Annotated in this window: 43 protein-coding genes and 2 pseudogenes (1 of these 45 running past the window's edge); 19 read left to right on the forward strand and 26 right to left on the reverse strand. The window is 70.4% G+C overall.

The window, feature by feature from the left end:
• Window positions 1–64: 64 nt before the first annotated feature.
• Together AQJ46_RS35580 and AQJ46_RS35585 are read right to left on the reverse strand one after the other, a co-directional pair.
• Window positions 65–592, reverse strand: a pseudogene (locus AQJ46_RS35580) (isochorismatase family protein).
• Window positions 593–611: 19 nt separating this feature from the next.
• Window positions 612–1,049, reverse strand: a complete 438-nt coding sequence (locus AQJ46_RS35585; RefSeq protein ID WP_059209491.1) for a MarR family winged helix-turn-helix transcriptional regulator — start codon at window positions 1,047–1,049, stop codon at window positions 612–614.
• Window positions 1,050–1,138: 89 nt separating this feature from the next.
• On the opposite strand from AQJ46_RS35585, the gene AQJ46_RS35590 reads away from it, so the two are divergent.
• The 3 genes from AQJ46_RS35590 (at window position 1,139) to AQJ46_RS35600 (ending at window position 5,300) form a co-directional block, all read left to right on the forward strand.
• Window positions 1,139–2,056: a quinone oxidoreductase family protein gene (locus AQJ46_RS35590; protein ID WP_059209492.1), complete on the forward strand. Its 918-nt coding sequence runs from the start codon at window positions 1,139–1,141 to the stop codon at window positions 2,054–2,056.
• Window positions 2,057–2,160: 104 nt separating this feature from the next.
• Window positions 2,161–4,062 (forward strand): sialidase family protein, encoded by a 1,902-nt coding sequence (locus AQJ46_RS35595; RefSeq protein WP_059209493.1) that lies wholly within the window; start codon window positions 2,161–2,163, stop codon window positions 4,060–4,062.
• 11 nt (window positions 4,063–4,073) lie between these two features.
• A complete protein-coding gene (locus AQJ46_RS35600) occupies window positions 4,074–5,300 on the forward strand; it encodes a DUF4185 domain-containing protein (RefSeq protein WP_059209494.1) in 1,227 nt (408 codons plus the stop codon).
• Here the strand turns inward: AQJ46_RS35600 and AQJ46_RS35605 are convergent.
• Window positions 5,236–6,258, reverse strand: coding sequence for a bile acid:sodium symporter family protein (locus AQJ46_RS35605; RefSeq protein ID WP_059209691.1), 1,023 nt, complete (start codon window positions 6,256–6,258; stop codon window positions 5,236–5,238). The genes AQJ46_RS35600 and AQJ46_RS35605 overlap by 65 nt on opposite strands.
• Before the next feature lie 188 nt (window positions 6,259–6,446).
• Here AQJ46_RS35605 and AQJ46_RS35610 point away from each other — a divergent pair, with 188 nt between their 5' ends.
• On the forward strand, window positions 6,447–7,310 hold the full coding sequence (locus AQJ46_RS35610; RefSeq protein ID WP_059209495.1) for a LysR substrate-binding domain-containing protein: 864 nt from the start codon (window positions 6,447–6,449) through the stop codon (window positions 7,308–7,310).
• Between the two features lie 333 nt (window positions 7,311–7,643).
• Complete coding sequence (locus AQJ46_RS35615; protein ID WP_059209496.1) at window positions 7,644–9,470, forward strand: AMP-dependent synthetase/ligase; 1,827 nt, start codon at window positions 7,644–7,646, stop codon at window positions 9,468–9,470.
• A gap of 26 nt (window positions 9,471–9,496) precedes the next feature.
• Here AQJ46_RS35615 and AQJ46_RS35620 read toward each other — a convergent pair whose 3' ends face one another.
• The 5 genes from AQJ46_RS35620 to AQJ46_RS35640 are packed head-to-tail and all read right to left on the reverse strand — an operon-like array spanning window position 9,497 to window position 17,826.
• Complete coding sequence (locus tag AQJ46_RS35620) at window positions 9,497–11,527, reverse strand: PQQ-dependent sugar dehydrogenase (protein WP_059209497.1); 2,031 nt, start codon at window positions 11,525–11,527, stop codon at window positions 9,497–9,499.
• An 11-nt stretch (window positions 11,528–11,538) separates the two neighbouring features.
• Window positions 11,539–13,806: an alpha-galactosidase gene (locus tag AQJ46_RS35625; protein ID WP_059209498.1), complete on the reverse strand. Its 2,268-nt coding sequence runs from the start codon at window positions 13,804–13,806 to the stop codon at window positions 11,539–11,541.
• Window positions 13,803–15,839 (reverse strand): discoidin domain-containing protein, encoded by a 2,037-nt coding sequence (locus AQJ46_RS35630; RefSeq protein ID WP_225887474.1) that lies wholly within the window; start codon window positions 15,837–15,839, stop codon window positions 13,803–13,805. The genes AQJ46_RS35625 and AQJ46_RS35630 overlap by 4 nt, the downstream gene beginning before the upstream one ends.
• Before the next feature lie 12 nt (window positions 15,840–15,851).
• Window positions 15,852–16,643 carry a heparin lyase I family protein gene (locus tag AQJ46_RS35635; protein ID WP_059209499.1) on the reverse strand — a complete coding sequence of 264 codons (792 nt, stop codon included), beginning with the start codon at window positions 16,641–16,643 and terminating at the stop codon, window positions 15,852–15,854.
• Between the two features lie 4 nt (window positions 16,644–16,647).
• Window positions 16,648–17,826 carry a glycoside hydrolase family 88/105 protein gene (locus tag AQJ46_RS35640; protein WP_059209500.1) on the reverse strand — a complete coding sequence of 393 codons (1,179 nt, stop codon included), beginning with the start codon at window positions 17,824–17,826 and terminating at the stop codon, window positions 16,648–16,650.
• A gap of 296 nt (window positions 17,827–18,122) precedes the next feature.
• On the opposite strand from AQJ46_RS35640, the gene AQJ46_RS35645 reads away from it, so the two are divergent.
• Window positions 18,123–18,959 (forward strand): aldo/keto reductase, encoded by an 837-nt coding sequence (locus AQJ46_RS35645; protein ID WP_057608186.1) that lies wholly within the window; start codon window positions 18,123–18,125, stop codon window positions 18,957–18,959.
• A gap of 93 nt (window positions 18,960–19,052) precedes the next feature.
• On the opposite strand, the gene AQJ46_RS35650 is transcribed toward AQJ46_RS35645, so the two are convergent.
• Together AQJ46_RS35650 and AQJ46_RS35655 are read right to left on the reverse strand one after the other, a co-directional pair.
• Window positions 19,053–19,757: an SDR family oxidoreductase gene (locus AQJ46_RS35650; RefSeq protein WP_059209501.1), complete on the reverse strand. Its 705-nt coding sequence runs from the start codon at window positions 19,755–19,757 to the stop codon at window positions 19,053–19,055.
• Between the two features lie 69 nt (window positions 19,758–19,826).
• Window positions 19,827–23,231 carry an nSTAND1 domain-containing NTPase gene (locus AQJ46_RS35655; RefSeq protein ID WP_059209502.1) on the reverse strand — a complete coding sequence of 1,135 codons (3,405 nt, stop codon included), beginning with the start codon at window positions 23,229–23,231 and terminating at the stop codon, window positions 19,827–19,829.
• A gap of 432 nt (window positions 23,232–23,663) precedes the next feature.
• Between AQJ46_RS35655 and AQJ46_RS57575 the strand changes: the two are divergent.
• Window positions 23,664–24,065 (forward strand): annotated as a pseudogene (locus AQJ46_RS57575) (glycosyltransferase family 39 protein); the annotation flags it as partial.
• 748 nt (window positions 24,066–24,813) lie between these two features.
• Here AQJ46_RS57575 and AQJ46_RS52810 read toward each other — a convergent pair.
• Window positions 24,814–25,701 carry a class I SAM-dependent methyltransferase gene (locus tag AQJ46_RS52810; protein WP_079072550.1) on the reverse strand — a complete coding sequence of 296 codons (888 nt, stop codon included), beginning with the start codon at window positions 25,699–25,701 and terminating at the stop codon, window positions 24,814–24,816.
• A 112-nt stretch (window positions 25,702–25,813) separates the two neighbouring features.
• Here AQJ46_RS52810 and AQJ46_RS35670 point away from each other — a divergent pair, with 112 nt between their 5' ends.
• Entirely contained in the window at window positions 25,814–26,626 is an 813-nt protein-coding gene (locus tag AQJ46_RS35670) for a phytanoyl-CoA dioxygenase family protein (RefSeq protein WP_079072551.1), read from the forward strand.
• Window positions 26,627–26,724: 98 nt separating this feature from the next.
• Here the strand turns inward: AQJ46_RS35670 and AQJ46_RS35675 are convergent, their stop codons facing one another.
• Window positions 26,725–28,434 (reverse strand): glycoside hydrolase family 6 protein, encoded by a 1,710-nt coding sequence (locus AQJ46_RS35675; RefSeq protein WP_059209505.1) that lies wholly within the window; start codon window positions 28,432–28,434, stop codon window positions 26,725–26,727.
• 48 nt (window positions 28,435–28,482) lie between these two features.
• Entirely contained in the window at window positions 28,483–29,955 is a 1,473-nt protein-coding gene (locus AQJ46_RS35680) for a cellulose binding domain-containing protein (RefSeq protein WP_208617034.1), read from the reverse strand.
• A gap of 252 nt (window positions 29,956–30,207) precedes the next feature.
• Between AQJ46_RS35680 and AQJ46_RS35685 the strand changes: the two genes are divergently transcribed.
• From AQJ46_RS35685 to AQJ46_RS35695, 3 genes are all read left to right on the forward strand, one after another.
• A complete protein-coding gene (locus tag AQJ46_RS35685; RefSeq protein ID WP_059209506.1) occupies window positions 30,208–33,123 on the forward strand; it encodes a glycoside hydrolase family 48 protein in 2,916 nt (971 codons plus the stop codon).
• Window positions 33,124–33,421: 298 nt separating this feature from the next.
• Window positions 33,422–36,097, forward strand: a complete 2,676-nt coding sequence (locus AQJ46_RS35690) for a cellulose binding domain-containing protein (protein ID WP_059209507.1) — start codon at window positions 33,422–33,424, stop codon at window positions 36,095–36,097.
• Between the two features lie 289 nt (window positions 36,098–36,386).
• Window positions 36,387–36,881: a hypothetical protein gene (locus AQJ46_RS35695; RefSeq protein WP_225887476.1), complete on the forward strand. Its 495-nt coding sequence runs from the start codon at window positions 36,387–36,389 to the stop codon at window positions 36,879–36,881.
• A gap of 49 nt (window positions 36,882–36,930) precedes the next feature.
• On the opposite strand, the gene AQJ46_RS35700 is transcribed toward AQJ46_RS35695, so the two are convergent.
• Both AQJ46_RS35700 and AQJ46_RS35705 read right to left on the reverse strand, forming a co-directional pair.
• Window positions 36,931–38,802, reverse strand: a complete 1,872-nt coding sequence (locus tag AQJ46_RS35700; RefSeq protein WP_059209509.1) for a rhamnogalacturonan lyase — start codon at window positions 38,800–38,802, stop codon at window positions 36,931–36,933.
• 43 nt (window positions 38,803–38,845) lie between these two features.
• Window positions 38,846–39,796 carry a helix-turn-helix transcriptional regulator gene (locus AQJ46_RS35705; protein ID WP_059209510.1) on the reverse strand — a complete coding sequence of 317 codons (951 nt, stop codon included), beginning with the start codon at window positions 39,794–39,796 and terminating at the stop codon, window positions 38,846–38,848.
• 40 nt (window positions 39,797–39,836) lie between these two features.
• Between AQJ46_RS35705 and AQJ46_RS35710 the strand changes: the two genes are divergently transcribed.
• Both AQJ46_RS35710 and AQJ46_RS35715 read left to right on the forward strand, forming a co-directional pair.
• Entirely contained in the window at window positions 39,837–40,316 is a 480-nt protein-coding gene (locus AQJ46_RS35710; RefSeq protein ID WP_059209511.1) for a hypothetical protein, read from the forward strand.
• A complete protein-coding gene (locus AQJ46_RS35715; protein WP_059209512.1) occupies window positions 40,313–40,789 on the forward strand; it encodes a hypothetical protein in 477 nt (158 codons plus the stop codon). The genes AQJ46_RS35710 and AQJ46_RS35715 overlap by 4 nt, the downstream gene beginning before the upstream one ends.
• On the opposite strand, the gene AQJ46_RS35720 is transcribed toward AQJ46_RS35715, so the two are convergent.
• Window positions 40,758–41,501 carry a class I SAM-dependent methyltransferase gene (locus AQJ46_RS35720; protein WP_059209513.1) on the reverse strand — a complete coding sequence of 248 codons (744 nt, stop codon included), beginning with the start codon at window positions 41,499–41,501 and terminating at the stop codon, window positions 40,758–40,760. The genes AQJ46_RS35715 and AQJ46_RS35720 overlap by 32 nt on opposite strands.
• A 4-nt stretch (window positions 41,502–41,505) precedes the next feature.
• Complete coding sequence (locus tag AQJ46_RS35725) at window positions 41,506–41,811, reverse strand: 4a-hydroxytetrahydrobiopterin dehydratase (RefSeq protein WP_057608199.1); 306 nt, start codon at window positions 41,809–41,811, stop codon at window positions 41,506–41,508.
• 194 nt (window positions 41,812–42,005) lie between these two features.
• Here AQJ46_RS35725 and AQJ46_RS35730 point away from each other — a divergent pair, with 194 nt between their 5' ends.
• The 4 genes from AQJ46_RS35730 (at window position 42,006) to narJ (ending at window position 45,322) form a co-directional block, all read left to right on the forward strand.
• The gene (locus AQJ46_RS35730; protein ID WP_059209514.1) at window positions 42,006–42,830 is read left to right on the forward strand and encodes a helix-turn-helix domain-containing protein; all 825 of its coding nucleotides are present in this window, start codon (window positions 42,006–42,008) and stop codon (window positions 42,828–42,830) included.
• A 185-nt stretch (window positions 42,831–43,015) separates the two neighbouring features.
• Entirely contained in the window at window positions 43,016–43,879 is an 864-nt protein-coding gene (locus tag AQJ46_RS35735; RefSeq protein WP_079072552.1) for a helix-turn-helix domain-containing protein, read from the forward strand.
• Window positions 43,880–43,895: 16 nt separating this feature from the next.
• Window positions 43,896–44,690 (forward strand): SAM-dependent methyltransferase, encoded by a 795-nt coding sequence (locus tag AQJ46_RS35740; RefSeq protein WP_059209515.1) that lies wholly within the window; start codon window positions 43,896–43,898, stop codon window positions 44,688–44,690.
• A gap of 146 nt (window positions 44,691–44,836) precedes the next feature.
• Window positions 44,837–45,322 carry a nitrate reductase molybdenum cofactor assembly chaperone gene (gene narJ, locus AQJ46_RS35745; protein WP_059209516.1) on the forward strand — a complete coding sequence of 162 codons (486 nt, stop codon included), beginning with the start codon at window positions 44,837–44,839 and terminating at the stop codon, window positions 45,320–45,322.
• Window positions 45,323–45,329: 7 nt separating this feature from the next.
• On the opposite strand, the gene dnaK is transcribed toward narJ, so the two are convergent.
• The 8 genes from dnaK to AQJ46_RS35785 all read right to left on the reverse strand — a co-directional run bounded on the left by dnaK (window position 45,330) and on the right by AQJ46_RS35785 (window position 55,570).
• Window positions 45,330–47,186: a molecular chaperone DnaK gene (gene dnaK / locus AQJ46_RS35750; RefSeq protein ID WP_059209517.1), complete on the reverse strand. Its 1,857-nt coding sequence runs from the start codon at window positions 47,184–47,186 to the stop codon at window positions 45,330–45,332.
• A 97-nt stretch (window positions 47,187–47,283) separates the two neighbouring features.
• Window positions 47,284–48,042 carry a glycerophosphodiester phosphodiesterase family protein gene (locus AQJ46_RS35755; RefSeq protein ID WP_059209518.1) on the reverse strand — a complete coding sequence of 253 codons (759 nt, stop codon included), beginning with the start codon at window positions 48,040–48,042 and terminating at the stop codon, window positions 47,284–47,286.
• 7 nt (window positions 48,043–48,049) lie between these two features.
• Window positions 48,050–49,408, reverse strand: a complete 1,359-nt coding sequence (locus AQJ46_RS35760; protein ID WP_059209519.1) for a hypothetical protein — start codon at window positions 49,406–49,408, stop codon at window positions 48,050–48,052.
• Window positions 49,409–49,502: 94 nt separating this feature from the next.
• Window positions 49,503–49,931, reverse strand: a complete 429-nt coding sequence (locus AQJ46_RS35765; protein ID WP_059209520.1) for an OsmC family peroxiredoxin — start codon at window positions 49,929–49,931, stop codon at window positions 49,503–49,505.
• A 64-nt stretch (window positions 49,932–49,995) separates the two neighbouring features.
• Window positions 49,996–51,726, reverse strand: coding sequence for a vWA domain-containing protein (locus AQJ46_RS35770; RefSeq protein ID WP_404828495.1), 1,731 nt, complete (start codon window positions 51,724–51,726; stop codon window positions 49,996–49,998).
• A 59-nt stretch (window positions 51,727–51,785) separates the two neighbouring features.
• Window positions 51,786–52,847 carry an ATP-binding protein gene (locus AQJ46_RS35775; protein WP_059209522.1) on the reverse strand — a complete coding sequence of 354 codons (1,062 nt, stop codon included), beginning with the start codon at window positions 52,845–52,847 and terminating at the stop codon, window positions 51,786–51,788.
• 177 nt (window positions 52,848–53,024) lie between these two features.
• Entirely contained in the window at window positions 53,025–55,100 is a 2,076-nt protein-coding gene (locus AQJ46_RS35780; protein WP_107117389.1) for a phage holin family protein, read from the reverse strand.
• A 68-nt stretch (window positions 55,101–55,168) separates the two neighbouring features.
• A complete protein-coding gene (locus AQJ46_RS35785; protein ID WP_059209524.1) occupies window positions 55,169–55,570 on the reverse strand; it encodes a hypothetical protein in 402 nt (133 codons plus the stop codon).
• Between the two features lie 83 nt (window positions 55,571–55,653).
• Here AQJ46_RS35785 and AQJ46_RS35790 point away from each other — a divergent pair, with 83 nt between their 5' ends.
• Together AQJ46_RS35790 and AQJ46_RS35795 are read left to right on the forward strand one after the other, a co-directional pair.
• Window positions 55,654–56,427, forward strand: a complete 774-nt coding sequence (locus AQJ46_RS35790) for an MBL fold metallo-hydrolase (RefSeq protein WP_059209525.1) — start codon at window positions 55,654–55,656, stop codon at window positions 56,425–56,427.
• Window positions 56,424–57,038 carry a DedA family protein gene (locus tag AQJ46_RS35795; protein WP_059209526.1) on the forward strand — a complete coding sequence of 205 codons (615 nt, stop codon included), beginning with the start codon at window positions 56,424–56,426 and terminating at the stop codon, window positions 57,036–57,038. The genes AQJ46_RS35790 and AQJ46_RS35795 overlap by 4 nt, the downstream gene beginning before the upstream one ends.
• A 7-nt stretch (window positions 57,039–57,045) precedes the next feature.
• Here the strand turns inward: AQJ46_RS35795 and AQJ46_RS35800 are convergent, their stop codons facing one another.
• On the reverse strand, window positions 57,046–57,671 hold the 3' portion of the coding sequence (locus tag AQJ46_RS35800) for an MBL fold metallo-hydrolase (protein WP_059209527.1). 427 nt of this gene lie beyond the right edge of the window; the window shows 626 of its 1,053 coding nt (coding positions 428–1,053); its start codon lies beyond the right edge, outside the window — the gene reads right to left on this strand; it ends in the stop codon at window positions 57,046–57,048.

A 57,671-nucleotide genomic window follows, 5' to 3' on the forward strand; every position in this document is an offset into this window, starting at 1 on the left:
AGAACACCGGCTCGCCCTGGAAGCCACAACGGCCCCCCGGAGCTGACCACTGGTTCGAGCGCGTTCAGCCCGCCACGAAGCGCACCTGGTCCACCGTCGCCACCGTGCCCAGGCGCGGGAAGTCGAGCCGTGCCGAGGCCTCGTGCTCGGCGGCGGTGAAGGCGGCCATGGCGTCCTCCACGAAGACGAGGTCGTAGCCGAGGTCGAGGGCGGCGCGGGCGGTGGACTCGACGCCGAGGTTGGTGGCGATCCCGCCGAACACCAGCGTGGTGACGCCGAGTTCACGAAGGCGCGGGTCCAGGTCCGTGCCCTAGAAGGCGCCGATGGTCCGCTTCACGATCTCGATGTCGCCGTGCCGGGCGAGGCCGGGCACCAGCCCGCTGCCGGGTGGCTGATCGGCGACTCCGGGCCGCTCGACGCGCACGAGCACGACGGGTGCGCCGGCGCTGCGGAAGGCGGTCGCCAGCTTCTCGGCGGCGGCGAGGACTTCGGTGCCTTTGCGGGGTTCCAGGGGCAGCGCCACGATCCGGTCCATCAGATCGACGAGTACGAGGGCGCTGCGCGCGGCATCGAGCGCTAGGGGTCCAGTCATGACGGAACGTTATCCGTCATCAGCCCTGCGTACCGGAGATCCGGATCAACAGGCTCATGAACTGGGCCCGTTCGGCCGCCGAGAGGGGGGCCAGCAGCTCGTCGTTGGCCTCCCGGGCCACCTTCTCGCAGCGTTTCAGCAGCCGTGCCCCCTCGTCCGTGAGGGACACCGCGTTCTTGCGGCGGTCGGTGGGGTCCGGTTCGCGCAGGACGAGACCTGCGGACTGGAGGTCGTTCAGGATGCCGACCAGGTCCTTGGGGTCGAGCCGCACCCCGCGGCCGAGGTCGGCCTGAGCGACGGGGGCGAGGTCACGGACGGCGGAGAGCACCACGTGGTGCCACATCTTCATGCCCTCGGCGGCGAGCGCCTCGGCCACCAGAGCCCGGCCGCGGGCGGCGGCGCGGCCGAGGAGCCAGCTGGGGAGGGAGCGGATCGCGGGCAGGGATGCTTCGGCCATGGGGCCAGCCTAGCCACTATTCATTGGACTTCCCAACGATCGTCCACTTATCGTTGGGGCAACCAATGAATTCACGGGAGGTCCGGTCGATGCGTCGCGTCCGTTACGGGTCCACGGGTGGCCCGCTGTTCTTGGAGGAGGCGCCCGTCCCCGAGCCGGGCCCCGGCGAGCTCCTCGTGCGCTGCGAGGCGGTGGGTGTCACCCTCCCCGTCGTCCGCAAGGTCACCGAGGCCGCGGAGCCGGTGCCGCTCGGGGGCGAGCTCGCCGGTGCGGTGGTGACCGTCGGCGCCGGGGTCACCCGCTTCCGACCCGGTGAACGCGTCACGGGCCTGTGCTTCGGCCACGGTTACGCCGACTTCGCACTGCTGCACGAGGCCATGGCCTCCCCGATCCCCGACGGAGCCTCGGCGACCGACGCGGTCGCGCTGGTCCGCAGCGGGCTGGTCGCGCTCGGCGCGCTGGAGGCGGCACACCCCGAGCCGGGAGAGACGGCGCTGATCACGGCGGCGGCGAGCGGGGTCGGCCACCTCGCCGTGCAGCTCGCGCGGACCCGCGGCGCCTCCCGTGTCGTGGGCGCCGTCTCCGACCCGGCCAAGACGGACTTCGTGCGCTCACTCGGCGCCGACGCCACCACCCTGTACACGGACGGCAGTTGGGGAGACTCCGTCGACTACGTCCTCGACGCGGTCGGCGGCGAGCTGCTCACTCCGGCGCTCGCCGCCCTGGCCCCGGGCGGGCGGCTGGTGGCGTACAGCTCGGGCGGCGGGACGATCCAGGCGTATGACCTCCTCGTCGGCGCCAAGTCCGTGACGGGCCTCCAGATGGCGCGGATCGCCCGTGAGCGGCCGGAGTTGTACGAGCGGTGGCGGCGGGAGCTGTGGCGGATGTTCCTGGACGGCGACCTGCGGCCCGTCGTGCACGGGGAGTTCGCCCTGGAGGACGCGGCGAAGGCGCACGAGGTGATCGAGTCGCGGCGCAACCTCGGAAAAGTCGTACTCCATCCGTGACGGGACACGCGCACGGTTCTTGTGGGGCGCGGGGTGCGGAACTACCGTCCGTGACCTGAAGGTCATATTTCCGGATGTACGACAATGAAAGGGCGGATTCGCCCGTGCCGTCGAGTCGCGCAGGTCCGAGATCCTTTCTGACCGCCGTGTCCACCGTCGCCGCGCTGGTCGCCCTGCCGAGCCCCGCTCAGGCCCAACCTCCGTCCGCCGCGCCGGGGTTCGAGCAGCAGATTCTCTTCAGGGCGGACCGGGACCCCGGTTACGCCTGCTTCCGCATCCCGGCGATCGTCCGGACCACCGGCGGCACCCTTCTCGCGTTCGCCGAGGGCCGGGTCCTCGACTGCGGAGACGCCGGAGACATCGACATCGTCCTCAAGCGCTCCACGGACGGCGGCCGTACCTGGGGTCCTCTCCAGGTGGTCAGCGAGGGCGCGGGCGCCACCCACGGCAACCCGGCCCCGGTCGTGGACCGCGCAACGGGCCGGGTCCTGCTGGCCGAGACGTACAACACGGGCCGTACGGACAGCGGGAATTGCCGGGTGCCCTGCGACCGCGTCCCGCACCTCCAGTACAGCGACGACGACGGCCTCACCTGGTCCGCGCCCCGCGACCTGAGCGCGGAGATCCTGCCCCCGCGGTGGAACTCCTGGTTCGCCACGGGCCCCGTGCACGGCATCCAGCTCAGCCACGGACACCATGCCGGGCGGCTGGTGTTCGGGGTCAACGCCGAGACGTGGGACGGCGAGCGCAGCGAGATGGGGGTCCCCCCGGCCGGAGGCTGGGGGAGGGTCACCGCCGGTCACGCGGCGCTCGTCGTGAGCGACGACGGCGGCGAGCACTGGAGGGTCGGCGCCACCGATTCCTGGCCGGTCGCCGCCGACGGCACCTTCCGGCAGAAGCCCTCCGAGGTGACGCTCACCGAGCGCACCGACGGCTCCCTCCTCGTCAGTGCCCGCGAACAGGACGGCAGCGACCTCGGCCACCGCACCCAGGCCGTCAGCCTCGACGGCGGTGACAGCTTCGGCTCGCCGTTCCGGGCTCTCCCGGACCTGTACGCACCGCAGGTGCAGTGCGCCACCCTCGACCTCGGCGAGCGCATCCTGCTGTCCTGCCCTGGGGACCCCGACCGCCGCCGCACGATGATGATCCGCTCCTCCTACGACGGCGGGCGCACCTGGGACACCGTCGACCGCGGCACGGTCGTCACCACGGACTGGTCCGGCTACTCCGACCTGGCACACGCCGACGAGGGCACGGTGGGCCTGCTGTACGAGGGCGGGGCGGTCGACGCGCGCGACGAGATCCGCTTCGTCCGCTTCACCGCGGACCGGCTGGCCCCGCGCCGCGGCCCCGACCCGACCACCGCCGACCTCGCTCCCCTCGCCCCGCGCGCGGCGGTGCTCGGCGGCGCCCGCGAGACGGCCGGGGTCATCGGCGGCGCCCTGGAGTTCGACGGCGCCGACGACGCCGTACACCTGCCCTATCGCGAGGAACTCCCGCTCGGCACGAAGGACTTCACCGCGTCCCTGTGGTTCCGGTACAGGGCCACGACCGGGGAGCAGCCGCTGCTGTGGATGGGCGGTGTGGGCACGGGGCAGCCGCAGGTCTGGCTGCGCGGGGAGCCCGCGAGCGGCCGGGTGCGTGGGCTGATCACCGTGCGGGCGGGCGCGAGGACCGTACGGACGGCGTGGGTGAGCACGAGCGGCGCGTACAACGACGGGCGGTGGCATCATCTGGCCCTGCGCCGCGGCGGCGGGCGGCTCACGCTCGTCGTCGACGGTACGGCGATCGGTACACCTGACGTGCCCGGCTCGGTCAGCCGCAACTCGCCGTTCGGCGTGCACGTCGGGCAGCGCGTGGACGGCCGGGCCCACTTCACCGGCGCCATCGACGATGTCCGGGTCTGGGACCGGGCCCTGACCGACGAGGAGATCACCGGCCCGGACGCCGCCGCCGGGGGCACGGTCCTGTGGCTGCCCATGGACCAGGTGAGCGACAGCCGCTAACGTCGCGAACCGTGCCCGAGGACCCACGAGCACGACAGCGAACGGGCACCGGCGTCGGTCTGCTGCTGGCGCTGGTGCTCGGAGCCGTGCTGATCACCGCTCTTCCCGACGGCGGCGGGCGGGACGCCGGCGACTGCACTCCGCGCACCGTCGGCTCCTGGTCGGCGGACGACCAACTCACCGCCGAGTTCGCCCGGTACGGCGACGACGCCGGCCGCGGCGACGACTGGACCGGCGGTGACGGCACCCACTCGGTGCGGCTGCCCGACGGACGGCTGCTGTGGCTGTTCTCCGACACCTACCTCGGCCAGGTGTACGGCCCGCCCAACCCGTTCGGCGAGTCGCACGCCTGGCGCGACACCACCGCTCCCCTCGTGCGCAACTCGGCGGTGCTGATGCGCGACGGCCGCCTGGAGACCACGCTCCCGGCGCCCCTGTTCCCGGACCCCGGTCCGAACCAGTGGCGCTGGCCGGTCGCGGCCCGCGTCGAACCCCGCTCCCCCGGCTCGGACGAACAGGTCGTCCGGGTACTGCTGTGGGTGCGCACGGCCGGCCAGTACCCCTGGATCTACGGTGTCCCGACCGCCACCGAGGTCGCCACGCTCTCGCTGCCCGACCTGCGTGTCGAGTCGATCACGAAGGTCCTCGACGAGCAGCGGGTCAAGGACCCGTCCCGGCGGGTGCTGTTCGGCACGACGCTGGTCGAGGACGGCGAGTGGACGTACGTCTTCGGGGGCGACGACGGCCAGGCCGCGTCCCGTTCCGCGTCGTCGGCGTATGTCGCCCGGGCGCCGGAGGGCGCGCTCGCGGAGCCGGGCGCCTGGGAGTACTGGGACGGCTCGGCCTGGACGACCGGCGCCCGCCCGCGTCCGGTGCTCGGGGACGGACGGCGCACCGGGGTGGGCAGCGCCTTCTCCGTCGTACGGCAGGACGGGACGTACGTGCTGTTCACCATGGCCGCCGGGACGAAGGGGCTCGCCGCCGTGACCTCGTACTGGGCCTGCTCGCCCACCGGGCCGTGGCACGGTCCCCAGAAGGACTTCACGCCGCCCCTGCCCGCGGGCCAGGTCGCCGCCTACAACCCGCAGGCGCACCTCGAACTCAGCGGCGGGGGACGGCTGGTGCTCAGCTACGACGTCAACTGGCTGGAGACGGGGGCCGCTTCGGCGCAGCTCAACCGGAACGTGGCGCTGTACCGACCGAGGTTCGTGACGCTGCGGCTGACCCCGGCGCGCTGAGCTCCGCGGTCTCCTCCGGGAGGGGGTCGTGCGAGCGGCGCTTGGCGATCACCGCGCAGACCATCAGCTGCATCTGGTGGAAGAGCATCAGCGGCAGCACGGCGAGGGAGGCGTGCGCGCCGAACAGGACGCTGGCCATGGGGAGTCCGGAGGCGAGGGACTTCTTGGAGCCCGCGAACTGGATGGCGATGCGGTCCTCGCGGCCGAAGCGGAGCGCCTTGGAGCCGTACCAGGTCAGGGCGAGCATCAGGGCGAGCAGGACGCCTTCGACGATCAGCAGCCCGCCGAGCCTGAGCGGGCTCACCTGGTGCCAGATGCCCTGGACCATGCCCTCGCTGAACGCGGTGTAGACGACCAGCAGGATCGACCCGCGGTCGACGAGGCCGAGGACCTTCTTGTGCCGGGTGATGAACCCGCCGATCCAGCGGCGCGTCAACTGCCCCGCCAGGAACGGCACGAGCAGCTGGAGCACGATCTCCAGGAGCGAGTCGGCCGAGAACCCCCCGCTGCTGCCGAGCAGGGCGGCCGCGAGGAGCGGCGTGATGACGATGCCCACCAGCGAGGAGAAGGAGCCGGCGCAGATCGCGGCGGGCACGTTTCCGCGGGCCATCGAGGTGAAGGCGATCGAGGACTGGATGGTGGAGGGGACCAGGGTGAGGAAGAGCAGGCCCTGGTAGAGCGGGTCCGTCAGGAAGACCGGGACGAGTCCGCGGGCGGCCAGGCCCAGCAGCGGGAAGATCACGAACGTACAGGCGAGGACGGTGACGTGCAGCCGCCAGTGCTTGAGCCCGTCCAGGGCCTCGCGGGTGGAGAGGCGGGCGCCGTAGAGGAAGAAGAGGAAGGCGATCGCCGCCGTGGAGGCTCCGGAGGCCACGTCCGCGGAGGTCCCGCGTGCCGGTACGAGGGCCGCGAGGCCCACCGTGCCGAGCAACAGCAGGATGTACGGGTCGACCGGCATCCAGGCCGGCCACTTCAGGCGCTTCACGGTGCTCCACTTACTCGTGTTCGACGGCGGTGCATGGACACATGGTCATAACGGGTGCCCCTCAGGTCGGGGGGTCCCCCTCCATCGTCCCCTTTCACTCCTTGATCGGGAATCCGGCATACCACTCTGACTGTCATCACGTTCCGCGATAACCTGGCTTCATGTACGACCCGTCGCAGCTGCGTACGTTCCTGGCGGTGGCGCAGACCCTGAGCTTCACGCAGGCCGCCCGGCGGCTGGGGCTGCGCCAGTCGACCGTGAGCCAGCATGTACGGCGGCTCGAGGACGCCACCGGGCGGCAGCTGTTCACCCGGGACACCCACTCCGTGGAGCTGACGGAGGACGGCGAGGCGATGCTGGGATTCGCGCGCCGGATCCTGGAGGTGCACGACCAGGCCACGGCGTTCTTCACCGGCACGCGCCTGCGGGGGCGGCTGCGGTTCGGGGCGTCGGAGGACTTCGTGCTGACGCGGCTGCCGGAGATCCTCGAGGGCTTCCGGTACGACCATCCCGAGGTGGATCTGGAGCTGACGGTCGAGCTGTCGGGCACGCTGCACGAGCAGCTGGCCGCCGGGAAGCTGGACCTCGTGCTCGCCAAGCGGCGGCCGGAGGATCCCCGGGGTGAGCTGGTGTGGCACGACCGGCTGGTGTGGATCGGGGCGGAGCGGCTACGGCTGGACGCGGACCGGCCGGTGCCGCTGATCGTGTATCCGCCGCCGGGGATCACTCGGACACTGGCCCTCGAGGCACTGGAGCGGCAGGGACGCGAGTGGCGGATCGTGTGCACCAGCGGGAGCCTGAACGGGCTGATCGCGGCGGCGCGGGCCGGACTGGGTGTGATGGCGCACTCCCGGGGGCTGGTCCCGCCGGGGCTGGTGCGGATGCCGGACCGCTTCGGACTGCCCGAGCTCGGGCGGGTGGACTTCGTCCTGGTGCACGGTCGCCGGCGTACGGCCGCTCAGGGGGCGGCGGACGCGCTCGCCGCCGCGATTCTGGCGGGCGGGGACCGGTTGCACCGGCGGTGACGGGCGTGCCGACACGCCCCTGGGAGAAGTGACGAATTCCGGGTACGCGGCGCTGAGAGAAGCGAAAACGGCATCCCGTGAGTAACCGTTTCACCAAGGCCGCGAGCCGTCCTCGGCTCGTACAGATTCGGTGGAGATTACGGCCGGGAACCTTACTCAACCGTCAGTTTTCTGTCCGACCCTTCCCCATGTGAGCGTATTTTCCCGTACTGACCAGGCCATACGTGAGCACCGCTCGGCTTCGGCCCCTCTCCCGCCGGATGTCTGGGTGGGGTAGCTTTCACGGCGCTGTGCGGAGCGTCACTGAGCGCCAGGGAGAGCGGGGAGCGGGGTTTGCGCGAGTTCACCAACCCTCCGTTGGCGTTGGCACCCCCGGTGGGCGGACTGGCCGACGTCGTCTTCGAGCATGCCCAGAACGGCCCCCTTCACATCGCCCTCGGCCGCAAGGACGAGAACGGACAGTGGCGGGACGTGACGTCCGCCGAGTTCCGCGACGAGGTCATGGCCCTCGCCAAGGGACTGCTCGCCCAGGGCATCCGCTTCGGTGACCGCGTCGCGATCATGTCCCGGACCCGCTACGAGTGGACGCTGTTCGACTTCGCGCTGTGGACGATCGGCGCGCAGGTGGTCCCGGTCTACCCGACCTCCTCCGCCGAGCAGTGCTTCTGGTCGCTGTACGACGCCGAGTGCACGGCCGCGATCGTGGAAAACGAGGACCACGCGATGACGATCGCCACGGTCATCGACCGGCTGCCGCACCTGCACCGGCTGTGGCAGCTGGACTCCGGCGCGGTGCAGGAGTTGTACGACGCGGGCGCGGCCATCGAGGACGAGGTGGTGCACCGCCACCGGCAGGCCGTGACCCCGGACTCGACCGCGACGATCATCTACACCTCGGGCACCACCGGCCGCCCCAAGGGCTGTGTGATCACCCACGGCAACTTCATGTTCGAGGCGGACACCATGATCGCGCGCTGGGAGCCGGTGTTCCACTCCAAGAAGGGCGACGAGGCGGCGACCCTGCTGTTCCTGCCGCTCGCGCACGTCTTCGGGCGGATGGTGCAGGTCGCCGCGATCCGTGGCCGGGTCCGCTTCGGTCACCAGCCGCAGATGAACGCGGCCGCCCTGCTGCCCGACCTCGCCGCGTTCAAGCCGACGTTCTTCCTCGGGGTGCCGTACATCTTCGAGAAGGTCTTCAACGCCTCCCGCCGCAAGGCCGAGAAGGAGGGCAAGGCCGGCCCGTTCGAGAAGGCCGTCGACGTGGCGGTGAAGTACGCGGAGGCCATGGAGGCCAAGGCCTGGGGGATCGGGCCCGGTCCGTCGGCGGGGCTGCGGATGCAGCACCAGCTCTTCGACAAGCTCGTCTACTCCAAGATGCGGGCGGCGATGGGCGGCCGGATCCGGCACGCGATGACCGGCGGCTCGGCCATGGACCGCAAGCTGGGGCTGTTCTTCGCCGGCGCCGGCGTCCACATCTACGAGGGGTACGGCCTCACCGAGACGACGGCGGCGGCGACCGCCAACCCGCCCGAGCGCACCCGCTACGGCACGGTCGGCCAGCCCATCCCCGGCATGACCGTACACATCGCGGACGACGGCGAGATCTGGCTGTACGGCGCCAACGTCTTCCAGGGCTATCTCAACAACGAGAAGGCCACCGACGAGACCCTCCACGACGGCTGGCTCGCCACGGGCGACCTCGGCTCCCTCGACGAGGACGGCTATCTCACCATCACCGGCCGTAAGAAGGAGATCCTCGTCACCTCCGGCGGCAAGAGCGTCTCCCCCGGCGTGCTGGAGGAGCGGGTGCGCGACCATCCGCTGGTCTCGCAGTGCATCGTCGTGGGCAACGACCGCCCCTACATCGCCGCCCTGGTCACCCTCGACCAGGAGGCCGTCGAACACTGGCTGGGGATGCGCGACAAGCCGCGGATGTCGTCGGCCCAGCTGGTGCGCGACGCCGACCTGGAGACCGAGGTGCGGCGGGCGGTGGTCGCCGCCAACACCCTGGTCTCCCAGGCCGAGTCGATCCGCACCTTCCGTATCCTCGCCCAGCCCTTCACCGAGGAGCACGGGCTGCTGACCCCGTCCCTGAAGCTCAAGCGCAAGGCGATCGAGACGGCGTACGCGGACGAGGTCGAGGCGCTGTACCGGGCCTGACGCCCGTGTCACGGCCTGACGGCCTGTCAGCTGATCGTCACGCGAAAGATCTTGTCCGATCCGTCCGCCGCTCCTCCGTTGTTGTCGCAGTTGGTGGTCGACAGCCACAGCTGGTCGGCGCCCGGCACCTTGGTGACCGTGCGCAGCCGGCCGTAGGTGCCCACGTAGTACGCGGTCGGCGTGCCGACGCTCTCGTTGTCGCCGTTGATCGGGATCCGCCACAGCCGCTCGCCGCGCAGGGAGGCCATGTAGACGACGTTGCGCACAATCGCGATGCCGCTCGGCGAGGCCTCCGAGACGTTCCAGGTGGCCTTCGGATTGGTCATCCCCGCGGTGGAGCAGGTGCCCTCGCAGATCGGCCAGCCGTAGTTGGCGCCGGGCTTGATCAGGTTCAGTTCGTCCTTGGAGCTGTTGCCGAACTCCGCTTCCCACAGGCGGCCGTTGCGGTCGAAGGCGAGGCCCTGCGGGTTGCGGTGGCCGAGGCTGTAGACGTAGGTGCCGAACGGGTTGCCGGGAGCCGGCCTGCCGTCGGTGGTCATGCGCAGGATCTTGCCGTTGAGGGAGCTCTTGTCCTGCGCCAGGTCGGGTGTCTGGGCCTCGCCGGTGGAGACGTAGAGGTAGCCGTCGGGGCCGAGGGCGAGGCGGCCGCCGTTGTGGTAGCGGTTCTTCTTGATGCTCTGCAGGAGGACCGTGTAGTCGCTCAGCGTGGTCCCGTCGTACGTCATGCGGACCACGCGGTTGCCCTCGGACGCGGTGTGCATGAAGTAGACGTGGTGGTTGGTCTCCCACTTCGGGTCGACGGCGACGCCGAGCAGTCCGCCCTCGCCGTTGGTGGTGACGGCGTTCGGGACCGTGCCGACCTGTGTCTTCGTGCCGTCCTTGGTCACCTTCCAGACTCGGAAGTCGTCCCGCTCGGTGACCAGCGCGCTCTTGCCATCGGGCAACCAGAAGATGCCCCAGGGGATGGTCCAGCCGGAGGAGAGAGTGGAGACGGAGGACGGGACGCCACCGTCGGTGGCACAGGCCTTGGTGGTGAAGGTGACCGTGTTGCTCGGCTGGCTGACGTTGCCGGCCGCGTCACGGGCGACGACATTCAGGCTGTACGGGCTGTTGCAGGCGAGCCCGGTCAGCGTGGTCGAGGTGCCGGCGGTGACGGACGTGTAGACGGTGGTGTCACTGCGCACGTCGTAGCCGACGACCGCCCGGTTGTCGGTGGAGGCGCCCCAGCTCAGGGCGGCGCTGTTCGCCGTGACGTCCGCCGCGGACAGGGTGCCGGGTTTGGTCGGCGGGGTGGTGTCGGAGCTGGGCTTGGTGGTGCAGTCGACGACGGGGCTCGCGGGGGATGTGTTGCCGGCCGCGTCACGGGCGATGACGGTCAGGTTGTAGGTGGTGCCGGGGGTGAGGCCGGTGAGCGCCTTGCTGGTCGAACCGCCCGGCGCCTCACCGATCTTGTTGCCGTGCTCGTAGAGGTCGTACGCCGTCACGCCCACGTTGTCCGTGGATGCGCCCCAGGCCAGCGTGAGCCCGTCCTCACCGATGTCGGAGCAAGCGGGCTGCCCGGGACGGCTCGGGGCCTGGGAGTCGGTGGCCGCGTCGACGCCGATGCGGTCGAGGTTGGGGCCTCCGGCGGCGGTGGTGGCGGTCGCGCGGATCTTGCCGGAGCCCGCGGTGAGCGGGACGTCGACGGTCCTGGTGGCCCAGGTGTTCCAGTCGGCGGTGGCCGGGAAGGAGACGGCCGACGCCACGACCGTGCCGTTCACGGAGATGTCCATGGGCCGGTCGGTCGCGGTCCCGTTGGCGTAGCGGAAGGTGACGGCCGTGGAGCCCGCGGAGGCGGCACTGACGGTGAACTCCACATAGGAGCCCTTGACGTTGGTGTAGTCGACGAAGCCGGTGCCCGTGTAGCCGGTGTGGTTGGTGGCCACCGTGCCCTGCACGACGGTCGCGTCTTCCGCCTGGTAGTCGGTGGCCGCGAGCGCGGTGGCCTGGCTCAGTCCGGCGAGGGGCAGCACGAGGGCCGCGGCGAGGCCGTAGGGCAGAACTCTCTTGATTTTCACGGATGTTCCCTTCAGCCCGTGTACTGGGTGAAGACCTTGAGGTAGTCGTACGGCTGCTGCGTCACACCGCTGCAGGAATCGCCGTCGGTGCCCGAGCCGCAGGGGCGGTCGCGGTTGACGGACCAGTAGGTGAGGCGCCCGATGTGGTGCTGCTGGGCGTAGGCGAGCATGGTCTTGAAGTCGGCGACCCGGACGCGCTCACCGGAGTCGTCCGTCGTGCCGTTCATCGACGACAGCCCGATGTGGGCGTAGGCGGTGGCGTCGCTGTACCCGTACGCCGACTTGACCCGTGCCTTGAGGCCCTCCATGGCCTGCGTGGTCAGGGTCCCCATGTTCGTGGTGCCGCCGCCGAAGTCGAACGGCATGATGCACCACACGTCGTTCGCCAGACCGGAGTTCGCGGCCCGCTTGATCATGTCGACGCCGGTGGAGTCGGGACCGCTGGTGGTGGTGCCGAAGGTGATGACGGTCTTCAGTCCGGGGTTGTTGGCCTTCACCGTCTTCAGCGCGTCGACCACGCGCTGCCGCACCGTCGCGTTCGACCACTCGGTGTTCTCGATGTCGATGTCGAGGGCCTTCAGCCGGTACGCGTCGATCACCTTCTGGTAGGCGCCGGCGAGCGCCGAGGCGCCGGAACACTTCTCGCCGAGCTTGTTCCCGCTCCAGCCGCCGACGGAGACGATCACGTCACCGCCGGCGGATCTGATCGCGTCGATCCTCGACTGGTCGGTGCCGCCGGTCAGCGGGCGCGAGCCGTCCCACTTCGGGTTGCAGCCGCCGTCGGAGAGGATGAACGCGAGGGTGAACCACTTGACGCCGGTCGCCGACATCACCGAAGTGGGGTTCTGCGGGTTGCCCCAGCCGAGGTACTCGTAAGGGGCGACGGCCATGCCCGGTGAAGCGGCCGCGCTCTTCAGGGAGTTGACGGGCTTCACGCGGATCAGCCGGGTCTCGCCGGGACGCAGAGTCGCGCTGTAGGAGTCGGCGATCGCACCCTTGTGGGAGCCGGACCACAGGTCGGTGACGTCTCCGGAGCCGGTGAAGCCGACCTGGGACCAGTCCACGGCGACCGTCGCGTTGCCGGACGTACCGGTGTTGAACAGGGCCACCACGTACTGGCCGTCGCTCTCCTTCTTGCTCCAGACCTGCTTGACCCCGCTGTTCACGATCCGCTTGGCGGCGACGCCGTCCTGGTCGACCCCGATGAGGCGGTCGTTGGTCAGCATCGCCTTGTCGACCGGGTCGAGATCGGTCAGGTCGGTGCCGATCAGGAGCGGCGAGGCGGCCATCGCCCAGAGGGTGAAGTGGGACCGGCGCTGGTCGGCGGTGAGGCCCACCCGATCGCCGTTGCCGATCTCCAGGGAGTCGAGGTCGTTCCAGCCGCCAGGGCCGGCGTGCGGCTGCCAGGAGGCCGCGGTGTTGAAGCGGGAGGAGACGTGCGACCAGTCGGTGAGCGGATAGCCGCTGCCGTTGTCACCGGGACCGCAGTAGCACTCCACGTCGCCCTGGGTGCGCCAGCTGTTCGCCAGCTTCTTCCAGGTGGAGGCGTCCGCTATCGGAAGGTTGTTGGACAGCGCGAAGTTGATGGGCCGTCCGGTGGCGCGCAGCGCCTTGTCCCAGGCCTGGACGTCGGGGACGTCCTGGCTGCCCACCCCGTCGATCTTGAGGTAGTCGACTCCCCAGGAGGCGAACTGCCGCGCCCAGGAGTTCACGAACTCCTGCGCGCCGGGCTTCCCGTAGTCGATGTAGTACATGTTCTTGCAGTTGTAGTTCTTCTCCGTCCTCGAGGTGTCCGCTATGTCCTTCGCGTGGAACGAGGTCCCCTCGATCGGCGTGTTCTTGGTGACGGCGTTCTTGGCGATGCCGGGCGTCACGTAGAAGCCGAACTTCAGGCCCTTGGAATGGACGTAGTCGGCCAGCGCCTTGATACCGGACGGGAACTTGGCGGTGTCCACGGCCCAACGGCCGTAGGAGTCGACGACGAAACCGTTGGAGTCGCACTTCTGCCAGAAGTCGTCCAGGTTGATGTGGACGAAGCCGTGGTTCTTGAGGCCGCTGGACACGAGCGCGTCGGCCTGGGCCTTGATCTTCGCCTCGGTCGGCGAGCGGCGGACGAAACTCCAGCTGCTCCAGCCCATCGCGGGCCGGACGGACTGGCCGTTGTCGGAGGCGGCGGCCGGCCGGGCGGCGGCCAGCAGCGGGACGGCCGAGGCGATCAGCAGCCCGACCAGGGCCACGATCAGTGATCTGACACGGATGGCATGGGTGATGCCTTTCATGACTGTCCCCTCTTCGCGGGAGTCGCGTACGAGGTGCCGATCCACGCCTCGTCGATCCGCAGCCGCTGGTAGCGGGTCGTGTCGGTGGAGGCGGCCCAGGTGGAGCCGACTTCGAGGCGGACGTAGCGGGCGCCTGCCGCGGTCAGGTCGATGCCCTGGATGCCGCGGCGGCTCGGCAGTTGGCCGGCCTTCACCGGGCTGCCCCAGGTGGAGCCGTCGGCGCTCAGATACACCTTGTAGTCCTTGATCCGCGCCGACTGCTCGGTGTCCGAGCGGGCGTAGGCGACGGAGTCCTCTCGCTGGTTGAGCCCGAGGTACTGGACCTTCTTCGAGCTGCCGAGGTCGAAGGTGAGGCTCACCGGGAGGGATGTGTCGCTGTCCCAGTAGGTGCGGTAGTCACCGTCACCGGCGGCCGAGCCCGCGTGACCGCTCGCCGAGGCGCTCGCGCTCACCTTGACGCCGGTGAGGATGCCCTGGCGGCCGGCCGTGGTGACCTTGAACACCGTGTCGTACGGGTCCCAGGCACCGAGGCCGGTGAGGGTGAGTACGCCGCCCGACTGCGACCACGAAACCGCCGCGCCCGTACGGAGGTTGGTGACCGACGCGACACGGTAGCCGTTGTCGCGGATGCGCAGGGTGCTGGTGCTGGGCGGGGTCAGGACGTGGATGTACTGGCGGTCGGGGTCGGTCTTGCTGATCGTGGTCACGCCGTGGGCGCCGTCGTTCCAGAATCCCGGTTTGAGCCCGCCGTACAGGTAGCCGCCGCCCTCCGTGCCGTGCAGGGACTCCCAGATGGGGTCGAGGTAGGAGTTCGCGAAGTTGTTGAAGTCGGCCTGGTTGGCTGGGAACTTACCGTTGACCTGGGCGGTCTCGGCCATCAGCGCCTTCACGGACGAGCCGGTGTTGGTGACGAGGCGGCCGAGGGTGAGCATCTTGTCGACCGACGGGTCGGTGCCGCCGTACCACCAGGCGCCGGTGGAGGGCAGCTTGAAGTCGGCTTCGGTGAGGCGTGGTTGGGCCGTGTAGACCGCCTGCGGGTAGTCGTACCCGGGCGTCATCCCCGTCTTCTGCTCATTGCTGATCATGTCCATGATCGGCGTGTCTTCGTTGTTGTTGCTGAGCGTGTAGTTCGGACGCTTCTCGTAGATCTGCTGGTAGAGGTCGTGGCTCTCCCAGTAGGCGTTGTCGTTGTCGATCCAGAAGCCGCCGAGGTCGGGATAGCGGTTCATGACCTCGAAGAAGTTGTCGTAACTGAACTGTCCGAAGCCGTCGTTGGTGGTCAGGTCGACGTTCTTGCCCTTGTGGGCGGAGTAGGCGGCCGAGTCGAGCCACTCGTGGCCGCCCTCGTCGTGCCACTGGGGATCGTTGGTCATGTAGAGGATCACCTTCAGCCCCTTGGCCTTCGCGGCGGTGACCAGTTCACCCAGGAAGTCGCGTTGGGTGGAGCAGGAGCCCGGGATCTTCGACGGCCAGGCGCGGGCGTAACCGAGACGGCTGTGGAAGGAGGCGAGGACGAGGTACTGCGTGTGCAGCTTCTGGGCCTCCTTCACCCAGTAGTCGGCGTTCCAGCCTCCGTTCGTGACGTCGGCCTCCCAGGCGGTGCAGCTGGTGTGGGCGGGCGCGGTGCGCAGGCCCCAGTGCAGGAACAGTCCGCCCACCGAGGCGCGGAGGAAGTCCTGGCGGGGGTTGTCCAGATCCAGCGGCTCGGCCGCCGTACCGCAGTCCTGGCCTCCCGAGACCCGCAGGGCGCCGCCGGACGTGTTGTGGCTGTCCGTCAGGCAGCTGCCCGTCACGTCCTGGAAGCCCACGTCGAACCGGGAGCCGCCGCCGTTCTTCGCCGTGTTGACGGCGGGGGTGTCGTTGGCGGAGCCGTCTCCCTTGGCGCCATAGTCGCGTACGTCGAAGACGGTGGCGGCTCGGGGTGGCTCCTGCGGGGTGGCCGGGGCCGCCGGGTGGCTGAGTCCGAGGACGGCGGCGACGACGACGAGGACGATCGCCGCCGCTCGGGAGCGTGGGGCAGTGGGGGGTTTCAAGATGACGGCTCCTCAGACCAGTTGGTAACCACGGAGGTTGCTGAGCAGCAAGTACGTGTTCTGGAGGGAGCCCGAGGTGTCGCCGAGGGAGCGGTAGATGCCCCACTTCGGGCGGACCCGGTCGGCCAGGAAGGTGTCGACGCCGGTCTTCGACGCGTCGATGACGGTCGAGCCACCGGACTTGAGGATCCAGCGGACCGAACCCGCCGAGCCGTCGCCGACCTTGATCTGGAAGTCGACGTCGGTCCACTTGTCGTGCAGCGGGTCCAGGTCGGTGCGGCCGACGAGGATGTCGTCGATGGCGAGTTTCAGCTCGATGGTCTGCTTGCCGTTCACCCGGCGCAGGGACTGCACGACGATCGGCGAGGTGCCGCTGCCGGGCTGCTTCATCTGCATGATGTGGGTGAAGGTGGTGGTCGCCTTCAGGGAGCTCGGGATGTACATCGAGTAGGTGACCCGCCAGGTCTGGCCCTTCGTCCACTTCAGGTAGTTGCTTCCGCTGCCGTTGCGCAGCCCTGTGACCTCCTGGCGCTGGCGGTCGGTCGAGGTGTCGCGGTCGACGGTGTGCATGTCGAAGCGCCAGTTGTTGCCGGTGGCGTAGATGTGCGGCTGTCCGGCGGAGTGCGAGTCGGCACGGTCGTCCTCGATCGTCTCGAAGGCGCCGAGGCCGTCGCCGCTCGCGGAGGGGGCCCACTTCTGCTGCCAGGAGGCGGCGTGGGCGGTGGTCGCCGTCGGCAGACCGACCGCGGCCGCCGTGGCACCGCCGAGCGCGGCGCCCAGCAAGGACCTTCTGGATGTGTTCATGACACTAATCACCTCGCAGTTGTTCGTTCATGATCAGGAAGGCGCCCAGGCCGTGGAAATCGTTGGTGGCCCGGTCGCGAGCGATGTAGTACGCGTAGTCGCCGACGTTGGTACCGATGGAGATGTCGGCGAGGTTCGTGCGCCCGTCGGAGCCGACCGAGAGCTTGTCGAGCACGCCCTGGTAGCCGCGGTGTGCGACGGCCTTGAAACGCTGGTCCAGGTATCCCTGCTGGGCGCCGCGCGAGAGGGCGTAGGTGAACATGCTGGAGCAGGACGTCTCGGTCCAGTTGTCGCCGCGGGCGCCCTTGTCGATCACCTGGAACCAGCGGCCGGTCGCCGGGTCCTGGTACCTCTCCAGGCCGGCCGCCAGCTTGCGGAAGACGCCGAGCAGCTGGGCCCGGCGCGGGTGATGCTGCGGAATGCCGTCCAGCACGCCGACGATCGCCATGGAGTACCAGCCGACCGCACGGCACCAGTGCTCGGGGGCGAGCCCGGTGCGCGGGTCGGCCCAGCCGGCGCTCTTCGACTCGTCGTAGGCGTGCTCGAGCAGTCCGTTCGCGACCTGGAGGTGGCTTCCGTAGACGGCGAGCTGTTTCGCGGCCTCGTCGTCGGCGTACGAGCTGTCGCCGAACTCCTCTCCGTACTCGACGAGAAACGGGTTCACCATGTAGACACCGTCCGCCCAGAGCTGGTGGGCGCGGCTCGCGGTATCGGCGTGCCAGAAGCCACCGTCGCTCGTGCGGGGATAAGCGGCCAGGCGGTCGACGATCTTCTTCGCCGCCTTGCGGTAGCGGTCCTGGCCCGTCTCGTGGTGCAGGATCACCAGGAGCCGGCCGGCCTGCATGCCGTCCAGGCTGTTGAAGGACTGGCCGATCGAGCCGTCGCTCTTCACGAAGCGGTCGACGTAGTCCTTGATGTAGGTCAGGTAGCGGGTGTCATGGGTGCGTTGGTACGCGAGGTACTGGCCGTAGAGGTACAGGCCGACCGGGTAGGACCAGCCACCGATGCTGCTCGGTGTGAAGCGGGCCATGGTCGACTCGACCATCGCCACGGACCAGTCCCGGTCCGGGGACCGGCCGATCGGGGAGCCGGCGGGCGGGGGTGCGGCGGCCGGCACGGTGACCAGGGTCGCGGCGGCCAGTGCAAGGGTCGTCATGGCCGTGCGAAGACGACGGCGTCTCATGTTCCTCCCTCTCCGTGAGCCAGGAGACACGGGAAACATCGGATGAAAGCCAGGGTGGATTCATATCTGTGAACCGAGTTCAGGATTCCGCCCGTCGGCGCGATCCAGAGTCGCGGCAGGACCGTCAGCGGTCAATGGTCTGTACCGAAGAGGTCGGATGCTTCCAGCCAATTTCAGCCATCGCCCACTGACTCGCGGGTCAGTTCGGACGGATTCTCCGGTCAGGAATGCATCACGGCCCGTGATCGTTGACCATAGGAGTGCCACCTGACCACAACCGTAAGGATCAAGAGCTCGTGAGCAGCAAGGTCCCCCCGATCATCCTCAACAACGGCGTCGAGATGCCCAAGCTGGGTTTCGGCGTCTGGCAGGTGCCGGACGACGAGGCCGAGCGCGCGGTCGCCACGGCGCTCGAGGCCGGGTACCGCAGCATCGACACAGCGGCGATCTACGGCAATGAAGTGGGCACCGGAAAGGCGATCGCCTCCTCCGGAGTGGCCCGCGAGGACATCTTCGTCACCACCAAGCTCTGGAACAGCGACCAGGGCTACGACTCGACCCTGCGCGCTTTCGACACCTCGCTGGAGAAGCTCGGCCTGGACTACGTGGACCTGTACCTCATCCACTGGCCCACGCCCTCCCGTGACCTGTACGTCGACAGCTACAAGGCGTTCGAGAAGCTGCACGCCGACGGCCGGATCCGGGCCATCGGCGTCTCCAACTTCGAACCCGACCACCTGGAGCGGCTGATCGCCGAGACGTCCGTCATCCCGGCCGTCGACCAGATCGAGCTGCACCCGCACCTTCAGCAGCACGCGGCCCGTGAGTACCACGCGGAGCAGGGCATCGCCACCGAGGCCTGGTCCCCGCTCGGCTCCGGCAAGGGTCTCCTGGAGGTCCCGGCCATCGTGGCCATCGCCCAGAAGCACGACCGCACTCCGGCCCAGGTCGTGCTGCGCTGGCACCTCCAGCTCGGCAACGTCGTGATCCCGAAGTCCGTGACCCCGTCCCGGATCAAGGAGAACATCGAGGTCTTCGACTTCAGCCTGGACACCGAGGACCTGGCGGCGATCAGCGCGCTCAACGAGGACCGGCGCCTCGGCCCGGACCCGTCGACGTTCAACGCCGCCTGACGGCACACCGGTTCGGCCGGCGGAGCGGTCCCTGTCGTGGGGACCGCACCGCCGGCCGTCGTGTGTCCGGCGTCAGCCGGTCCGTTCCGCGCGTCAGACGGGCTGCCCGATCGGACGTACGACGACGGTGTTGATGTCGACGCCCTCCGGCTGCCGTACGGCCCACACCACCGAGTCGGCGATCTGGTCGGCGGTGAGCAGGTGGCCGGGCGGGAGGCTGCCGTAGGCGTCCCAGAACGGCGTCTCCACACGGCCGGGGGCCACCAGGGTGACACCGACACCGAACTCGGTGACCTCACGGCGGGCGTTCTCGGCGAGCCCGGTCACCGCCCACTTCGTCGCCCCGTAGATGTTGCCGGGCCCGTGGATGAACCCGGCGACGCTGCCGATGAGCACGATCCGGCCGCGGGTCTCCTTGAGCGCGTCGATGGAGGCGCGGATGAGGAGAGCGGGGCCGAGCACGTTGGTCAGCACCATCTCGGTCCAGCCGGCGGGGTCGCCCGCGGCGACGGTGTCATGGGTGGCGAACCCCGCGTTGGCGACGACCGTGTCCAGTCGGCCGAACTCCTTGAGCGTGCCGTCGACCGCGGCGCTGATGTCGCCGTACTCGGCGGCGTTGCCGACGAACGTCAACAGGCCGTCCGGGTTGCCGAGTTCCTCGGCGAAGGCGCGCAGGCGCGGCTCGCCCCGCCCGGTGACGGCCACCCGGTGCCCCGCGTCGAGCAGTTGCCGTGCGACCGCGGCGCCGATACCGCTGCCGCCGCCGGTGATGAGCGCGACCGGTGAATCGTCGGACATGGCTTCCCCCTGTGTTCCCCTGCGGACTCGTGGATGGCAGGGAGTACATCAGTTGAAGCGCTCTCGAAGTCAAGTGCCGCAGGTTCGGCGGTGGTCGGCGGAGGGGAACCAGCGCCGCCACTGTGTCTCGGTGAGCTCTGCGGGCATCCGGGCGCACACCGTTCGCGCGGCACGGTCGGGGTCCAACCAAAGGATTCTGTCGGCGAGATGGGGTGTGGCCACATGCAACTCATCGCCGTCCGGGGTGAATCCGAGGGCGAGTACCGGGGCGTCCCCCACGGGCAGGGTGGCGGCCGGGAGGGCGGGGGTGGCGGTCTCCCAGACCTTCACGGACCCGTCAGGATCACTGGCGGCCACCAGCGAGCCGTCGGTGGAGAAGCCGAGAGCGGGTGCGTGCCGGTTGGAGCCGCCGCTCCTCAGGACGGCCAGCCTGCGCCAGTCGCGTGCTTCCCACAGGGTGACGCGGCCCTGGACATCGGCAGCGGCGAGGTATCGGCCGTCGGGGCTGAAGGCCCCTTCGGTGAGGTAGTCCTCTCCCTGGACCCCGGCGCGTCCCTTCGGCCGCTTGCCCGTCGCGACGTCCACGAGGGCGCCCTCGGAGGTCAGCGCGGTGCGGCCGGCGGGGTCGACGGTCACGGTCTGCTCGCCGTTCACGGTCACGGGGCTCTTCACCGGGGTGGACCGGCCCCGGATGTCGAAGGCCGCGGCCCGCGCCGCCCGGTCCCGCCACATTCCGCCCGTCAGCCCCTGGAGCGAGAGGGTGTGCACGGAGGCGGTGCGTCCCTGTTCGCGGTAGCGCAGCACGCCCGCGCCGGGGTCCAGGCTGAGGTCGCCCACAGCAGAGGTGTCGACGGGGAAGGTGAGCAGCGGTTCACGCGGGTTGTCATCCGCGGGGGCCGGCAGGTCGAGGCGCCACAGCGCGAGGGAGCCCACGGTCCAGGTCACCGCGTAGTCACCGGCGAACTCGACGCGCAGGGCATCGGCCAGGGGCAGTCGGGGCCGTTCACGTCCGGTCCGGATGTCCCACGTGACAACGCCCGTGGACGTGGCGGTCGCCACGGCCTGGCTGTCGGCGGTGAAGGTGAGCTCGTCACCCCGGCACAGCGCCCGCCCGGTGGCCGTGGGCACGGGGGTGGTCACGAGGTGCCCGGCGACGGTGTCCAGAATCCGCGGCTGCCCGCCGTGGTCGGTGCACCAGGCGAGGTAGCGGCCGTCGCGGCTCTGCGCGGGCAACGCGCCGTCACCGGTGCCCCGTTCGTATCGGAACAGCACCCGCTGTCGGCGTACGTCCCACTGGGTGAGCGTCGCCCGCTCGGCTCCGCCCGGCACCAGACGCCGTACGAGAAGCGTGCGTCCGCCCGGTCCGAACGCGGCGTCGGTGTCGGTCGCCGGGCCGGTCGCGAACCGGTGTGTACTGCCGTCGGACAGGGCGCCGACCACCAAGTCCGCGCCGCCCGGCCCTCGGTGGGCAACCAGCCGGCCGTCCTCGCTGACATCGACCACGTCCTCGGACAGGCCGGGCCACTCGACGGAGCGGATGCGCCGGTGGGACGTCACGTCCCACTGAACGACCGTGTCACGCACTAGAGTTGTCAGGACACGACCGTGGCTGCCGAGCCACGTCGGGGCGTTGAGGGCGCGGCCGCCCTCCTCGGGCGCGATGAACACGTCCCGTTCGCTCTGCGCGGCGGCCGTCCGCAGGACCCGCCGGGTCTCGGGCAGGTCGGCGACCCGCCACGCGGCCAGGGCGAGGTGCGCCGCGGTGCGTGGATCGCTCTGCCGGAGGGTGTCCACCAGGTCGGCCGCGCTGCGGGCCTCGGCCTCGTCCCGCTGGCGCGCGCTGACCCCACTCTGCCGCCAGGCGGCGACGACCCCGACCACGGCCAGGCACAACAGCACGGCGAGCGCTGCGGTCAGGGCGCGCAGTCGGCGGGCGGTCCGGGTGGCGGCACGTCGGCCGCGTTCGTACGCCTCGACGCTCGCCGCCAGGAAGTCCCGTTCGAGCCGGTTCAGTTCACCGACATCACCACCGTCGCCGTCGTCGCCGAAGGTCTCGCGGGCCTGCGTCAGCCGCGTCCCCCGGAACAGCGCGCCGGGGTCCCGTCCCAACGCGTCCCAGGTGAGGGCGGCATCGGTGAGCGCGCGGTGCAGGCGCAGCCGTTCGCGGTCCTCGTCCAGCCAGCCTCGCAGCCGTGGCCAGGCGCCGAGGACGGCCTCGTGGGCGAGGTCGACGGTGGTGCCGTCGACCGTCAGCAGCCGGCTGCGCACCAGCAGCTCCAGGACACGGGCGGTCGTCCCGTCCGCGTCGAGTTCCGCGCGGTCCACGGGCCGCCGGGTGTCCTCGGTGCCGTCGCCGGGGTTGACCAGCCGCAGCAGCAGGCGGCGCAGCGCGGCGGCCTCGGCGGGGGTGCACCGGGCGTGTACGGCCTCCGCGGTGTGCGCGACGGCGCCGCGGACGCCGCCGACGGCTTCGTAGGCGGCGAGGGTGAGGGTCTTGCCGGTGCGACGGCGCCAGACCTCGCGCACCGCGTGGGCCATCAACGGCAGTCCGCCCGGTTCACCGGCCACGTCCGCGACGATCCGCGCGGTCAACGCCCTTTCCACGACCAGCCGTTGAGCCGCGGCAGGGCGCACCACGGCCTCCCGCAGCGCCGCCGGCGGCATCGGTCCGACGAGCAGCGTGGAGTCCCGCAACGCCTCGGCGAGCGGCCCGTGTTCGGCGCACCGGCCGTAGAAGTCGGCCCGCACGGCGATCACCACGCGCAGCCGCGACGCCGGGTCGACGGCCGCGAGCAACTCCCCGAGGAACCGGGTGCGTTCCTCGGCGTCGGCACCGAGCGTGAAGACCTCCTCGAACTGGTCGACGACGAGGAGGGTGTCGCCGTGGCCGTCGTGCGGGGTGAAGAGGGCCTCGTGGGTGCGGAGGGGACGGGCGCCCGGCGTGAGCAGACGGATGGCGGCGAGGTCCGTGCCCGTCCCGGCAGAGGGATCCCGCAGCGCCGGTATCAACCCCGCCCGCAGCAGCGAGGACTTGCCGCTGCCGCTCGCCCCGACCACCGCCACGAACCTCTTGACGGCGGTGAGTCCGACGAGTTCGGCGGTCAGGTCGTCGCGGCCGTGGAAGTGCTCCCCGTCCCCCGTCTCGAAACGGGCGAGTCCCGGATAGGGGCTGTCGTCCTCCTCGGCGTCCTCGACCGCACGCGCGTCGGCCGACTCTGCGGCCGCCTCCCGCCACCGTCGCTCCCACTCCGCCGGATCACCGTCGCACGCGGCGACATAGGCGAGGAGCACCGGCAGGGTCGGCAGCCGTTCACCGGCCGCGGCCGCGGAGAGGGTGGGCGCCGAGTAACCGGCGCGGGCCGCCATGGCGCGGTACGTCGGGGTGCCCGCCTCGTCGCGCAGCTTGCGCATCTCGTAAGCGAACCGCTGCACGGTCCCCGCCCCCGGATCGAGCGGCTTCTCCCGGCGCCCCATGTGCGTCTCCCCCTCCGCTCACGACCGTCCCGCACGTCGACGACCGCCCCCGCGAATTGATTGGCCCGCCGATTCGGGGCTGCCCAACAATCCTCCGGCCCCTGAACTCGTCGGTGCACGCCCACTCATCGGGCCCCGTGCTCCCGCCACGCACCGGAGTCAGTCATCGCCACCACACACTCACCAGGACCTCTGTTACGGCCGGTTCGGTTGCCAAGCGCGGCGTCCAGGACCGCGCCCTCCGCCAGGTGGCCCTGGTTCGCGCTCGTCCCCGCCGCCCTCTCCCTCGCCCTCGGACTGTGGGGCATCCGGCGCGGCGGCAGCATATGGCGGGACGAGGTGGTGACGTACGACATGGCGCAGCGCTCCCTGCCCGACCTGTGGAGCACGCTGGGGCACGTCGACGCGGTGCACGGTCTGTACTACCTGCTCATGCACGCCCTGTTCCGTCTGTGCGGAGACATGGACCCCCTGCTCGTGCTGCGCATGCCCTCGGTTCTGGCGACCGCGGCCGCGGCCGGACTGCTGGCGCTGGTGGGCCGGCGCCTCGCCGGCCCGCGCGCGGGGCTGCTGGCCGGGATCACCTTCGCCGCGCTCCCGCCGGTACAGCGGTACGCGCAGGAGGGCCGTTCGTACGCCGTCGTCTGCGCGCTGATCGTCGGGGCGACGTACCTGCTGGTGCGGGCCGCGGACCGCCGTACGGCCGGAGCCTGGGCGGCCTACGGCGCGGTCCTGGCCGCCGCCTGTCTGCTGCACGAGTTCGCCGTCCTGGCCCTGCCCGCACACCTCCTGGCGCTACCGCGTTCGGCCCGCCGCGCCGCCCTCCGCGTCGCTCTCGCGGTCTGCACCGGCCTGGCACCCCTGACCGCGCTGAGCATGCGCCAGTCGGACCAGGTGTCGTGGATCGGCGGCCCCGGAGCGGGTGCGCTACTGGGCTTCGCCGGAGTGAGCGCACTGGCTCTGACCTGCGCCGCCCCGCTCCGACGAAGCCCCGTGCCCCGGCTGGCCCTCCCGCTGGCGATCCTGCCCGCGCTCACCCTGATCGTCCTGACCCCGCTGAAACCGCTCTACGTCGACCGCTATGTCCTCTACGGCCACGCGGGCACGGCCCTCCTCATCGGCGCGGCCCTCGACCGGCTGGGCCGTACCCGGACCCTCGCCATGGCCGCGGCCGTGCTCGCCCTGCTACCGGTCACCCTCCAGTTGCGCACCCCGGAGAGCCGCACCGACGACGCCTCAGCGATCAGCAGAGCGATGACCACCGCGCATGCCGAGGGTGTCGTCTACATGCCGTCCCGCCGCCGAGTGTGGTCACTGGCCGACCCGGCCTCGGTACGGCGGCTGCGCGACCTGGCCCTGGACCGCGGCCCGGCGGCGTCGGGAACCCTGTACGGCACAGAGGTTTCCGCCCCGGCGATCCGCGCCCGCATGCTGGCGACCGAACGGATCGTCGCCGTAGGGGATCCGGCAGGGCAGCCGCTGGACCGCACACCGCAGGAGGAGATGAAACGGCGGGTACTGGCCGACGACTTCGTCGCCTTCCGTGTCCGGCACGTCCGGGGCGCACTGATCACCGAGTACCTCAACCGGTCCGCACAGCCGTGTGCACGGTGTGCGCCGCCAGCACGAACACATCCGTCCGCCGATGCACGCTCGCCGCGTCTTCAGGATCGAGCAGCCGGTCAAGCGTGTCACGGTCGTCCGCGTCCAGCCGCTCGGCAAAACCTTCCCGCAGCCACCCGAGCGACGCGGCGATGTACGCACGGGCCCGATCGGTCGTCGGCGCCGGAAGATCCAGCATGAAGCTGCGCGTACCGGTGTGCCGCAGCCCGGCGGAGGCCATCAGCGCGGGCCAGTCCTCGACCTCGGCGACGGAGTCGGCCAACCCCGCCCGCATCTGCGCGAACCGCTCCTCCTCCAGCGCGTCGAGCCGCGCCTGGAGCCCCGGCCGGCCGATCCCGATGTCCCGGGGCAGGAAGCGTGCGGGCAGCCCGCCCTCCATCAGCGCCAACGTGCCGCCCCGCGCCAGGCGTGCGGCGAACGCGGCGATCCCGGCCCGCTGGTCCCCGAGGTGGTGCAGACTCCGACTGGCCCAGAGGAGGTCGACGGGATAGTCCAAGTCGTCGAGAATTGAGGGCAGTTCACCGGCGAGGGTCCCGAAGCGGTCGGCGACACCGAGCCGCACGGACCGGTCCCGGGCCCGCTCAAGGAGCGGTTCGGCCCCGTCGACGGCGACCACCCGGGCGCCAGGAAACGCCTCGGCGAGAAGACAGGACAGCACCCCGGGCCCACTGCCCGCGTCGACGATCAGCCCCGGCTCGGTCTGCTTGTGCCCCAGCCAGGCCAGGGCCCGCTCGTACAGCGGTGTGAACAGTTCCGCCTGGGTCTCCAGGTAGTCGGCCATCCTGGACCAGTCGATGTCGGTGTGGTCGTGGTGGTGGTGACCGTGCTTCTCGTGATCGTGCGGCATGCTGTCAGCCTCTCCTCGGGATGCGGCCAGCGTGCTCCGACGCACCGCGAAGAGGCCAGCGATGTTGCCACGGCAGCAAAAAGCACGGCAAAGCGGACGCAAAGAAAAGGGGATGCGCCCACCCCGGCCGGTCCCCCACGATGACTCCATGGACGATGAACTGGTGGAGCGTTTCCTCGAAGACGGATTCGTGAAGATCGAGGGCGCCTTCCCGCCACGCGTCGCCCAGCACTGCGCGTCGCTGCTGTGGCGGGAGACGGGCTACGACCCCGAGGACCCTGCCTCCTGGAAGGACCCTGTGGTCCGGGTGGCCGGAATGGCACAGGGCCCGTTCGCGGCGGCCGCCAACCCTCCGGTGCTGCACGAGGCGTTCGACCTGCTGGTGGGCGAGAACCGCTGGCAGCCCCGCTACTCACTGGGCACGTTCCCGTTGCGGTTTCCGCACGCGGAGGAACCGGACGACGCGGGCTGGCACATCGAGGGCAGCTACCTCCCCGAGGACGCGCCCGCCGGCATGTACCACACCAACCTGCGCTCCAGGGACCGCGCGCTGCTGATGCTGTTCCTGTTCAGCGAGGTCACCGAGACCGACGCCCCGACCCGCATCAGAGTCGGCTCCCATCTCGACGTACCGCCGGTCCTGGAGCCGTACGGCGAACAGGGCGCCTCCTTCATGGAGTTGGGCCCGAAGGTGGACAAGGCCTCGGCACACCGCCCGCTCGCCCACGCCACCGGCAGCCCGGGGGACGTCTACCTCTGCCACCCCTTCCTGGTCCACGCGGCCCAGCCCCACCACGGCACCCGCCCCCGCTTCATGGCCCAGCCGCCCCTGCTCCCGGCGGTGCCGTACGAGTTGAGCAGATCCGACGGCGACTATTCAGCGGTGGAGTTCGCAATCCGCCGGGGCCTGGCCCAAGAGAACTGACCAGACCCCGGGCGGCGTGATTCCTTCAGGGGCGCGGGGAACTGCGCGACCAGCCACGACGAACCCGCAGCCGACATCGCACAGCACCCCGCATTTCCTCAGAGCGCCGGATACGCGTTCTGCATCAGCTGCTGGAACTGCGCCGAGAACCAGTGCCCCGACAGCGGAGCGTTCGGCAGCGCACCGGACATGTTGTTGTTGTTCCTCGGGTTGCCGGTGTACGTCGGGTCGCACATCCGGTCGAAGCCCTTGCCCTCGTCGTTCGCGATCGCGGAGCTGGACCCGTCGGACTCACCCGGAGGCTTGATCCACACGTAGGCGTCGATCCCGGCAGCCGGGCCGGCCTGCGGACGCTCACCGAGACCGGCCCCCGACTGGTTGCACCAGTTGCCGACATGGATCCGCCGGTCGATCCGGCCGCCGTTGACGTAGGTGTCCACGTCCGTCGTGGCGCCAGGGCCGGTGGGCCGGGCGGTGCCGCCCCAGCCGTTGCGGGAGGTGTCGATCAGCATGCCGACGCCCGAGGCGAAGCCCTGGTTCACCGCTTCCTGGCGGAAGGCCTGGGCGAAGGAGAGCTCGTCGGTGTACCGGTTCCAGTCCACCCACTTCGACTCGCGCACGGACTTGCCGCCCGCGGAGTCGTTGATGGTGAAGTACTGCTCCTTCAGAGCGCTGTAGTTGGCGGTGTTGGTGATGAAGCCCTGCACGTCGTTGACGGTGGCGCCCTCGGCGGTCGCCGCCTGCTTGATGGTCTGGACGGTCGCCGAGAAGTTGTCGTCCCAGCCGATCCAGCCGTGGTGTCCGGCGTCCACGTAGTTGTAGACGTTGGGCGCGTCGCCGAGCTTGTTCAGCGCGTAGCCGACGCCCTTGATGTAGTTGCCGTTGGCCTTCATGGTGTCGCAGTTGGCGGTGGCGGTGGCCCGCGGCGAGACGTTGGTGACGAGGTTGGGCAGCGAGTCGATCTCGATCGTGTTGACGATCCGCAGCGAGGCGTACTTGGGGTCGGCGAGGATCGCCGCGATCGGGTCGATGTACTGCGTCTTGTACTTGTCGATCTCCGTGGCACCGAGTTCGCCGTTGGAGGCGAGCGCCGCACAGTCACGGCCGGGCAGGTTGTAGATGACCAGCTGGACGACGAGTTCGCCGCTGCCCTTCTGCTCCAGGGCCTTGTCGAGGTGGGCGCGCAGTCCCATCCCGCCGTTGACGCCGTTGATGGCGGCGATCCGGTCCAGCCACACACCGGTGGGCTGGTTGGAGATCCGGCTGCCACCCGGCTCCGCGGCGGCCTTCGCCGACCACTCGGGGTTCACGTACACCTTGGCGCCGGCGTACGGGTTGTCGACCTTGGTGCCGCCCCCGGGGTCCGGCGGGTTCGTCGGATCGGTGCCGCCGTCGACGTTGCAGGTCACCCCGTCGAGGGTGAAGGTGGCCGGGACGGCGTTGGTGCCGCTGTAGGTGCCCTGGAAGCCGAAGCTGACCGAACCGCCGGTGGCGAGCGTGCCGTTGTAGGACTCGTTCGCGGCGGTGACGGCCGTGCCGCTCTGGCTGATCTTGGCGTTCCAGCCGCTGGTGACCTTCTGGTTTCCGGCGTACGCCCACTTCAGCGACCAACTCGACTTGGCCGTGGTGTTGTTGGTGATGGTGACGGCGGCGGTGAAGCCGGTGTCCCACTGGTTCTGCACCTTGTAGTCCACGGTGCAGGGGACGGCGGCGAGGCCTGCGTCCCCGGGGGTCACGGCCAGTGCGGTCCCGGAGGCCCCGGCGACCAGCGCCAGGGCAGCGAGGAGCGCTGTTCTCGTACGACTCATGAGTGCGGGTTTCCTTCTCGTTCGCGGATGGTGTCCGTTGGGCGGGTGCTATCCGTTCAGGGCGCGCAGATGGTCACGCAGCCCGGTGCCGAACGCTGTGGGTGTGCCGTCGTAGCTGCTGATCAGAGACGGTCCGGAGGAGCAGTCCCAGGTGTTCCAGGTCCAGCCGAGGTACGACAGACCGCGGTCGTCGAACCACTTCATGACCTGGTCGATGAATCCGTGCGCGCAGGTGTTCTCGCCGATCTCCCCTGCCACGAGGGGGACTTGGGCGACCACCGGGGCGAGCGTGGAGTTCCAGCAGCTCTCGTTGGCGCAGGTGTTGAAGTTGTACACGTGCCAGGCGGCGGCGAGATTGCCCGCCGGGTCGGCCGGTCTGTACGTCAGCCACTGGCTGAGGTCGTTGGAGTAGGCGATCCCCCCGGCCAGGATCAGGTTGGTCGCGCCGGTGCCCCGGACGCTGTCGACGAGATCCTGCATACCGGCGACCTCGTACCCGATGCCCGGGCAGCTGCCGCCGTCCCGCCAGCACTGCCACGCCTGGGTGGTCGTGGAGGTGGCGCGGTCCGGGTAGGGCTCGTTGAACAAGTCGAAGACGACGGTGCGGTCGTTCTTGAAGGTGTTGGCCACCGAGGCCCAGAAGGAGGGCGTGTACTGCATGTCGGGCATCGGTTTCTGGCAACTGGCGTGCACGTCGGAGCAGCCGGCGGAGTTGCCGGTGTACTGCCCGTAGGTCCAGTGCAGTTCGACCACGGGTGTCATGCCGTGGCCCTTGACCTTGGCGACCAGGTCCTTGACGGCGTTGATGTAGTTCGCCCCGGCGTAGGCCGGATCGATGGTGGACAGCCCCAGCCAGCACTCCTCGTTGAGAGGGATGCGGACCGTGTTCGCCTTCCAGTCGGCGATCGCCTTCACCGAGGCGTCGTCGACCGGGCCGTCGAAGATGCCCCGGCCTTGGACGCACATGAACTCGCCGCCGGACCGGTTCACGCCGAGCAGACGGCGGGTCGCGCCGCCGGCGTCCACGAGCTTGTTGCCCGACGCGCGGAGGACGGGGGGCCCGTCTTCCGCGGGATCCGTCGGCTCCGGTGTGGGCGAGGGCTCGACGGCCGTGTTGCAGCTGGTGCCGTTGAGCTTGAACGAGGTCGGAACGGCGTTGCTCCCCGACCAGGACGCGATGAATCCGGCGCTGACACTCGCTCCGGTGGCCAGGGAGCCGTTGTAGCTCTCATTGGCCGCGGTGACCGTCGTACCGGACTGGGACCATGTCGCGTTCCAGCCCTGGGTGAGCTTCTGGCCGCCGGCGAAGTCGAAGGCGAGGCTCCAACTACTCACGGCGGCCGTGTTGTTGGTGATTTTCACGGCACCTTGGAAGCCGCTGCCCCACTGGCTGGTGACGGAGTACTCCACCGAGCAGGCAGGGGCGGCGCCGGACGCCGTGACCACCGGCACCGTCACGGACCCGATGAGGGCGACCGCGCCGGCAACGGCTGCAAGTACTGAACGCGGGGGGTGTCGCATGAGCGACTCCTTGCAGATCAGCGCGCCGTTACGGACGCGTCGACTGATGGAATCGCTCCCACTGATGTCAAGGAAGGTAGCGCCAAGTGACGGCAAAGAACAGAGGGGTCACTTGACTTTTCCTCAGTCACGTTCGTCGAATCTTTTCGACTCTTCACGAGCCTTGACCCCTTGAATGGTCGTCTCCACTATGGGAGCGCTCCCACTGGTTCAAGCCTTGACTTCTCCGAGCCGCACAAGGAGGAACCAGCAATGCCCCCCACCAGGAGACGCCGGACCGTCCGGCGATTGTGGACCGCTGTCGTGGCGGCCATGGCACTGCCGTTCGCGATGCTGAGTGCGGCTTCAACTCCCGCACAGGCAGCTGCAGTTCAGTGCAGTGTCGACTACAAGACCAATGACTGGGGCTCCGGCTTCACCGCGGATCTGACGATCACCAACCGCGGCACGGACGCCATCAACGGCTGGACCCTGACGTACAGCTACGCGGGCAACCAGAAGCTGAGCAACGGCTGGAACGGGACCTGGTCCCAGTCCGGCCAGACGGTCACGGTCAACAGCGCCTCGTACAACGCGAACATCGCCGCGGGCTCCGCCGTCACCACCGGCGGGCAGTTCACCTACAGCGGCGCCAACGCGGCGCCGACGAACTTCGCGATCAACGGCACCTCGTGCACCGGCGCCCACCAGCCGCCGATCACCGTGCTGACCAGCCCGGCCGCGGGCGCGGTCTACACCCAGGGCAACGCGGTCCCGCTCGCCGCGACGGCCGCCGCCGCGGACAACGCGACCATCAGCAAGGTGGAGTTCTACGACAACACCACGCTGCTGGGCACGGACACGACGTCGCCGTACTCGCTCTCGGTCTCAAGTTTGACCGTGGGCAGTCATTCGCTGCTCGCGAAGGCGTACGACAGCCTGGGCGCGTCCGGGGAGTCGACGCCGGTCGGCATCACGGTCGCCTCGGGTCCCGCGGTCGTCGCCTCGGCCACCCAACTCGCCGTCCAGCAGGGCAAGACGGGCACGTACACCGTGAAGCTGTCGACGCAGCCCTCGGCCAACGTGACCGTCACGACCGCCCGCACCGGCGGCAACGCCGGTCTGTCGGTGACCGGCGGCGCCTCGCTCACCTTCACCCCGTCGAACTGGAACACCGCGCAGACGGTGACCATCACCGGCAACGCCTCCGGCACCGGCGCGGCGACCTTCGAGTCGACGGCGACGGGCCACGCCAAGGCTTCGGTGACGGTCACCCAGATCGCGGCGACGGGCACCTACAACGCCCGCTTCCTGGATCTGTACGGCAAGATCACCAACCCGGCGAACGGCTACTTCTCCCCCGAGGGCATTCCCTACCACTCGGTCGAGACGCTGATCGTCGAGGCGCCGGACCACGGCCACGAGACCACATCGGAGGCGTACAGCTACCTCCTGTGGCTCCAGGCCATGTACGGCAAGGTGACCGGCGACTGGTCCAAGTTCAACGGCGCCTGGGACATCATGGAGAAGTACATGATCCCCACGCACGCCGACCAGCCGACCAACTCCTTCTACAACGCCTCCAAGCCGGCGACCTACGCGCCCGAGCTGGACACTCCCAACGAGTACCCGGCGAAGCTGGACACCGGGGTGTCGGTGGGTTCGGACCCGATCGCCGGTGAACTGAAGTCCGCGTACGGCACCGACGACATCTACGGCATGCACTGGCTGCAGGACGTCGACAACGTCTACGGCTACGGCAACTCGCCCGGCAAGTGCGAGGCGGGACCGACGGACACCGGACCGTCGTACATCAACACCTTCCAGCGCGGTGCGCAGGAGTCGGTGTGGGAGACGGTGCCGCAGCCGACCTGCGACCAGTTCAAGTACGGCGGCAAGAACGGGTACTTGGATCTCTTCACCGGTGACGCCTCCTACGCCAGGCAGTGGAAGTTCACCAACGCCCCGGACGCCGACGCACGTGCGGTGCAGGCCGCGTACTGGGCCGACAAGTGGGCGAAGGAGCAGGGCAAGGGCTCCGACGTCTCCGCGACCGTGGGCAAGGCCGCGAAGATGGGCGACTATCTGCGCTACGCCATGTACGACAAGTACTTCAAGAAGATCGGCAACTGTGTCGGTCCTTCCACCTGCGCGGCCGGTACCGGCAAGGACGCCTCGATGTACCTGCTGTCCTGGTACTACGCCTGGGGCGGCGCCACCGACACCTCGGCGGGCTGGGCCTGGCGCATCGGATCCAGTCACGCGCACGGCGGCTACCAGAACCCGATGGCCGCGTACGCGCTGAGCTCCTACGCCGACCTCAAGCCCAAGTCGGCGACGGGTGCGGCGGACTGGAACACCTCGCTGGGCCGGCAACTGGAGTTCTACCGCTGGCTGCAGTCCGACGAGGGTGCCATCGCGGGCGGTGCGACGAACAGCTGGGCGGGCCGCTACGCGACTCCCCCGGCCGGAAAGTCGACCTTCTACGGCATGTACTACGACCAGCAGCCCGTCTACCACGACCCGCCGTCCAACCAGTGGTTCGGCTTCCAGGCGTGGTCGATGGAGCGGGTCGCCGAGTACTACCAGCAGACGGGGAACGCGCAGGCCAAGGCGGTCCTCGACAAGTGGGTCGACTGGGCGCTGTCCAAGACCACGATCAACCCGGACGGCACCTACCAGATCCCGTCGACCCTTCAGTGGTCGGGCCAGCCCGACACCTGGAACGCGTCAAGTCCCGGCACCAACAGCGGACTTCACGTCACCGTCGCCGACTACACCAACGACGTCGGCGTGGCCGCCGCGTACGCCAAGACCCTGACGTACTACGCGGACCGCAGTGGTGACACCCAGGCCGCTACCACGGCCAAGGCCCTGCTGGACGGCATGTGGACCAACTACCAGGACAGCCTGGGAATCGCGGTGCCGGAGAACCGGGCGGACTACAACCGGTTCGACGACGCGGTGTACGTCCCGAGCGGCTGGACCGGGACCATGCCGAACGGTGACGCGATCAATGCGTCGTCGACCTTCGAGTCCATCCGGTCGTTCTACGAGGACGACCCGGCCTGGTCGAAGATCGAGGCGTATCTGGCGGGCGGCGCGGTGCCGTCGTTCACTTATCACCGGTTCTGGGCCCAGGCGGACATCGCCCTGGCCATGGGGTCGTACGCGGAGCTTCTCGAATAACCAGCCCCCGCCGAGCGCTCCGCGGGTTGGACCGTTGTCGACTGCGGGTCCGTTGTGGCTTGTCGCGCTCGCGTGGCGGAGCCGCAAATCGATGCAGTCCCGCGCCCCTGAAGGGGCGCACCAGGCACCGTTCCTTCCCTGAAACCGCTCGAAGGCTCCGTGTATGAGGTCCCGCCACCGGACGGTGGGGCCGAAACGGCCGGGCGGCCCCCTCCCGCACTGGGGGTCGCCCGGCAACTCTCGCACCATAGGGAAAGCGCTTACCCCCCACGTCCCCCTTTCCGGAAAGGATCCTCCCGTGCGAAGAACCCGCATCCTCACGGCCGTGCTCGCGCTCGCGGCCGGGCTGCTCGCCGGCACCCCACCCGCACTGGCGGCCGACAGCACCGCGAAGGTCTCGCTCGCCGCCGACACGTACACCTGGAAGAACGCCCGGATCGACGGAGGCGGTTTCGTCCCCGGGATCGTCTTCAACCGCTCCGAGAAGAACCTGGCGTACGCCCGCACCGACATCGGCGGGGCCTACCGCTGGCAGGAGTCCTCCAAGACCTGGACACCGCTGCTCGACTCGGTCGGCTGGGACGACTGGGGGCACACCGGCGTGGTGAGCCTGGCCTCCGACGCCGTGGATCCGAACAAGGTGTACGCGGCCGTCGGGACGTACACCAACAGCTGGGACCCGAAGAACGGCGCGGTCATGCGCTCCTCGAACCGGGGCGCGAGCTGGCAGAAGGCCGACCTGCCCTTCAAGCTCGGCGGCAACATGCCGGGGCGGGGCATGGGCGAGCGGCTGGCGGTCGACCCGAACAAGAACAGCGTGCTGTATCTCGGGGCGCCGAGCGGCAAGGGGCTGTGGCGGTCGACGGACTCCGGGGTGAGCTGGTCGCAGGTGGCGAACTTCCCCAACGTCGGCAACTACCAGCAGGATCCGAGCGACACGAGCGGCTACGCCAGCGACAACCAGGGCATCGTCTGGGTGACCTTCGACGAGTCGACGGGCACGTCCGGGAACGCCACCCGGGCGATCTACGTCGGCGTCGCGGACCTCCAGAACTCGGTGTACCGGTCGACCGACGCGGGCGCGACCTGGACGCGGCTCGCCGGCCAGCCGACGGGCCACCTGGCCCACAAGGGTGTCCTGGACGCGGCGGGCGGCTCTCTGTATCTCTCCTACAGCGACAAGGGCGGGCCGTACGACGGCGGCAAGGGCCAGGTGTGGCGGTACGCGACGGCGACCGGCACCTGGACGAACATCAGCCCGGTCGCGGAGGCCGACACCTACTACGGCTTCAGCGGACTGACGGTGGACCGGCAGAAGCCCGGCACGGTCATGGCCACCGCCTACAGCTCCTGGTGGCCGGACACCCAGATCTTCCGCTCCACGGACAGCGGGGCGACCTGGACCCGGGCGTGGGACTACACGTCGTACCCCAACCGCGCGAACCGCTACACCATGGACGTCTCCTCCTCCCCGTGGCTGACCTGGGGGGCGAATCCGTCACCGCCCGAGCAGACGCCGAAGCTCGGATGGATGACGGAGTCGCTGGAGATCGACCCGTTCGACTCGAACCGCATGATGTACGGGACGGGGGCGACGGTCTACGGCACGGAGAACCTCACGACCTGGGACTCCGGCGGCCAGTTCACCATCAAGCCGATGGTGCAGGGCCTGGAGGAGACCGCGGTCAACGACCTCGCCTCACCGCCGTCTGGCGCCCCGCTGCTGAGCGCGCTCGGTGACGTCGGCGGCTTCCGGCACACGGACCTCAGCAAGGTCCCGTCGATGATGTTCACGTCCCCGAACTTCACCACGACCACGAGTCTGGACTTCGCGGAGACGAACGCGAACACGGTGGTACGGGTCGGCAATCTGGACTCGGGCCCGCACATCGCGTTCTCGACGGACAACGGGGCCAACTGGTTCGCGGGGACCGACCCTTCGGGCGTCAGCGGTGGCGGGACGGTGGCCGCCGCCTCGGACGGCAGCCGGTTCGTGTGGAGCCCCGACGGCACGGGTGTGCAGTACACGACGGGCTTCGGTTCGTCCTGGTCGGCGTCGAGCGGCATCCCGGCCGGGGCGATCGTGGAGTCGGACCGGGTGGACGCGAAGACCTTCTACGGCTTCAAGTCCGGGAAGTTCTACGTGAGTACGGACGGCGGGGCGACGTTCACGGCGTCCGCGGCGACCGGACTGCCGAGCGGTGACAGCGTGCGCTTCAAGGCGCTGCCCGGCGTGAAGGGTGACGTCTGGCTCGCGGGCGGGGCCACCGACGGGGCGTACGGTCTGTGGCACTCCACGGACGGCGGCGCGAACTGGACGAAGTTCTCGAACGTCGAGCAGGCCGACGCGATCGGCTTCGGGAAGGCGGCCACGGGGGCGTCTTACCAGACGCTCTACACCAGCGCGAAGATCGGTGGCATCCGTGGCATCTTCCGCTCGACCGACAAGGGCGCGACCTGGACCCGCATCAACGACGACGCCCACCAGTGGGGTTGGACCGGCGCGGCCATCACCGGTGACCCGCGGGTGTACGGGCGGGTGTACGTCTCGACCAACGGACGGGGCGTGATCTACGGCGACACGTCCGACACGAGCGGCGGAGGCGGCACCGATCCGACGGACCCGACGGATCCGACAGACCCGACCCCGACGGGCGCCTGCGCGGTGACGTACAGGATCACCAACCAGTGGTCGGGCGGTTTCCAGGCGGACGTCCAGCTGAGCAACACGGGCTCGAGCGCCTGGACCGGCTGGTCACTCGGCTGGGCCTTCCCCAACGCCCAGACGATCTCCCAGACCTGGAACGCCGAGTCCACCCAGTCGGGCTCGACGGTCACCGCGAAGAACGTCGGCTGGAACGCCAACGTGGCCGCGGGCTCCTCCGTGAGCTTCGGCTTCACGGGGAGCTGGTCGGGGACGAACGGAAAACCGACGGCGTTCACAATGGGCGACCAGAACTGCACGGTCGCCTGACCGAACCGTCGAGGGCGCGTACCGCACCGGGTACGCGCCCTCACGACCGCGCATCGAATGTCCAGATCACAACCGAATCACCTCGTCCGCACAACTCTCACTTCTTCTTCACACCTCCCGTTAGGCTCATCCCCCACGAAAAACCTCAGGGGGGACCATGTCGTACACCCAGCCGCCTCCGCCTCCGCCTTCTTTCTCTCCGCCTCCGCCTCCGGGTTTCGGGCCACCGCCCGTTCCGCCCACACCCCGGCCCGGCTGGGCCCGCAAGCGGGTGCTCATCCCCGTTGCCGTGGGCATCCTGCTCCTCGGCGTGGGCATCGGGGCCGCGGGGAACGGCGACGGAGGCAAGAAGGCCTCCGCCGAGCCGGCCCCCACCGTCACGGTCACCGCGCCGGCGCAGGTCGACGCCGAGGCGGAGCCCGCTGCGACGGTGACCGTCACCGAGACGGCCACGGCGAAGGCCGAGGCGGACACGTCCGACAGCGCCGATGCGGCCCCCAGCGGCAAGGCGGTGTTCAAGGTGTGGGGCTCGGCGCCCGCGGGGGTCGACATCACCTACGGCACCGACGGCACCAACCTCCAGGGCAAGGGACTGCCGATGGAGAAGAGCCTGAGCGTCGACGAGGACGCCCTCTTCTACCAGGTGACCGCTCAGCTCATGGGCGGCGGGGACGTCCAGTGCTCGGTCACCATCGACGGCGAGACGAAGAAGGGCCGGGCCCAGGGCGGATACAACATCTGCTCCGCGCAGCTCAACAGCGATTTCAGCGGCGGCTTCAGTTAGCCGCCCCGGTGGGTGCGTGCTCCGCGATGGCGCACGCACCCACCGGTGTTCACGGCGTGTACACCGTCGGCCTCGGTGCCGTAGCCATCCCGTTGCCGAGGAAGAAGCTCGGGTGCGGGGGCTGGTTGTAGGCCGTATTTTGCCAGGCCAGGCCCGTGCGGTACATCGTGTCGTGGAGCAGGGTGGTGATCTTCGTCGTCGTCTCGTACGGGGTCGAGTAGATCCGCAGGGCCGTGTTGGCCGACGTCGGCCAGACGACCTCCTCGCGCCAGTCGCCCAGGATGTCGCCGGACAGGGACGGGGTCGCCTTGGTGCTGTTGTTGGAGTGGACCGACGCCCCGGTCAGGAGGCGGGTGTCCGACGAGGTGCCGTACTTGTCGATGTGGGTGCCGTCGAGGAGTTCGCGGACCGTGTCGCCGTCCCACCAGGACAGGAAGTTCACCGAGGACGGTTCGCGGCCCTTCGTGGCGCCCGCCTCGTCGCGGATCGAGGTGTCGGAGGCCGACCAGACCTCCGCACCGTCGCTGCCGGCCCAGATGTCGCCGGCGACACCCCGCCCGTTGTCGCAGCACGCGGCCAGTTTCCAGTTCACCGTGCCGTTCGCCGGGTTGATGTACAGCTCCGCCGGCTGGGAGGTCGACTCCGAGACCTTGAAGTACTCGAGACCCGCGTGGGAGGGGTCGAGATCGCCGAGGTGCTGGGCGTCGCCGTGGCCCGTCTTCGTGGTCCACAGCCCGTTGCCGTTGTCGTCGACCGCCATCGCCCCGTAGACGATCTCGTCCTTGCCGTCGTTGTCGACGTCCCCGACGGACAGACTGTGCGAGCCCTGACCGTCGTAGCCCTTGCCGCTGTTGGTCGAGGAGTTGGTGTCGAAGGTCCAGCGGCGGGTGAAGGTGCCGCCTCGCCAGTCCCAGGCCGCGATCACCGTACGGGTGTAGTAGCCGCGGGCCATGATCAGCGACGGGCGGGCGCCGTCCAGGTACGCCGTCCCCGCGAGGAAACGGTCGACGCGGTTGCCGTACGAGTCGCCCCACGACGACACCGTGCCGCGTGCCGGGACGTAGTCGACGCTCTGCATCGCCCTGCCGGTCTGGCCGTTGAACATCGTCAGGTACTCGGGGCCGGACAGGACGTAGCCGCTGGAGTTGCGGTGGTCGGCCGACGCGCTGCCGATCACCGCGCCCGTGCCGTCGACCGTGCCGTCCGCCGTCTTCATGGCGACCTCGGCCTTGCCGTCGCCGTCGTAGTCGTACGCCTGGAACTGCGTGTAGTGGGCGCCGGAACGGATGTTGCGGCCCAGGTCGATCCGCCACAGCCGGGTGCCGTCCAGCTTGACGCCGTCGAGGATCGTGTTGCCGGTGTAGCCGGACTGGGAGTTGTCCTTGGCGTTGGTCGGCTGCCACTTGAGGACGAAGTCCAGTGCCCCGTCGCCGTCGAGGTCGGCCACGGACGCGTCGTTGGCCTCATAGGTGTAGGCGACGCCGTCGGGGGTCGTGCCGCCGGCCGGCGGGCTGATGGGAACGTCCTTGTAGCCGCCGCGGAGTTGGACCGCGTGGACCGAGTCCGCCTGCTCGACACCGCCGACGACCGCCCGGACGGTGTAGTCGGCCTCGGCGGGCGCGCCGGAGTGGAAGTAGTTCGTGGAGCCGGTGACCGGGGTCGAGTTGACCTTCGTGCCGGCGCGGTAGACGTTGAAGGACACGTCGTTCGGGTCGGTGCCGAGCCAGCGCCAGCTGACCAGGTTGCCGCTGCTGGTGTGCACGCTGACGACTCCCCGGTCGAGTTTCTCGACCTGGCGGGCGGTGGCGGCCTCGGCCGTACCGGGCGACAGCGCGGTCAGACCGGCGGCCACGAGGGCCACGGCGGCGGTCGTCGCCGAGAGGAGGACTCGGCGTCTGCGGTGCGGGTGCGGGTGCTGCACGGGGTGAACCTCCGAAGCGGTGGGGACGGACGGGTTCCGCTCCTCAGTCGCCGCACGGGGAGGCCGAGTTGCCGTATCTTTCGGCCAGTTCGGCGATCGTCCGGGCCATCCGTTCGCGCAGCTCGGAGGGTTCCAGCACCTCGATGTCCGTGCCGAGGCGCAGGAATGCGCCATGGGCGTGCTCGACGGACTCGACGGGGACCCGGGCGAGGGTCCAACCATCGGCATCCGTACGGACCTTGGCCGCCCTCGGCAGCCGCACGCCCGGTGCCAGCCGCACGAGTGCCTCACCCCGGTACAGCCGGTCGTGGAAGTCCCGCTGGTACGCCGTCCACCAGGCAGCCAGGTCGAAGCCCTCGGGGCGGGCGAACTCCTCTTGCGAGGAGGCCAGTTCGAGGATCTGGTCCACGCGGAAGGTGCGCGGTCCCGGTCCCGCGACGACGTACCAGCGTCCCGCCTTCGACACCAGTCCGTACGGCTCCAACCGCCGCTCCACATCGGTCGGTTCGGCCCAGCGGCGGTACCGGACATGGAGCACCCGGCTGCTCCACACCGCGTCCGCCACCGCCGGGAGGAACGGCGCCTGTTCGGCCTCCGCGTACCACCCGGGCGCATCGAGATGGAAACGCCCGCTGATCCGGTCCGCGTGGGCCCGCAGTTCCGCCGGCAGTGCGGCCCGCACCTTGAGCTGGGCGGCGGCGAGGACGGAGCCCAGGCCCAGCTCGGCGGCGGGACCGGGCGCTCCGGCGAGGAAGAGGGCCTCGGCCTCCTCGGGGGTGAGGCCGGTCAGCCGGGTGCGGTAGCCGTCGAGGAGGCGGTAGCCACCGGCGTGGCCCGCGTCGCCGTACAGCGGGACGCCCGCCGCGCTCAGCGCCTCGACGTCCCGGTAGACCGTGCGCACGGACACCTCCAGCTCCTCGGCGAGCTGGGCGGCGGTCATCCGGCCCCGGGTCTGGAGCAGGAGGAGGATCGAGACGAGTCGACTGGACTTCACTGCCACAGGGTGTCAGTGAAGTGGGCCTAGCGTCCTGCGCATGGCCTTCACCGAGAAGCTGCTGACCGTGCGACCACCGATCGAGGTCGCCGGGCGGCACATCAAGCGCTACCACGTCACCGCCGACCCGGCCGGCATCGCGCCCGACGTCGAGAAGGCGGCGTACGAGATCCTCCCGGAGCTGCTGCCGGAGCCGGACGGCACCCCGCCCGCGGCCTTCGCCGTCCTGCACCGGGGCGCGGACACCGGCGCCTACCTCAACGTCTACAGCTGGGTGTGGGACAACGTGCTGCACTTCCGGGGTGCCGCCGCCGGACAGCCGGCGCTCCGGTGCCCGGACGCCGACCCCACGCACTTCGTCACGCCGGACCTGCCCTGGATCGGGTGCGTCTTCGAACTCCCGCCGATCCTGCACGAACGGGACGCCTGGGTACGCCACCTGCTCGCACCCGAAGTCCCTGACCTGGCCGCCTACTTGGCCGATTCCCTGCCCGAAGGAACCACGGGAGACCGCGCATGAGCAGTCCGCACGACTTCGACTTCTTCCACGGCGACTGGAAGGTGGTGAACCGCCGCCGCACCGACTTCCTCGACCCGGACAGCGGGTGGGAGGAGTTCCCCGCGACCAGCCGCTGCCGGCCGCTGTTCGACGGGGCCGCGAACGTCGACGAGATCGACATGCCGCACCTCGGAGCGAAGGGCGCCACCCTGCGGCTCTTCGACCGCGAGACCGAGCAGTGGTCGCTGAACTGGGCCGCGAGCCGCAGCGGGAAGCTGTACCCGCCGGTGACCGGGCGGTTCGAGGGCGGCCGCGGCGAGTTCTACGGTGACGACACCCACGACGGGAAGGACGTGCGGGTGCGGTTCGTATGGGCGGACGTCTCAGCGGCCGGAGCCCGCTGGGAGCAGGCGTTCTCCGTCGACGGCGGGGAGACCTGGGTGACCAACTGGACCATGGACTTCAGCCGGCCTTCCGGAACGCCCGGACGCTGAACACCGGGTCGGGGCGCGGGAGTTCCTGGTCGGGCAGCGCCTCCAGGCGGGCGGCGAACCGTTCCGTGAGCGGGTCGCCGGGCGGCAGCCGGGTGAACCAGCCGCGCCGCAGGTCGGCGGCGGTACGCCGGGGGCTGCGACCCTGACCCCGGCCCGGGAAACGGGCCTGCCCGGCCGGGTGCAGAAGGTGGGCGGCGGCGTACGACTCGACGAGCGGCGCCGCGTCCGGGGCCGGGCGGCGCGGGCGCGGGGCGAGGACGGTGTCGATGTCGCTGCCCACGTCGTGTGCGGCGGCCTTGTCGACGGTGGTCACGTACACCCCGCCGGGTCTCAGGACCCGGGCGCACTCGGCGACCACGGCACGGACGTCCTCCGGCCGGTCGAGGAGGTGCAGCAGCCACACGCTGGTGACGGCGTCGAACACCCCGTCCGGGAACGGCAGCGCACGGCCGTCGGCGAGCACGACCGCGCCGGGCAGTCGTACGGCGCCCATGCGGGCCATGCCGTACGTCAGGTCGGCGCCCCACACCCGGGTCGCGGGCCGGGCGGCGGCGAGCCTGCGGGTGACGATCCCGGTGCCGCAGGCCACGTCGAGGAGCCGCCGGGTCTGCGCGGGGATCAGACCGAGGACGGCGTCAGCGGCCGCGGCGGCCCGGGGCTCGCCGCCGCGGGTGACGTCGTAGGCGCCGGCCTCCTTGTCGTAGTCGAGCACGGGCTCACTGGGCTCCGTGGCCCTGGGCGAGCGCCTCCACCCGCTGTGCCAGCTCGAAGTCCTTCGCGGTGACGGCGCCGCCCGCGCTGTGCGTGTGCACGGACAGGGCGACCGTGTTGTAGCCCAGGGTGAGGTCGGAGTGGTGGTCGAGCTCCTCCTGGACCTGGGCGATGTGGACGACCATCGCGGTCGCGGCGAAGTGGGTGCCGAGGCGGTACGAGCGGGTGAGGCGGCCGTCGTCGACGGACCAGCCCGGCAGTTCCGCGAGCCGGTCCTCGATCTCCTTCTGCGACAGGGGTTCGACGGGCATGACCTCGCTCCTTCCTGAGGGTCCGGGTGTCTTCAGCGTCCCACAGCCGTGCCTCCGCGGCCCTGCCGAGGGGCGCCGCACGGCGTCTACGAGGCAGTGCGCGCAGTCGGCGGACAGCCCCTCCCGCCACGCCGCTGCCCTCACCCTCGTCCACGGCCCGCCCGTGCGTCCGCTCCTCGGCTACGGTCGTACATATGACCATCGTCCCCTCCACCACAGCCGCCCGCCCCGACCAGGGCGTCGGTCCGCTTCTGCGCGCCTGGCGGGAGCAACGGCGGGTCAGTCAGCTGGAGTTGGCGCTGCGGGCGGACTCCAGTGCCCGGCACATCAGCTTCATCGAGACGGGACGCTCCCGCCCGAGCGAGGAGATGGTGCTGCGGCTCGCCGAGCACCTGGACGTGCCGGTACGGGAGCGCAATGCGCTGCTCCTCGCGGCGGGATATGCCCCGCGCTTCCCGGAGACCCCGCTGGACGATCCGGCCCTGGACGCCCTGCGCGAGGGGATCGAGCGGCTGATCCAGGGGTATGAGCCCTACCCCGCTCTGGTGTTCGATGCCGCGTACCACGTCGTGGCGGCGAACCGGGGCATCATGATGCTCCTCGACGGCATCCCGGAGTCCCTGCTCCGGCCCCCGCTCAACACCATGCGGCTCACCCTGCACCCCGAGGGTCTCGCCCCGCGCATCCGCAACCTGCGGGAGTGGCGCGGCCACCTGCTGGAACAGATGCGGCGGCAGATCGCCCTGCGCCGCTCCGAGTCGCTGCGGAAGCTGTACGAGGAGGTGTCGGCGTACCCGGTGCCGGTCCCCGAGACCGACGACAGCCCCGAACAGCCGGATCCCGTCCCGTACTTCGCGCTGCCGATGCGGATCGAGCACGAGGGCCGCACGCTGTCGTTCATCTCGTCCACGTCCACCTTCAACACGCCCATGGACGTGACGGTCGCCGAGCTGGCCATCGAGACGTTCCTCCCGGCCGACCCGTCGACGGTCAAGTACCTCCACTCACTGCTGCCCTGACGGGGCGCGGGGACGGGCCCCGGACCGGAGTGCGCCGGCCCGGAACCCGTGACCATCACGATCCCGGCCGCCCGGCTCCCGGTCGATTACGCGGGAGGTAATGAAGGAAGCGGTCGTGACCGGTGAGCCCGGCACGGGGACATGGCACACTGCACGCAAGCTTCGACGCGTAGGGGAGGCGTGGCGTGAGTGAGCGGCGACCTGCGCCGACCGTGGGCCAGGTGGTGCTCGGCAGACGGCTTCAGGAACTGCGGGAGGCGGCCGGCCTCAAGCGCGAGGAGGCCGCGCAGGTACTGCGGGTGGCCCCCGCGACCGTGCGGCGCATAGAAATGGCCGAGGTCGCCCTGAAGATCCCGTATGTCCAGGTGCTTCTGGAGACGTACGGCGTCTCCGGGGAACAGGTCGACGCCTTCGTCCAGCTGGCCGAGGAGGCGAACAAACCGGGCTGGTGGCAGCGGTTCCACGATGTGCTGCCCGAGTGGTTCAGCCTGTACGTGAGCCTGGAGGGCGCGGCCGGGATCATCCGGTCCTACGAGCCGCACTTCGTGCCCGGACTGCTGCAGACCGAGGACTACGCGCGCGCCGTCATGGAGGCCGGGACCATCGGGCAGGCGGGTTCCGAGGCGCTGGAGCGGCATGTGTCGCTGCGCATGGCCCGGCAGAAGCTTCTGGAGCGGCCGAACCCGCCCCACCTGTGGGTGATCATGGACGAGACGGTGCTGCGCCGCCCGGTGAGCATCCGCTCCGAGGTGATGCGCGAGCAGCTGGACAAGCTCCTGGAGTTCGCGGAGCGCGACCGGGTCACGCTCCAGGTGTGCGAGTTCGAGGAGGGCCCGCACCCGGGGACGTACGCGCCCTTCTCGCTGTTCCGCTTCTCCGAGCCGGAGCTGCCCGACTTGGTCTTCACCGAGTACCTGACCGGTGCGCTGTACCTCGACTCCCGCCAGGAGGTCGCCACGCATCTGGAGGTCCTGGACCACATGTCGGCGCGAGCCGCGTCGGCCGAGCGCACGAAGAAGCTGCTGCGGGAGCGCCGCGAGGACTTCTGAGGGGAGAGGACACCGCATGACCGGATCCGACGCACCCGGAATCGACACGAGCCGCCCGCACCCGGCGCGGGTGTACGACTGGTGGCTGGGTGGCAAGGACAACTACCCGGTGGACGAGGCACTGGCCCGCAAGATCCTCGAGGTGGACCCCACCGTGGTGCGCGGGGCGCGTGCCAACCGCCGCTTCATGCACCGGGCGGTGCGGACGGCCGCGGAGGCCGGTGTCCGCCAGATCCTCGACATCGGCACCGGCATCCCCACCGAGCCCAATCTGCACCAGGTGGCGCAGGAGATCGCCCCCGAGTCGAAGGTCGTGTACGCGGACAACGACCCGATCGTCCTGAGGCACGCGCAGGCCCTGCTGCACAGCACCCCCGAGGGCGCCACGACCTATGTGCACGCGGACGTCCGCGACCCGGACGCCATCCTGCGGCCGGCCGCCGAGACCCTGGACTTCTCGGAGCCGGTCGCGCTGTCCCTGGTGGCGCTCACCCACTACCTCAACGACGACGCGTACGGGCTGCTCAAGCGGTACGTCGCCGAGCTCGCCCCGGGCAGTTTCGTGATCCTCTCGCAGGTCACGCCCGATCTGAGCCCCCAGGCCGTCGAAAGGGCCGCCGAGCAGTTCCGCCGCAGCGGCACCCCCTTCTTCCCCCGCTCGCTCGCCGAGTTCTCCCGCTTCTTCGACGGCCTTGAGCTGCTCGGCCCCGGGGTGATCCCGGTGTCGGGCTGGCGTCCGGGTCCAAAGGACGTGGCGGCCCAGGCGGAGGGCATCGTGCCGGTGTACGCGGGGGTCGCGCGCAAGGTCTGACCCGTACGGGTGCCGTGAACGGGTGCGCTCCCGCGCCCCGCCCTAGGTTCGAAGCAGCCGCGGGCAAGCCGGGGGAGCGCACGTGACCGACACCCGGACATCGCCGCGACCGCGATACGAGACACGGACGACGCTGAGGAGACCTGATGCCCTCGGACGCTGTGCTGTACCAGGCGGCGGCGCTCTGCCTGACGTATCCCGGCGACGACTTCCGCGCGCGGCTGCCGCTGCTGCGTGAGGCGGCCCCGCAACTGCGGGAGTTCGTCGACCACGCGGCGGTGACGCCCGCGCAGGACCTGGCGGCGCACTATGTCCAGGTCTTCGACTTCGGGAACCGGCACAGTCTGTATCTGAGCTCGTGGCAGGACGGGGACACACGGCGCGGTATGTCGTTGGTGCGCTTCCAGGACGTCTACCGGGCCGCCGGGCTGGAGTTCACCGGTGAGGAACTGCCGGACTTCCTGCCCTCGGTGCTGGAGTTCGCGGCCCGCACCGGGGACCTCGGCCTGCTCACCGAGCACCGCGACGCTCTGGAGCAACTCCGTTCCCGGCTCACCGGCTTCGGCACGCCGTACGCGACGGTCCTCGACGCCGTGTGCGCCACGCTGCCGATCGCGGGGACGCACCTCTGACGGAATGTCAGGCAGCCCCGCCCTTCTGGTCCTTCTCGTCGTCCACGATCTCCGCGTCCACCACACCCTCCTCCTCCTGGTGCGGTGCGGACGGTTCGTCCTGCGGCGGCTGTTGGGCCTGGGCGTACATCGCCTGGCCCATCTTCTGGCTGACGGAGGCGAGGTTCTCGACGCCGCCCCGGAGGGTGGTGGTGTCGGCGTTCTCCTCCAGCAGCCGCTTCAGTTCCGCGACCGCCGACTCGACCTCCGTCTTCGTGTCGGCGGGGACCTTGTCGCCGTTCTCCCGGACGAACTTCTCGGTCTGGTACACGAGTTGCTCGGCCTGGTTGCGGGTCTCGGCGGCCTCGCGGCGATTGCGGTCCTCCTCGGCGTACTGCTCGGCCTCGCGCATCATGCGGTCGATGTCGTCCTTGGGCAGCGCCGATCCGCCGGTGACCGTCATCTTCTGTTCCCGCCCCGTCGCGAGGTCCTTGGCCGAGACGTGCATGATCCCGTTCGCGTCGATGTCGAACGCGACCTCGATCTGGGGGACGCCTCGCGAGGCGGGCGGCAGGCCGGTCAGGTCGAAGACGCCGAGTTTCTTGTTGTACGCGGCGATCTCGCGTTCGCCCTGGTAGACCTGGATGCCGACCGAGGGCTGGTTGTCGGTCGCGGTGGTGAAGATCTCCGAACGGCGGGTGGGGATCGTGGTGTTGCGCTCGATGAGCTTCGTCATGATGCCGCCCTTGGTCTCGATCCCCAGGGACAGCGGGGTGACGTCGAGGAGGAGCACGTCCTTGACGTCGCCGCGGATGACGCCCGCCTGGAGCGCCGCGCCGACCGCCACGACCTCGTCCGGGTTGACGCCCTTGTGCGGGTCCTTGCCCGTGAGCTCCCTGACCAGGTCCGTGACCGCGGGCATCCGTGTGGAGCCGCCGACGAGGATCACGTGGTCGATCGCGGCGAGCTTGATGCCGGCGTCCTTGACCGCCTGGTGGAACGGGGTCTTGCAGCGGTCGAGCAGATCGGCGGTGAGCTCCTGGAACTGGGCGCGGGTCAGCTTCTCGTCGAGGTGGAGGGGTCCCTCGGCGGAGGCGGTGATGTAGGGCAGGTTGATCGTGGTCTCGGAGGACGACGACAGCTCGATCTTCGCCTTCTCGGCCCCCTCGCGCAGCCGCTGCAGCGCCATCTTGTCCTTGCCGAGGTCGACGCCGTACTGCCCCTGGAACTTCTTCACGAGGTGCTCGACGACCCGCTGGTCCCAGTCGTCGCCGCCCAGGTGTGTGTCGCCGTTGGTGGCCTTGACCTCGATGACCCCGTCGCCGATCTCCAGCAGGGACACGTCGAAGGTGCCGCCGCCCAGGTCGAAGACCAGGACCGTCTGCTCCTCGCCCCGGTCCAGGCCGTACGCCAGCGCGGCCGCCGTGGGTTCGTTGATGATCCTCAGGACTTTCAGCCCCGCGATCTCCCCGGCCTCCTTGGTGGCCTGCCGCTGGGAGTCGTCGAAGTAGGCGGGCACCGTGATCACGGCGTCGGTGACGTCCTCGCCGAGATAGGACTCGGCGTCCCGCTTCAGCTTCTGCAGCACCCGCGCCGACAGCTCCTGCGCCCGGTACCGGGTGCCGTCGACGGAGCCCTGGTCCGGGAAGCGCCAGCTCCCGTCGCCCATGTGCCGTTTCACGGAGCGCGCGGTGCGCTCGACATTGGTGACGGCCTGCCGCTTGGCGACCTCGCCCACCAGCACCTCGCCGTTCTTGGCGAAGGCCACGACCGACGGTGTGGTCCTGGCCCCCTCCGCGTTGGCGACGACCGTGGGTTCACCGCCCTCCAGCACGGCGACCACCGAGTTCGTGGTCCCGAGATCGATCCCTACCGCTCGTGCCATCGCTGTCCCCTTCCGCCAGGGATGTCCACCAGGGAGCCGTCCCGCACTCCAGCACAAAACTTGAGTGCGCTCTTGTCAATGGCGCGGGTGGCCCTGCTCAGTGGGACGAGTACCCCGGCGGACGCTCCTTGTGCGGCTCCCCGCGCAGCGCGACGGCCCTTCTCGGCCGGTCGGTGATCAGGACGTCGACGCGTGGATGGCCGAGAAACGCCCGCATCAGGGTGTCGTCGTTGACCGTCCAGACCATGGTGAACAGGTCGTGCCGGGCCGCCTGGCGGAGCACGCTGGCGCGGGCCAGCCGCTGGTGCACGGCCACCCCGCTCGCGCCGCAGGCGCGCACCCGGCGCATCGGCAGCAGCTCGCTGAGCCGGGTGCCGGCCAGCCGGGTCCGGGCGATCTCCTTGCGGTCGCGCCCCAGCGACAGCGCGGTACGCACACGCGGGAAGGCTCGCGCGATGGCCGCGACGGAACGGTCCTCCAGAGTCGTGGCGACGAAGCCGTCCACGCCGAGCAGGGCGACCGCCCGGTCGATCAGCTCGCGCTCGTAGCCGCTCTCCTTCAGGTCCAGATGCCCGACCAGCTTCCCCGCGATCAGGGACATCACCTCGTCGACGACCGGCACCCGACGACCGGACCGTTCGCTGAGCTCGGCGTGGGTGATCTCGCTGAGCAGTGGGCCGGTGTGTCCCACCCGGGGGTCGTGGTGGACGACGAAGACTCCGTCCGCCGTACGCCGGATGTCGAACTCGACGTACTCCGCCCCGGACCGGATCGCGTCCTCGTAGGCCTCCCAGGTCGCGGCGCCGGCACGCTCGGATCCGCCCCGGTGGGCGGAGACGGCGGGACGTCGTGGCATACGGCTCTCAGCTTCCGGACGGTGGACGGGACGGCGACCGCGGTGCGGGCACCGGGGCGGCCGTCGGGGTCGCCAGCAGCGCGCCGGAGCGCCTGCTGACCCGTCTGAGCAGGAGGTATCCGATCACGGCGAGGGCGATGAAGGGAAGCCAGGCCAGCAGGTACGCCGGGAGGTAGTGGGCGTCGAAGATGGACCGCCGATTGTCCACGTTGGAGGCGTTGGCCCCGAAGAACGCCAGCAGCAGCGTCGGCGGCAGAGCGATGCCGGTGGCCACCGCGACGAGCGCCGACACCGTACGGTCCCTGCGGTCGTCGCGCTCGGCGAGCTGGGCCTGCAGCGCGGCCGAGCGGGCGCTGATCACCGAGGTCAGGCGCTCGACCATCCTGGCGGAGTTGTCCAGACTGTCGGGGATGCCGAGGGCGTCGCGCAGCGAGGACTGGAAGGCCTCCATGACCATCTCGGGGATCAGCAGGCTGTCGACGTACGCCTCGACGCCGAAGGCCAGGTCCAGCTGGAGTTCGTTCACCCCGTCGGAGAGCCGGGAGATCAGCCTGCGGATCTCGTACGGCGACTCGGCCGCGGCCTGTTCGTTGGCGCGCATGGTCTCGAAGGCGGCCAGCCGGGTGCGCTGGAGGACGGCGAGGGCGGAGACCATGCCGACGGCGACCAGGATCAGGCCGTTCTCCACGTGCTCGGCCCAGCCGGCGTGGACGGAGACCCCGCGGCCGTGTGCGGAGAGCGTGCGGCCGTTCTTGTGGAGGTGGGGCGGTTCGGACGTGGACAGCCGGCCGCGGTACACGATCTCGTTCAGCAGGGTGGGCAGGCGGGTCTCTTCGGGGCCCAGCAGGTCGTTCTCCAAGTCACCACCGGGAAAGACCAGTTGGTGGACGTTCTGGCCGAAGGCGAGCGGCTCCCGCGGGGCGAGCCGGCCGCCTAGCGCGTCGAGCAGGGCTGTGGTGCCGAGCGTGATCCGGTCCCGGTCGAAGCAGGTGTCGGCGAGCCACGCCGCGAGGGCGGCAGGAGGCGTCTGTCCGGCGAATCCGCAGTCCAGGGCCAGGGTGATGTCCCCGCGCGGGGTGGCGAGGACGGCGATCTCGACGGACGCGAGGTCGAGTCCGTGGTCGCCGTGCGGCAGCCGCAGCTCCTCGGGTGCCACGTCCTCGACGAGCACCGGCACGGGCAGCACCGCCTCGCTGGACTTCAGGTGCAGGGCGAAGCGGCCGAAGTCGAATCTGTCGACGAGACTGCCCAGCGAGGGCCGCCCCGGGTCCAGGCGGCCGGTGAGGCTGAACAGCACGACGACACGGGTGAGTTCACGGGTGCCTGAGTCGAGTGCCGCCGTACCGCCGGCCGTTCCCACCGTCATTGTGTTCCCTCCCGCGCCACCGAACCGATCCCCGAACCGCGCCACGCGCAGACCGCCCCGGACGAGCGGCCTGCGCGAGGTGGTGCCTTCGGGTTCAGGCGAGTTTCGCGTCCAGTGTGATCGGGACGGACTTCAGGGCCTGGCTGACCGGGCAGTTGGCCTTGGCGTCGTCCGCGGCGGCGGCGAAGCCCTCCTCGTCCAGGCCCGGCACGGTGCCCTCGACGGTGAGGTGGATGCCCGTGATGCCCTCGCCCGGCTGGAAGGTGACGTCGGCCGAGGTGACGAGCTTGGTGGGCGGGGTGCCCGCGCCGTTCAGGGCGTGCGACAGCGCCATCGAGAAGCAGCTGGAGTGCGCGGCGGCGATCAGCTCTTCGGGGCTGGTCTTGCCGTTGGCGTCCTGGGAGCGCGAGGCCCACGTGACCGGCTGTGCCTCGATGGCACCGGAGGAGTCGAAGTTGACGACACCGCTCCCCTCGAGGAGGTTGCCTTCCCAGACGGTGTGTGCGGAGCGCGTGGTAGCCACGGTCAGTCCTTTCGTGTGGTCCCGCTGACGGGGGTGTACGGGAACCATCCGATCACACTACGGCTCAGCTCACGCGGAAGACCGGCCCCCTTGCGGTGAACGGCAGCATGGCCCCCTGCGGGATCAGGTAGGCGTGCTCGCGCCGGACGCGGAGCACATCGCACCAGCCGTCGGTGATCACCAGCACGGGCGCGCTCGCGGGGAAGTCGTCGGCGCGGTGCAGCAGGTCGATGCCGGGCTGCAGGACGGTGCCGCCGCGGCCGTGCACCCGGACCCGCTCGGCGATCTCGGTGACGGGCAGATAGCCGGCGTCGTGCGGGGCCGCGTCGCAGAACACGACGCGGGCGGCCGGTACGTCCCGGGCCTCGGCGTACGAGGCGATCGCGCCGAGTGCCTTGCCGAGCAGGGTGCGGTCCATCGAGCCGGAGGTGTCCAGGACCACGCCGAAGGTGCAGCGGGCGATCTCCTCGGGCGGGAAGTACCGGCCGGCGCGCGGGATGTCGGGGGTGGACGACTGACGGCGCGAGGGACGGGCGTAGGACCGCACGGGCTGCGGGCTGGGCACGAACTCGTCGAACCAGCGGGCGAGTTGCGCGTCCCAGGGCAGCGGTGGATGGCTGAGCGCGCGGATCTCCTCGACCAGGCCGCCGGGCAGGAACCCGCGCTCCTGCCGCTGGTGCAGGTCGAGGCCCTGGGCGAGGCCACGGCGGTAGAACTCGTCGAGGTCGACGTAGTCGCGGGGCGAGCCGAGCGGGCCGCCGAGGATGTCGCCTGCGCCCTTGCCGCGGAGGGTGGCCAGTCGGCGCATGCGGCGCAGATCGCCGGCGATGCGGTCGTAGACCTCCTCTGAGGAGAGGCCGGCGAGCTCGGGGTCGTACAGCAGGCCCTCGGGCATGGTGCCGACGCGCATCTCGTGGAGCCAGCCGTTGATGACGTAGTCGCAGGCGATGTTGAAGAGGTAGGGGTCGCGGGTGCCGCAGCGGTCGCCGTGGCGCAGGGCGGCGTGCAGCATCTCGTGGGCGAGGATGAACCGCCATTCCTCGTCGTCGAAGCGGCGCAGCGGGTTGATGTAGATCTCCGCGGCCTCGGCGTTGACGGCGGCGATGGCGATGCCGTGGGCGCGGGCGAGTTCGGCGTCGGCGACCAGCTTGATGCCGGCCGCGATGCCGCCGAGCAGCGGGTAGGAGGAGATGAACCAGCTCAGGGCCTGCTGCCAGGGGCGCAGCGTGGGCGCCTCACCGTCGAGGGAGTCGCGGCGGCCGCCCGCCATGTCCATCGCCGCGGACACGGTCCGGGTCAGGGCGGTGGCGAACGCCAGCTGCCAGTCGGGCGGCTGGGACCAGCCCACCCACCTGAGCAGCAGCTGGTCGGGCTCGGCGCCCGCCGTACCGCAGTGTTCGTAGACGGCGGGGATGCCGTCGCGCCGCCAGCGGGCGGCGAGTTGCTCCTCGTCGCCGTCGGGGTAGGAGGCGGGCAGGTGCTCGGGGGCCCTGCCGACGGGGAAGCCGAGCAGGAAGCGGTTGACGACGAGACAGCGGGCGGCGAGGTCGAAGCGGTCGGGCTGGGTGCGTTCGCCCTTCACCGCCGGTACGTGCCCGAAGCCGAGGTGCAGGACGGCGTGGGCGAGCGCCCAGGCCCAGGCGGTGGGCTCGGCGAACCGGTCGGGGTGGGCGTGGAGATCGCCGTCGGAGTCGACGACCACGAGACCGTCCCGGGGCGCGAACCGGCACTCCTCCCGGCGGCAGACGTCGAACTCGACGGCAGCGAGGGCGGGGTTGGCCCGCATCAGCTTCATTCCCTCGGCGAACGCCTCGCCCGCCAGGTCCCGCTTCTTCTTCTTTTCGGGGCTTCGGCTCACCGCCGCGCCTCCACCAGCCGGGGCATGTCACGGGCCGCCTCGACGAGAAACCAGGAGGGCAGTACGGGGTTGCCGTCGTCGCCTGCGGCGATGACGGTCTGGGCGACCTCGACGGAGATCTCGGCGAGCTGGACGAGCAGCGACTTGGCGCGGTACGCGGTCTGGCGGCCGGCCGCCGACATGTGCTCCTTGCTGACCGGGAGTTCCTTGATCAGGCGGCCGCGGAAGGACTCCGCGAGGTAGTAGAGCAGGTCGCGGTCCTCCAGGCGGTTCGGCCAGCGTGCGTCGCCCTTGATGATCGCCTCGATGCCGAACTGGCTGCGCACGATCTTGACGTAGCCGCAGAACGCGGTCGCGTGCCTGGGCGTCAGCGTGCCGTGCGCGAGGACCTTCAGGGTCTCCTCGTCGAGGTCCCGGCCGAAGGAGTGCAGCGCGTCGGAGAGCATGTGCCAGGAGCGGGGCGTGGAGAAGGGCTCCTCGGTCTTCGGCGGCTTGGACCACAGGTGGTCGGGCCGGTCGGTGAGGTGGTCGAGGATCCAGGGGTGGATGCCGTTTTCGGCGGCCCAGACCAGCCAGTCCTTCGCGGACGCCTCCAGGTGGACATGGGTGAGACGGTTGACGAGAGCGGAGGCGATGGGCCGGGCGAGGGCGTTGTCGGTGGCCCGGTTTCCGGCACCGATGACGATGGAGCCCTTGGGGAGTTCGTAGTCGCCGATACGGCGGTCCAGGATCAGCGAGTAGAACGCCTTCTGCACATCCGGCGTGGCCGCGTTCAGCTCGTCCAGGAACAGACAGTACGGCTCGTCGCGCGCGAGGGATTCCGGCGGACAGAACACCGACCGGCCGTCCCGGATCTGGGGCACCCCGATGAGGTCCTCGGGAGCGAGCTGCGTACCGATCAGGCTCACGCACTCCAGCCCCAGCGAGGCGGCGAACTCCCTGACGAGGGACGACTTGCCGATGCCGGGGGCACCCCAGACGAAGACGGGCCGCACGGTGGCTAGGCCGAGGAGAAGCTCGGGGATACGGGAGGGCGACACGGTCACGGCAGCCTGCAAAGCAGTGGCTCCAGGGGGTGTTGGAGAAAGGGCAACTCGAACAGTGTCCGCGCGGGGCCGAAGAGACGCAGCCGATTTTTCTCAGGCCGACGGGACCCACCAGGGGCGCGGGGCTGTATCGATATGCGGCTCCGCCGCGTGGCCGCGACCAGCCCCCACCGGCTCGCAGCCGAACGACTACGCGGCCTTCTCCTCGGCCTTCCGCAACGGCACCTGAGGACCCCCGGCCTCGTCGAGCCACGCCCGCAGCACGTCATGCACCCGCTCCGCCCCGGCAAGCCCCTCGGGCGGCGCCGACAAGGCAAGCGGCGACAACAGGAACGGCTTGGCCTGGGCCCCGCCAAGACCACCGTGCGACCCGATCTGCTCCTCGAAGGCGAGCACTTCCCCCTCCGCCGGGTCGTACCAGGAGTTGACCATGATGTCGGCGGTGTGCGGAAAGCAGTGCGTACGCCGTACCGCCTCGACCGCGCCAGGCCCGAAGTCGGCCAGCGGTCCCGGATTCTCGTCCAGTTGCTCCAGCGGGATCTCCGTGCCGAACGGCCCCAGCACCACCCCACCGTGCTCCTCGCTGCGCACCAGGAGGAAGCCGACACCAGGATGGTTGGCGAGAGTGGTCAGCAGAGCCGGGTGTCTCGCGTCCATCTCCTCCTTGCTCATCCGGTGATGCACGTCCGGGAAGGAGACAAGCCCGAGGTTGCCGGAGGCCAGCACGATCGGCTCGGAGCCGCGCGCGGGCCGGTACTGCTCACGCCCCTCCTTGCCCGGCCGGCGCAGCGCGGCACGGACGGCGGCGCGCGCCTCGGCCCCACTGTGGGTGCGCTCGGCCTTGCGCGACACGGGCAGCCCGCAGCCGGCCCGGACCAGGTCGCCGAGGGTGAGCCCGTAGCGGGTGCGGAAGGTCTCGCCGGGGCTCTGGCCGTGGTCGGAGAGGACGACGATGCGGTACGGGCGCGGGGCGTGCTCGGCGACGTTCTCGATCAGCGCGAGCGAGCGGTCCAGGCGCTGAAGGACCTTCGCGGCGTCACGGCTCGTCGGGCCGGAGTGGTGGGCGACCTCGTCGTAGGCGACGAGGTCGGCGTAGACGGCGGTTCGCCCGGCGAGCATGTCCCCCATGACGGCGGCGACCACGACATCGCGTTCCACGACGGTCGCGAAGGCGCGGACGAGCGGGTACAGGCCCCCGCGGCCCACCCGGGGACGGTCCTTGCGTATCCGGGTGCGGGTCGACTGGCCGATCTCGCGGCCGACCTCGGCGAGGAACGACATGGCGGTGCGGACGGCGTTGGCGGGGTCGGAGAAGTAGGCGAAGTAGCCGGCCCGGGAGCGGGTCTCGCGGCTGCGGCGGCGGGTGGCGATGGACAGGACGAGGGCCTGTTCCTCCGCGCCGCCGGAGAAGAGGTTGCCTCGGCTCGCGCCGTCGACGGCGAGCAGTCCGCCGTGTCCCGCCTGGGCCACCGCCCGGTGCTGGAGTTCGACGGCGCTGGTCGGGCGGTTGCAGACCATCACCTCGCCGCGGTCCTTCTCGTACCAGCGGAAGGCGGGGACGTCGTGGTTGCTGCCGTGCAGGATGCCCAGCTGGCTGGCACCGGTCTGGCTGGACCAGTCGGTGCGCCAGGAGGTGAGCCGGTGGGTGGGGCGTGTGCCGCGGCCGGAGTGGTCGCCGTGGCCCAGCCACCGGGCGATCGTCGGCATCAGCCCGTTGCGGACCGCGGCCAGCAGGACGTCGTGGCCCACTCCGTCGAGCTGCAGGAAGACCGTGCCGGGGGTGGCAGGACCCACGGGGCCGCCTCTGCGGCGGCGGTCGGCGAGACGGTACAGGCGGCGCCGGTAGGCGTCGTCGTCGCGCACCGCGAGGGCACCGCCGGTGGCGGAGGCGACCGCGGACATCACGGCGGCCACCACGACCGCGGTCTCCGGGGCGGCGTCGCCGCGTTCGGCGGGGTTCAGGCGCAGGGCGAGCAGCAGCAGCGCCCCGTTGAGGAAGAAGACCAGGAGCCCGAGCACCAGAGTTGGCACGAGCAGGAACAGCCGTACGAGAAGGGGCCATACGACGGCCGACAGCACACCGAAGGCACCGGCGCCGAACGCCGCCGTGACCGCGATCCGGGTCGCGCTGTCACCGGTCGGGGACTGGAGCCGGAAGTCCGGCAGGATGCCCGCCAGCACCAGCATCGTCAGGGTGGAGACGACCCATACCGTGACGCTCCGCCCGACCTGACTGGCCACCCGCCGCCAACGCCCTGCACGCACGCCCCGTACACCTCACGTCCCGGCCCGTCGTCGGTGCGGGCGCTGGGACCAGCGTGTCATACGGGTGGCTAACGGCCGTCGTATCCCGCCGTCGGCATCGACAGCCTGCGGTGCACGCTGGCCTTCATCTGGGCGTCGTAGAGGGGCTCCGCGAAGCCCACCGTCTCGACCCGTACCCCGCGGCGGGCGCACTCGGCGGTGAACTCGTCCACGGAGGACAGGGCGCTCTCCAGGACTCTGCGGCTCGGGGCCACGAAGAGGTCCCGCCCCGCCCGCACCCCGTCCCACAGCACGCAGTGGTCGGCCCTGAGGCCCCGCACCAGCAGCTCCCGCCGCACGGTGTACCCCCGCTCCGCGGCCCAGCGCGCACACATGGCGTGCTGGCTGCGGGAGTCCACCAGGAAGGGGTCGGCGTCCAGCTCCTCCAGCGGCGTCAGACTCGCGATCGCCGTGACATGAACCGCTCCCATGGTGTCCCCCTCACCTCCGGGTTTCGCCGCCGACCCTACTCCAGCCCGTAGGCTTCGGGGAGTCGCGCGAAGGAGGCAAAGAGGTGCCGGTGGAGATCACCTGGTGGGGCCACGCCACCTGCACGGTGACGGATTCGGACGTACGCGTGCTCACCGACCCTCTGTTCGCCCGCCGTCTCGCCCATCTGCGCCGGCGCCGCGGTGCGGTACCGCCGCCCGGCGCCCGGCGTGCGGACGTGGCCCTCGTCTCCCATCTGCACGCCGATCACCTGCACGTTCCCTCGCTGGCACGGCTGGAGCCGGGCACACGCCTGCTCGTGCCCCGGGGCGCACCACGCCAGGTGCCGGGGCTGCGCCGGCTCACCCACCTCCGGGTGGACGAGGTGGCGCCAGGCGACGAGCGCCGCGTCGGCGACCTCCTGATACGCGTGGTCCCCGCCTGGCACGACGGACGCCGGCTGCCGGTCGGGCCGCACCGCTCCCCCGCGCTCGGTTACGTGGTCGAGGGCTCGGCGCGGACGTACTTCGCCGGGGACACCGGGCTGTTCGACGACATGGCCAAGGAGGTCGGGCCGGTCGACGTGGCGTTGCTGCCGGTCGGCGGGTGGGGGCCGTATCTCGGGGAGGGGCACCTCGACGCCGGGCGCGCGGCCCAGGCCCTGGCCCGGCTGGCGCCGCGCAGTGCGGTGCCGGTGCACTACGGGACGTACTGGCCGATCGGGATGGACGCGGTGCGGCCGCATGAGTTCCATGCGCCGGGTGCGGAGTTCGTGCGACTGGCGGCGGAGTTCGCGCCGGGCGTGGACGTGCACCGGCTGGAGCACGGGGAGAGCGTGCGGCTGGAGGTTGCGCGGTGACGTGGCTCGCGGCCGCCACCACGGGGGCGACACCTGGGGCTGCCGGACAGGCGATCGGGTATCCGACCCTGTTCCTGCTGGTGTTTCTGGGGGCGTTGATACCGGTGGTGCCCACGGGGGCGCTGGTGAGTTCGGCCGCCGTCGTGGCGTTTCACCAGACGGCGCCTCTCGCTCTGCTGTTCGTGTTCGTCACGGCGTCCACCGCCGCGTTTCTCGGGGACATCGCCCTGTACTGGCTGGGGCGGCGGGGGATGAAGTCGAAGAACGGGTCGCGGTGGCTGGAGGCGCTTCGGTCCCGGGCGCCGGAGGAGCGGCTCTCCCAGGCGCAGGGGAAGCTGGCCGACCACGGGGTGGCCGTCCTCGTCCTTTCCCGGCTGGTGCCGGCGGGGCGGATTCCGGTGATGCTGGCCTGTCTCATGGCCGAGTGGCCCTTGCGGCGGTTCGTCCGGGGGAATCTGCCGGCTTGTCTGGCCTGGGCCGTGACGTATCAGCTGATCGGGATTCTGGGTGGGTCGCTGTTCCCGGAGCCCTGGCAGGGTGTGGTGGCGGCGGTCGCGCTGACCGTGGCGATCAGCGCGGCGCCGACGGTGTGGAAGCGGGTCCGTTCCTAGGGCGCTCCTAGGGGCGCTCCAGCACCCGTGAGCCTCCGATCGGCAGGTCCCACAGGTCCTCGCGTGCCAGGCCCGCCTTCTCCCACGCCTGTCTGACCCTGGTCAGCGGTTCGAGCACCGGTTCCGCCGACAGCACGAACGTCGCCCAGTGCATGGGGGCCATGCGGCGGGCGCCCAGGTCCTGGGCCGCTCGCACCGCCTCCTCCGGGTCGCAGTGCACGTCGCTGAGCCACCACCGGGGGTCGTAGGCGCCGATGGGCAGGAGGGCGAGGTCGATGCCGGGATAGCGGTGGCCGATACGGGAGAACCAGTGGCCGTAGCCCGTGTCGCCGGCGAAGTAGACGCGCTGCCCGTCCTGCGCGGTGAGCACCCAACCGCCCCAGAGGGTGCGACAGGTGTCCGTGAGGGAGCGCTTGGACCAGTGGTGGGCGGGGACGAAGTCGAAGCGGACGCCGTTCAGTTCGGCCGCTTCCCACCAGTCCAGCTCGGTCACCGCGGTGAAGCGGCGGCGGTGGAACCAGCGGGCCAGGCCGGCCGGGACGAAGACCGGGGTGTCGCGCGGGAGCCGGCGCAGGGTCGGGGCATCCAGGTGGTCGTAGTGGTTGTGGCTGATGACGACCGCGTCGATGCGCG

The sequence above is a fragment of the Streptomyces canus genome (genome assembly GCF_001514145.1).
Classification (GTDB): domain Bacteria; phylum Actinomycetota; class Actinomycetes; order Streptomycetales; family Streptomycetaceae; genus Streptomyces; species Streptomyces canus.

Coding starts and splice junctions, on each gene's coding strand:
- AQJ46_RS35635 (WP_059209499.1), bottom strand. CDS start 16,643: ATGAACACATCCAGAAGGTCCTTGCTGGGCGCCGCGCTCGGCGGTGCC.
- AQJ46_RS35755 (WP_059209518.1), bottom strand. CDS start 48,042: ATGCCACGACGTCCCGCCGTCTCCGCCCACCGGGGCGGATCCGAGCGT.
- AQJ46_RS35785 (WP_059209524.1), bottom strand. CDS start 55,570: ATGGGAGCGGTTCATGTCACGGCGATCGCGAGTCTGACGCCGCTGGAG.
- dnaK (WP_059209517.1), bottom strand. CDS start 47,186: ATGGCACGAGCGGTAGGGATCGATCTCGGGACCACGAACTCGGTGGTC.
- AQJ46_RS35640 (WP_059209500.1), bottom strand. CDS start 17,826: ATGAGACGCCGTCGTCTTCGCACGGCCATGACGACCCTTGCACTGGCC.
- AQJ46_RS35655 (WP_059209502.1), bottom strand. CDS start 23,231: ATGGGGCGCCGGGAGAAGCCGCTCGATCCGGGGGCGGGGACCGTGCAG.
- AQJ46_RS35585 (WP_059209491.1), bottom strand. CDS start 1,049: ATGGCCGAAGCATCCCTGCCCGCGATCCGCTCCCTCCCCAGCTGGCTC.
- AQJ46_RS35715 (WP_059209512.1), top strand. CDS start 40,313: ATGAGCAGTCCGCACGACTTCGACTTCTTCCACGGCGACTGGAAGGTG.
- AQJ46_RS35590 (WP_059209492.1), top strand. CDS start 1,139: ATGCGTCGCGTCCGTTACGGGTCCACGGGTGGCCCGCTGTTCTTGGAG.
- AQJ46_RS35610 (WP_059209495.1), top strand. CDS start 6,447: ATGTACGACCCGTCGCAGCTGCGTACGTTCCTGGCGGTGGCGCAGACC.
- AQJ46_RS35625 (WP_059209498.1), bottom strand. CDS start 13,806: ATGAAAGGCATCACCCATGCCATCCGTGTCAGATCACTGATCGTGGCC.
- AQJ46_RS52810 (WP_079072550.1), bottom strand. CDS start 25,701: ATGCCGCACGATCACGAGAAGCACGGTCACCACCACCACGACCACACC.
- AQJ46_RS35670 (WP_079072551.1), top strand. CDS start 25,814: ATGCGCCCACCCCGGCCGGTCCCCCACGATGACTCCATGGACGATGAA.
- narJ (WP_059209516.1), top strand. CDS start 44,837: ATGCCCTCGGACGCTGTGCTGTACCAGGCGGCGGCGCTCTGCCTGACG.
- AQJ46_RS35760 (WP_059209519.1), bottom strand. CDS start 49,408: ATGACGGTGGGAACGGCCGGCGGTACGGCGGCACTCGACTCAGGCACC.
- AQJ46_RS35650 (WP_059209501.1), bottom strand. CDS start 19,757: ATGTCCGACGATTCACCGGTCGCGCTCATCACCGGCGGCGGCAGCGGT.
- AQJ46_RS35710 (WP_059209511.1), top strand. CDS start 39,837: ATGGCCTTCACCGAGAAGCTGCTGACCGTGCGACCACCGATCGAGGTC.
- AQJ46_RS35675 (WP_059209505.1), bottom strand. CDS start 28,434: ATGAGTCGTACGAGAACAGCGCTCCTCGCTGCCCTGGCGCTGGTCGCC.
- AQJ46_RS35680 (WP_208617034.1), bottom strand. CDS start 29,955: ATGCGACACCCCCCGCGTTCAGTACTTGCAGCCGTTGCCGGCGCGGTC.
- AQJ46_RS35740 (WP_059209515.1), top strand. CDS start 43,896: ATGACCGGATCCGACGCACCCGGAATCGACACGAGCCGCCCGCACCCG.
- AQJ46_RS35725 (WP_057608199.1), bottom strand. CDS start 41,811: ATGCCCGTCGAACCCCTGTCGCAGAAGGAGATCGAGGACCGGCTCGCG.
- AQJ46_RS35730 (WP_059209514.1), top strand. CDS start 42,006: ATGACCATCGTCCCCTCCACCACAGCCGCCCGCCCCGACCAGGGCGTC.
- AQJ46_RS35605 (WP_059209691.1), bottom strand. CDS start 6,258: ATGCCGGTCGACCCGTACATCCTGCTGTTGCTCGGCACGGTGGGCCTC.
- AQJ46_RS35770 (WP_404828495.1), bottom strand. CDS start 51,726: ATGAAGCTGATGCGGGCCAACCCCGCCCTCGCTGCCGTCGAGTTCGAC.
- AQJ46_RS35685 (WP_059209506.1), top strand. CDS start 30,208: ATGCCCCCCACCAGGAGACGCCGGACCGTCCGGCGATTGTGGACCGCT.